This window comes from Actinoallomurus acanthiterrae, assembly GCF_054775715.1.
The window spans coordinates 3,611,957-3,668,742 of sequence record NZ_BAAHCO010000001.1; the positions used below are offsets into that span (position 1 = coordinate 3,611,957).

At 70.0% G+C, this 56,786-nt stretch carries 47 protein-coding genes and 2 pseudogenes (1 of these 49 cut by a window edge); 24 read left to right on the forward strand and 25 right to left on the reverse strand.

The genetic code is table 11. From position 1 onward, the window contains the following. The 4 genes from ACYVF7_RS17595 to ACYVF7_RS17610 all read right to left on the reverse strand — a co-directional run. A protein-coding gene (locus tag ACYVF7_RS17595) for a GNAT family N-acetyltransferase (RefSeq protein ID WP_460341232.1) crosses the window boundary here: on the reverse strand, positions 1-414 show its 5' portion. The gene continues 75 nt to the left of window position 1, outside the view; the window shows 414 of its 489 coding nt (coding positions 1-414); it begins with the start codon at positions 412-414; the stop codon falls past the left edge of the window. Next, the gene (locus tag ACYVF7_RS17600; protein ID WP_460357973.1) at positions 404-1,627 is read right to left on the reverse strand and encodes an HRDC domain-containing protein; all 1,224 of its coding nucleotides are present in this window, start codon (positions 1,625-1,627) and stop codon (positions 404-406) included. The genes ACYVF7_RS17595 and ACYVF7_RS17600 overlap by 11 nt, the downstream gene beginning before the upstream one ends. A gap of 23 nt (positions 1,628-1,650) precedes the next feature. Beyond that, on the reverse strand, positions 1,651-2,229 hold the full coding sequence (locus ACYVF7_RS17605) for a DUF3000 domain-containing protein (protein ID WP_460341234.1): 579 nt from the start codon (positions 2,227-2,229) through the stop codon (positions 1,651-1,653). 67 nt (positions 2,230-2,296) lie between these two features. Beyond that, entirely contained in the window at positions 2,297-2,473 is a 177-nt protein-coding gene (locus tag ACYVF7_RS17610) for a hypothetical protein (protein WP_460341237.1), read from the reverse strand. Positions 2,474-2,837: 364 nt separating this feature from the next. On the opposite strand from ACYVF7_RS17610, the gene hemE reads away from it, so the two are divergent. Beyond that, entirely contained in the window at positions 2,838-3,908 is a 1,071-nt protein-coding gene (hemE, locus tag ACYVF7_RS17615; RefSeq protein WP_460341240.1) for a uroporphyrinogen decarboxylase, read from the forward strand. A 163-nt stretch (positions 3,909-4,071) separates the two neighbouring features. Here the strand turns inward: hemE and ACYVF7_RS17620 are convergent, their stop codons facing one another. Continuing rightward, entirely contained in the window at positions 4,072-4,929 is an 858-nt protein-coding gene (locus tag ACYVF7_RS17620) for a DUF4349 domain-containing protein (RefSeq protein ID WP_460341243.1), read from the reverse strand. Between the two features lie 138 nt (positions 4,930-5,067). Between ACYVF7_RS17620 and hemG the strand changes: the two are divergent. The 3 genes and pseudogenes from hemG to ACYVF7_RS17635 all read left to right on the forward strand — a co-directional run bounded on the left by hemG (position 5,068) and on the right by ACYVF7_RS17635 (position 7,920). Then, positions 5,068-6,529: pseudogene (gene hemG, locus ACYVF7_RS17625) on the forward strand (protoporphyrinogen oxidase). Positions 6,530-6,630: 101 nt separating this feature from the next. Then, positions 6,631-7,272 (forward strand): hydrogen peroxide-dependent heme synthase, encoded by a 642-nt coding sequence (hemQ, locus tag ACYVF7_RS17630; RefSeq protein ID WP_460357975.1) that lies wholly within the window; start codon positions 6,631-6,633, stop codon positions 7,270-7,272. A gap of 288 nt (positions 7,273-7,560) precedes the next feature. Beyond that, a complete protein-coding gene (locus tag ACYVF7_RS17635) occupies positions 7,561-7,920 on the forward strand; it encodes a hypothetical protein (RefSeq protein WP_460341246.1) in 360 nt (119 codons plus the stop codon). Between the two features lie 98 nt (positions 7,921-8,018). Here the strand turns inward: ACYVF7_RS17635 and msrB are convergent, their stop codons facing one another. Beyond that, positions 8,019-8,420 carry a peptide-methionine (R)-S-oxide reductase MsrB gene (gene msrB / locus ACYVF7_RS17640; protein ID WP_460341249.1) on the reverse strand — a complete coding sequence of 134 codons (402 nt, stop codon included), beginning with the start codon at positions 8,418-8,420 and terminating at the stop codon, positions 8,019-8,021. Positions 8,421-8,554: 134 nt separating this feature from the next. Here msrB and ligD point away from each other — a divergent pair, with 134 nt between their 5' ends. Continuing rightward, a complete protein-coding gene (ligD, locus tag ACYVF7_RS17645; protein ID WP_460341251.1) occupies positions 8,555-9,604 on the forward strand; it encodes a non-homologous end-joining DNA ligase in 1,050 nt (349 codons plus the stop codon). Positions 9,605-9,664: 60 nt separating this feature from the next. Further along, complete coding sequence (locus ACYVF7_RS17650; RefSeq protein WP_460341253.1) at positions 9,665-10,459, forward strand: hypothetical protein; 795 nt, start codon at positions 9,665-9,667, stop codon at positions 10,457-10,459. A gap of 3 nt (positions 10,460-10,462) precedes the next feature. On the opposite strand, the gene ACYVF7_RS17655 is transcribed toward ACYVF7_RS17650, so the two are convergent. Together ACYVF7_RS17655 and ACYVF7_RS17660 are read right to left on the reverse strand one after the other, a co-directional pair. Next, positions 10,463-11,899: an aldehyde dehydrogenase family protein gene (locus ACYVF7_RS17655; protein ID WP_460341256.1), complete on the reverse strand. Its 1,437-nt coding sequence runs from the start codon at positions 11,897-11,899 to the stop codon at positions 10,463-10,465. Positions 11,900-12,029: 130 nt separating this feature from the next. After that, the gene (locus ACYVF7_RS17660) at positions 12,030-12,602 is read right to left on the reverse strand and encodes a TetR/AcrR family transcriptional regulator (RefSeq protein ID WP_460341259.1); all 573 of its coding nucleotides are present in this window, start codon (positions 12,600-12,602) and stop codon (positions 12,030-12,032) included. A gap of 72 nt (positions 12,603-12,674) precedes the next feature. Between ACYVF7_RS17660 and ACYVF7_RS17665 the strand changes: the two genes are divergently transcribed. Further along, positions 12,675-14,294, forward strand: a complete 1,620-nt coding sequence (locus ACYVF7_RS17665; protein WP_460341262.1) for an FAD-dependent oxidoreductase — start codon at positions 12,675-12,677, stop codon at positions 14,292-14,294. An 8-nt stretch (positions 14,295-14,302) separates the two neighbouring features. Here the strand turns inward: ACYVF7_RS17665 and ACYVF7_RS17670 are convergent, their stop codons facing one another. The 4 genes and pseudogenes from ACYVF7_RS17670 to ACYVF7_RS17685 all read right to left on the reverse strand — a co-directional run bounded on the left by ACYVF7_RS17670 (position 14,303) and on the right by ACYVF7_RS17685 (position 17,118). Next, positions 14,303-15,178 (reverse strand): alpha/beta fold hydrolase, encoded by an 876-nt coding sequence (locus ACYVF7_RS17670; protein ID WP_460341264.1) that lies wholly within the window; start codon positions 15,176-15,178, stop codon positions 14,303-14,305. Between the two features lie 103 nt (positions 15,179-15,281). Further along, positions 15,282-15,893, reverse strand: a complete 612-nt coding sequence (locus ACYVF7_RS17675) for an ATP-dependent DNA ligase (protein ID WP_460341267.1) — start codon at positions 15,891-15,893, stop codon at positions 15,282-15,284. Positions 15,894-15,993: 100 nt separating this feature from the next. Then, a pseudogene (locus tag ACYVF7_RS17680) lies at positions 15,994-16,344 on the reverse strand (ATP-dependent DNA ligase); the annotation flags it as partial. A gap of 48 nt (positions 16,345-16,392) precedes the next feature. After that, positions 16,393-17,118 (reverse strand): pyrimidine reductase family protein, encoded by a 726-nt coding sequence (locus tag ACYVF7_RS17685; protein ID WP_460341270.1) that lies wholly within the window; start codon positions 17,116-17,118, stop codon positions 16,393-16,395. 106 nt (positions 17,119-17,224) lie between these two features. On the opposite strand from ACYVF7_RS17685, the gene ACYVF7_RS17690 reads away from it, so the two are divergent. Continuing rightward, entirely contained in the window at positions 17,225-17,635 is a 411-nt protein-coding gene (locus ACYVF7_RS17690) for a hypothetical protein (RefSeq protein ID WP_460341272.1), read from the forward strand. Positions 17,636-17,663: 28 nt separating this feature from the next. Here ACYVF7_RS17690 and glgX read toward each other — a convergent pair whose 3' ends face one another. Together glgX and ACYVF7_RS17700 are read right to left on the reverse strand one after the other, a co-directional pair. Then, positions 17,664-19,772, reverse strand: coding sequence for a glycogen debranching protein GlgX (glgX, locus tag ACYVF7_RS17695; protein ID WP_460341275.1), 2,109 nt, complete (start codon positions 19,770-19,772; stop codon positions 17,664-17,666). 292 nt (positions 19,773-20,064) lie between these two features. Then, positions 20,065-20,691 carry a TetR/AcrR family transcriptional regulator gene (locus tag ACYVF7_RS17700; protein ID WP_460341278.1) on the reverse strand — a complete coding sequence of 209 codons (627 nt, stop codon included), beginning with the start codon at positions 20,689-20,691 and terminating at the stop codon, positions 20,065-20,067. A gap of 84 nt (positions 20,692-20,775) precedes the next feature. Here ACYVF7_RS17700 and ACYVF7_RS17705 point away from each other — a divergent pair, with 84 nt between their 5' ends. Further along, on the forward strand, positions 20,776-21,285 hold the full coding sequence (locus ACYVF7_RS17705) for an SDR family NAD(P)-dependent oxidoreductase (protein ID WP_460341281.1): 510 nt from the start codon (positions 20,776-20,778) through the stop codon (positions 21,283-21,285). Between the two features lie 2 nt (positions 21,286-21,287). After that, a complete protein-coding gene (locus ACYVF7_RS17710; RefSeq protein ID WP_460341284.1) occupies positions 21,288-21,509 on the forward strand; it encodes a hypothetical protein in 222 nt (73 codons plus the stop codon). A gap of 113 nt (positions 21,510-21,622) precedes the next feature. Here the strand turns inward: ACYVF7_RS17710 and ACYVF7_RS17715 are convergent, their stop codons facing one another. Then, positions 21,623-22,273, reverse strand: coding sequence for an NAD(P)-dependent oxidoreductase (locus ACYVF7_RS17715; protein ID WP_460341287.1), 651 nt, complete (start codon positions 22,271-22,273; stop codon positions 21,623-21,625). 100 nt (positions 22,274-22,373) lie between these two features. On the opposite strand from ACYVF7_RS17715, the gene ACYVF7_RS17720 reads away from it, so the two are divergent. Beyond that, positions 22,374-22,742, forward strand: coding sequence for a winged helix-turn-helix transcriptional regulator (locus tag ACYVF7_RS17720; RefSeq protein ID WP_460341290.1), 369 nt, complete (start codon positions 22,374-22,376; stop codon positions 22,740-22,742). Here ACYVF7_RS17720 and ACYVF7_RS17725 read toward each other — a convergent pair. Beyond that, complete coding sequence (locus ACYVF7_RS17725; protein ID WP_460341293.1) at positions 22,727-24,040, reverse strand: MFS transporter; 1,314 nt, start codon at positions 24,038-24,040, stop codon at positions 22,727-22,729. The two genes, ACYVF7_RS17720 and ACYVF7_RS17725, sit on opposite strands and share 16 nt — an antisense overlap. A 130-nt stretch (positions 24,041-24,170) precedes the next feature. On the opposite strand from ACYVF7_RS17725, the gene ACYVF7_RS17730 reads away from it, so the two are divergent. The 5 genes from ACYVF7_RS17730 to ACYVF7_RS17750 all read left to right on the forward strand — a co-directional run bounded on the left by ACYVF7_RS17730 (position 24,171) and on the right by ACYVF7_RS17750 (position 28,055). After that, a complete protein-coding gene (locus ACYVF7_RS17730) occupies positions 24,171-24,248 on the forward strand; it encodes a putative leader peptide (RefSeq protein WP_360890854.1) in 78 nt (25 codons plus the stop codon). Between the two features lie 157 nt (positions 24,249-24,405). Next, positions 24,406-25,422, forward strand: a complete 1,017-nt coding sequence (locus ACYVF7_RS17735) for a taurine ABC transporter substrate-binding protein (protein WP_460341296.1) — start codon at positions 24,406-24,408, stop codon at positions 25,420-25,422. A gap of 150 nt (positions 25,423-25,572) precedes the next feature. Beyond that, a complete protein-coding gene (locus ACYVF7_RS17740; protein WP_460341299.1) occupies positions 25,573-26,250 on the forward strand; it encodes an ABC transporter ATP-binding protein in 678 nt (225 codons plus the stop codon). Continuing rightward, positions 26,247-27,125, forward strand: coding sequence for an ABC transporter permease (locus ACYVF7_RS17745; RefSeq protein ID WP_460341301.1), 879 nt, complete (start codon positions 26,247-26,249; stop codon positions 27,123-27,125). Before ACYVF7_RS17740 ends, ACYVF7_RS17745 begins: the two co-directional genes overlap by 4 nt. Positions 27,126-27,158: 33 nt before the next feature. Next, positions 27,159-28,055 (forward strand): TauD/TfdA dioxygenase family protein, encoded by an 897-nt coding sequence (locus ACYVF7_RS17750; protein WP_460341303.1) that lies wholly within the window; start codon positions 27,159-27,161, stop codon positions 28,053-28,055. A gap of 169 nt (positions 28,056-28,224) precedes the next feature. On the opposite strand, the gene ACYVF7_RS17755 is transcribed toward ACYVF7_RS17750, so the two are convergent. The 3 genes from ACYVF7_RS17755 to ACYVF7_RS17765 all read right to left on the reverse strand — a co-directional run bounded on the left by ACYVF7_RS17755 (position 28,225) and on the right by ACYVF7_RS17765 (position 31,438). Next, positions 28,225-29,433 carry a phosphodiester glycosidase family protein gene (locus ACYVF7_RS17755; protein ID WP_460341305.1) on the reverse strand — a complete coding sequence of 403 codons (1,209 nt, stop codon included), beginning with the start codon at positions 29,431-29,433 and terminating at the stop codon, positions 28,225-28,227. Positions 29,434-29,551: 118 nt separating this feature from the next. Beyond that, positions 29,552-30,034: a DUF6194 family protein gene (locus tag ACYVF7_RS17760; RefSeq protein ID WP_460341307.1), complete on the reverse strand. Its 483-nt coding sequence runs from the start codon at positions 30,032-30,034 to the stop codon at positions 29,552-29,554. A gap of 309 nt (positions 30,035-30,343) precedes the next feature. Further along, on the reverse strand, positions 30,344-31,438 hold the full coding sequence (locus ACYVF7_RS17765) for an IS630 family transposase (protein WP_460341308.1): 1,095 nt from the start codon (positions 31,436-31,438) through the stop codon (positions 30,344-30,346). 367 nt (positions 31,439-31,805) lie between these two features. Between ACYVF7_RS17765 and ACYVF7_RS17770 the strand changes: the two genes are divergently transcribed. The 4 genes from ACYVF7_RS17770 to ACYVF7_RS17785 all read left to right on the forward strand — a co-directional run bounded on the left by ACYVF7_RS17770 (position 31,806) and on the right by ACYVF7_RS17785 (position 41,925). Further along, a complete protein-coding gene (locus tag ACYVF7_RS17770; protein ID WP_460341310.1) occupies positions 31,806-33,083 on the forward strand; it encodes an RNA-guided endonuclease InsQ/TnpB family protein in 1,278 nt (425 codons plus the stop codon). 93 nt (positions 33,084-33,176) lie between these two features. Beyond that, a complete protein-coding gene (locus tag ACYVF7_RS17775; protein WP_460341312.1) occupies positions 33,177-36,623 on the forward strand; it encodes a hypothetical protein in 3,447 nt (1,148 codons plus the stop codon). 24 nt (positions 36,624-36,647) lie between these two features. Then, positions 36,648-40,580, forward strand: a complete 3,933-nt coding sequence (locus tag ACYVF7_RS17780; protein ID WP_460341314.1) for a hypothetical protein — start codon at positions 36,648-36,650, stop codon at positions 40,578-40,580. A 19-nt stretch (positions 40,581-40,599) separates the two neighbouring features. After that, positions 40,600-41,925: a hypothetical protein gene (locus ACYVF7_RS17785; RefSeq protein ID WP_460341316.1), complete on the forward strand. Its 1,326-nt coding sequence runs from the start codon at positions 40,600-40,602 to the stop codon at positions 41,923-41,925. A 13-nt stretch (positions 41,926-41,938) separates the two neighbouring features. Here the strand turns inward: ACYVF7_RS17785 and ACYVF7_RS17790 are convergent, their stop codons facing one another. From ACYVF7_RS17790 to ACYVF7_RS17800, 3 genes are read right to left on the reverse strand one after another with little or no spacing between them, the layout of a single operon-like run. After that, positions 41,939-43,165 carry an alginate lyase family protein gene (locus ACYVF7_RS17790; protein WP_460341318.1) on the reverse strand — a complete coding sequence of 409 codons (1,227 nt, stop codon included), beginning with the start codon at positions 43,163-43,165 and terminating at the stop codon, positions 41,939-41,941. A gap of 32 nt (positions 43,166-43,197) precedes the next feature. Next, positions 43,198-46,554: an alginate lyase family protein gene (locus ACYVF7_RS17795; protein ID WP_460341321.1), complete on the reverse strand. Its 3,357-nt coding sequence runs from the start codon at positions 46,552-46,554 to the stop codon at positions 43,198-43,200. Then, positions 46,551-48,068: a glycosyl hydrolase family 28 protein gene (locus ACYVF7_RS17800; protein ID WP_460341324.1), complete on the reverse strand. Its 1,518-nt coding sequence runs from the start codon at positions 48,066-48,068 to the stop codon at positions 46,551-46,553. Before ACYVF7_RS17800 ends, ACYVF7_RS17795 begins: the two co-directional genes overlap by 4 nt. A 258-nt stretch (positions 48,069-48,326) precedes the next feature. Between ACYVF7_RS17800 and ACYVF7_RS17805 the strand changes: the two genes are divergently transcribed. The 3 genes from ACYVF7_RS17805 to ACYVF7_RS17815 all read left to right on the forward strand — a co-directional run bounded on the left by ACYVF7_RS17805 (position 48,327) and on the right by ACYVF7_RS17815 (position 52,143). Next, a complete protein-coding gene (locus ACYVF7_RS17805) occupies positions 48,327-49,334 on the forward strand; it encodes a hydroxyacid dehydrogenase (protein WP_460341327.1) in 1,008 nt (335 codons plus the stop codon). Positions 49,335-49,398: 64 nt separating this feature from the next. Continuing rightward, the gene (locus ACYVF7_RS17810) at positions 49,399-50,466 is read left to right on the forward strand and encodes a LacI family DNA-binding transcriptional regulator (protein ID WP_460341329.1); all 1,068 of its coding nucleotides are present in this window, start codon (positions 49,399-49,401) and stop codon (positions 50,464-50,466) included. Between the two features lie 33 nt (positions 50,467-50,499). Next, complete coding sequence (locus ACYVF7_RS17815; protein WP_460341332.1) at positions 50,500-52,143, forward strand: glycoside hydrolase family 43 protein; 1,644 nt, start codon at positions 50,500-50,502, stop codon at positions 52,141-52,143. Positions 52,144-52,183: 40 nt separating this feature from the next. Here the strand turns inward: ACYVF7_RS17815 and ACYVF7_RS17820 are convergent, their stop codons facing one another. From ACYVF7_RS17820 to ACYVF7_RS17830, 3 genes are read right to left on the reverse strand one after another with little or no spacing between them, the layout of a single operon-like run. Beyond that, a complete protein-coding gene (locus tag ACYVF7_RS17820) occupies positions 52,184-53,107 on the reverse strand; it encodes a carbohydrate ABC transporter permease (RefSeq protein WP_460341335.1) in 924 nt (307 codons plus the stop codon). Further along, positions 53,104-53,988, reverse strand: coding sequence for a carbohydrate ABC transporter permease (locus ACYVF7_RS17825; RefSeq protein ID WP_460341338.1), 885 nt, complete (start codon positions 53,986-53,988; stop codon positions 53,104-53,106). The genes ACYVF7_RS17820 and ACYVF7_RS17825 overlap by 4 nt, the downstream gene beginning before the upstream one ends. Before the next feature lie 6 nt (positions 53,989-53,994). After that, positions 53,995-55,278, reverse strand: coding sequence for an ABC transporter substrate-binding protein (locus ACYVF7_RS17830; protein ID WP_460341341.1), 1,284 nt, complete (start codon positions 55,276-55,278; stop codon positions 53,995-53,997). Positions 55,279-55,397: 119 nt separating this feature from the next. On the opposite strand from ACYVF7_RS17830, the gene ACYVF7_RS17835 reads away from it, so the two are divergent. Further along, positions 55,398-56,597, forward strand: a complete 1,200-nt coding sequence (locus ACYVF7_RS17835; RefSeq protein WP_460341344.1) for an RNA-guided endonuclease InsQ/TnpB family protein — start codon at positions 55,398-55,400, stop codon at positions 56,595-56,597. The last annotated feature ends 189 nt before the right edge of the window (positions 56,598-56,786 follow it).

Genomic DNA, 56,786 nt, shown 5'->3' on the forward strand with positions numbered 1-56,786 from the left:
CCGCCGGGACGGGACGTTGCCCTCATGCACCTCGGCGGTCACGTGGCGGCAGGCGGCGGATCCTTCGAGCCATCCCAGGAGGCCGCGGATCGCCTCGGTGCCGTACCCCCGCGACCGCCAGGGACCCCCGAGGCCATAGGCGATCTCGACCGCCCCGTCGGGGTCCGGCCCCTGCTTGAGACCGCACTCTCCGATCACCGCGCCCTCGTGGTGGATCAGCCAGGTGAGCGCGCAGAGGTCGGCGGCCGCCCGGTGGGCGACCATCGCGGTCGCGTCCGTCGGCCACCCGCCGGCCGCCTCGATCCCCGAGGAGTCGCCCCGGGCGAGCGCACGCGCGGGCCCGCGCTCCAGCCGCCGCAGCACGAGCCGCCGGGTGACGATCGGATCGGCACCGGGCGGGTGGTCAGGCCTCACGCTTGGCGGCCAGCCGGAGCAGCGCCTTGGCGAGGGGCGTCGCCGTCAGCTCCACCTGCCAGGAACGGGCCCCGAGCGCGGTGAGCACGACACCGATCGACTCGGCCGTCACCTCCTCCGGAGGATCCCAGGCGAGCCGCCGGACGGTGTCGGGCTGGATGAGGTTCTCCGTGGGGAGGGTGTGCTCGTCGGCCAGCGCGGCCACCACGGCCCGCAGCGCGCTCAGGCGCTCGGCGGCCGCCGGGTCGCGCTCCGCCCAGCGGTGGGCGGGCGGCGGTCCGTCTCCGGGGATGCTGTGCTCGGGCAGCGATACGTCCGGGAGGGTCCGTCCCCGCTGCACCGCCCGGAACCAGGCCGGAGCATGCCGCCGCGTGTTGCGCCCGCGGAACGACGCCAGCGCCGTCAGGTCGTCCGGGGTCCGCGGGAGCTCGAGCGCCGCCTCGACGATCGCGGAGTCGGGCAGCACCCGGCCGGGGGACAGGTCGCGGTCGCGGGCGATCCGGTCACGGGTCGTCCACAGCTCACGGACGACGGCTAGGCTGCGGCGGCTTCGCAGGCGATGGATGCCGGACGTGCGCCGCCAGGGGTCCTGCCGGGGCTCCTTCGGGGGCGTGGCCAGGATCGCGGCGAACTCCTCCTCGGCCCACCGCAGCTTGCCCGCCTCATCGAGCTGCCGGTACAGCGCGTCGCGCAGCTCCACCAGGAGCTCGACGTCGAGCGCGGCGTAGCGGAGCCAGTCGGCGGGCAGCGGGCGGCTGGACCAGTCGGCCGCCGAATGGCCCTTCTCCAGCGTGAAGCCGAGGACCGTCTCGACCATCGTGCCCAGGCCGACGCGGGGATAGCCGAGCAGCCGCCCCGCCAGCTCGGTGTCGAACAGGCGGCGGGGTACGAGCCCGAGCTCGGCCAGGCACGGCAGGTCCTGGCTGGCGGCGTGCAGCACCATCTCGGTGCCGGCGAGCGCCGCGTCCAGCGCGGACAGGTCGGCGCACGGCACCGGGTCGATCAGGAACGTTCCCGAGCCGTGGCGACGGAGCTGCACGAGGTAGGCCCGCTGGCCGTAGCGGTATCCGGACGCGCGCTCGGCGTCCACCGCGACGGGGCCCGTCCCGGCGGCCAGGCGTTCGACCGCGTCCTGGAGCGCCTCCGGTGTCTCGATGACCGGAGGGATGCCCTCCCGTGGTTCAAGTAGGGGTACGACTTCTGCTTCCGACACTTCCACGCGCCTACCGTATGTGCTCAAACTCCGGAACTCGGCAGTGAGGTCACTCCCGCGGGCGGCAAGCCCGCCGCCTGACATAGAACATCGCACCATGCACTGATATGCCCTGCAATATCCTCACTTGTCGGTGACCAAGAAGCACGGAGCTCCAACTCCGTCGTCGCCGGGTCCGCGTCCTTGTCACCGAAGCTCTCCGAAACCGCCCGGGTGATCGTGCCCGACGCGGCCTTGTACCCGGCCCGATGCGCGTCCAGCGCCTCGGTCAGCCAGCTCCACCCCACGGGTCCGATCAGCGGGTCGGCGGCGATCTCCGGCTCCAGCTCCGCCCGTACGTAGGCGACCAGCCGGAAGTCCCCGTCCCAGCCGCGCTGCCCCTCCGGGTCGTACAAGACGATCAGGCGGCCGACGGCGAGCTCCGTGTCGTCCTCCCGGTACACCGTCGCCATGATCGCCGCGGCGTAGGGCGCCAGCCGCTGCGGCGCGGGCATGTCCTCGAGCAGGAGCTCCGGCCGCGCCGGCTCGGCGTCGACCATGGCCCGCAGCGTCTCGACCACGCCTTGGAACGGTCCGGGCATCGGGTCATTCGGGGCCGTCATCGGGCGTACGGCCGATCCACCCGGCGCGCCTGGGAACGATTTGACTCACGCATGTGCACAGCGACCCTCAGGCCGCCTCGGAGTGGGCGATCACGGGGGGTTCCGGCGCGTCGCCGATCAGGATCGCCATGCCACAGTCCACACACGCCCACTCGGGGCAGTCCGCGCCGTGGCCGTCCGCGCACGGCGGCTGTTCGAAGCGGCGTTCGCCATCACAGGCGGAACAATGACGTGTGAGGGCCATCTCGGTGACCTCCCTCGATCCGGCAGGGGGAGCGTTCACACGTTCGCATGCGCCCCGGCGTGATTGCAGGACATCGCTCGGCGTGTCCTGAAGATTCTCATAACGGACGTAGGGCCATACCCCGCGGTCTGTCCGCCAGACGTCGTCGCGGCCTCATCGTACGGGACCACGAGACCCCTATGGGACCGATCCAACAGGCGGGGATGGGATCGCCGGGCGGCGCGCGAGATCAGGTGCCCGAGGGCGGCGGACGGGAGCGCGCGTCTTGCGGGGTGGTGCGCGGTGCGGTGCCCGTTCGTGGGACGATCCAGAGCGGGCCGCATGCCCCGCACCTTCCGCGAAAATCAGACAGGAGCGCACCGTCATGCCGCAAGACAGCGGGCCCCACGGGACCGGGCCGGAGCAGCGCGAGGAGAGCGCATTCCTGCTCGCCTGCCGTCGCCGGCCGGTGCCGCACACCCCCGTCTGGTTCATGCGCCAGGCGGGCCGCTCGCTGCCGGAGTACCGCGAGGCCCGGGTGGGCATCCCGATGCTCGAGGCGTGCGCCCGGCCTGACCTCGTCGTCGAGATCACGATGCAGCCCGTGCGCCGCTACGCGGTCGACGCCGCCATCTTCTTCAGCGACATCGTCGTCCCGCTCAAGGCGATCGGGATCGACCTCGACATCAAGCCCGGCGTGGGCCCCGTCATCGCCGACCCGATCCGCGACGCCGCGGCGGTCGACCGGCTGCGCCCGCTGGAGGCCGACGACGTGCCGTTCGTCACCGAGGCGATCGGCGCGCTGATCGGCGAGCTCGGCGGCACACCGCTGATCGGGTTCGCCGGCGGCCCGTTCACCCTCGCCTCGTACCTCATCGAGGGCGGCCCGTCCAAGACCCACGAGCGGACCAAGGCGATGATGTACGGCGAGCCCGAGCTGTTCGCCCGGCTGCTCGACCGGCTCGCCGACATCGCCGCGACGTACCTGAAGATCCAGGTCGAGGCGGGGGCGCGCGCCATCCAGCTGTTCGACTCGTGGGTGGGCGGCGTCGGCCCGGAGGACTACCGCACGTCCGTGCTGCCGCACAGCCGCAAGATCTTCACCGCTCTCGAGCCGTACGACGTGCCGCGCATCCACTTCGGCGTCGGGACCGGCGAACTCCTCGGCCTCATGGGGGAGGCCGGCGCCGACGTCGTCGGCGTCGACTGGCGGGTGCCGCTCGACGAGGCGGTGCTGCGCGTCGGACCCGGCAAGGCGTTGCAGGGCAACCTCGACCCGGCGATCCTGTTCGCCCCGTGGGACGTCATCGAGACGCGCGCCCGCGACGTGCTCGCCCGGGGCCGTACCGCCGAAGGACACGTCTTCAACCTCGGCCACGGCGTGCTGCCCACGACCGACCCCGACATGCTGGCCCGGCTCGTCGACTTCGTGCACGAGGAGTCGGCGGCCCGCTGACCGCGGCCGGAGACCCGGCACCTCGCGTCCGGAGGACGGCGAGGCGGACCAAGCGCCGGTGCGCCGCACCCACGTCCCGGAAGCCTCTGCGCGGCCGGAATCCTCGGCTGCAGAGCGCCAGGGTTCGGGCCTCCCCTGGCGGGTTCTTCCGGGCCGTGAGGGTTCAGGCGGCCTCCGGTCGATCGGCTTCGGACTTCGAAGGGCGTCTGCGGCGCCGGAGAACGTACAGCGGCAGGCCGATCAACGCGGCGACGGCCAGGAACGGCAGTGCCCAGCCGAGGACCAGCGCGAGTCCGCTCACGAACGCGGTGAACGCCCGCCAGCCCGTCGCGACCCCGCCGGTGAAGCCATGAGCCCGTCGCTTCACCGGCCGGCTGCCATCTATCCGCAGCGTCACGGTCGCGAACGCGGTCTGCCGCGCCAGGGACCGCTGGCGTGCCTGGAGCGACTCCAGGTCCGCCTCCCGCTGCGAGATCTCCTGTTCGACGCGGATGATCTCGCTCACGGTCGTCGCCTTGGCGAGCAGCGCGCGGAACGAGGCGAGCGTGGCCTTGGCCGAGGCGACCCGGCTGCCGACGTCCGCGACCTCCTGCGTGACGTCCTCGGCCTGCTGCTGCAGGGAGGTACGGGTGCCGATCTGCGCCGAGCCCAACCGGTCGAGGACCTCCGCGTACCTCGCCGACGGGACCTTGAACGTGATCGTCGATCCCGGCCGGGAGCCGGATGAGCTCTCGGCCTCTTCGCTGCCGACGTACCCGCCCGCGCCGGTGACGATCTGCTTCGCCCTCGCCGCCGCGGCGGCGACGTCCCGGGCCCGTACGGTGAGCGAGGCGGTGTAGATGATCGCCTGGGCGGGCTGCAGGCGGACCTGCTGGGCGGTCTTCGGCCCGCCGCCCGCGGCCGGTTTTCTCAGTGCCGCGGCGCCCTCCGCGTTCGACCCCGAGGCGCCGTTGGACGCGCTCGATCCGGCGCAGCCTCCGAGGAGCAGAACGGCGGCCAGCATGCAGAGTAAAGCCCTCATGTAAAGAGGACGTCGTGGCGCACGTCACCGTTGCCGGCCCGCGGTCGCGATCCCGTCACGATGCCGACGCGCCGCGATCACGAGACGCACCGCGACCCTGGATGCCGGTAGTACGGAACGTCTGCCATCGTTGGACCCATGACCGATGAGGCACCTCGCGCTCACGTCGCCGTCATCGGCGGGGGCGTCGCCGGGCTGACCGCAGCGTACGAGCTGGCCAAGAGCGGCGTCCGCGTCACCCTCCTGGAGGGCGGCGCCGACGTCGGAGGCAAGCTCAAGGTGAGCGAGATCGCCGGCGTTCCCGTGGACGAAGGGGCCGAGGCGATGCTGGCCCGGCGTCCGGAGGGCCTGGAACTCGTGCGCGAGCTCGGCCTGGGGGAACGGCTGACCTTCCCCGGCACCACCTCGTCGGCCATCTGGAGCCGTGGCGCCCTGCACGCCATGCCCGCCGGTCAGATCATGGGCGTGCCCGGCCGACCTGGTCGCTCTCGCCCGTTCCCAGGTGCTCTCGCCGGGTGGCCTGGCCAGGGTGCCCCTCGACCTGGTCCGCCCGGAGACGCCGCGAGGCGAGGACGTGTCGGTGGCCGAGTTCGTCGGGGCGCGTGTCGGCCGCGAGGTGGTGGACCGCCTGGTCGAGCCGCTGCTCGGCGGCGTGTACGCGGGGCGCGTCGACGAGCTGTCCTTCGAGGCCACGATGGGCGGCCTGGCCGCGGCCTCGCGGAGCCGCCGGTCCCTGATCGCCGCCGCCCGCGCGGTGGCCGGGGCGGCCCCGGCCGCTCCGGGACCGCTGTTCACCACGCTCGCCGACGGGATGGGCGCGCTGCCCGGTGCGCTGGCCGCGAAGGTCGCCGAGCTAGGCGGCGCCGTGCGCACCGAGGCGATGGTCCGCGAGCTGGCCCGTACGCCCGGCGGCTGGCGGCTCACCATCGGTCCCGCGCGCGACCCCGAGTCCCTCGAGGCCGACGCCGTGGTGCTCGCGGTGCCCGCCCGCCCCGCCGGACGCCTCCTGAAGGACGCGTCGCCGTCGGCCGCGGCCGAGCTCGGCCGCGTCGAGTACGCCAGCATGGCGGTCGTCACGCTCGCGTACGCGAGCACGGCGTTCCCCGAGCCGCCGCGCCGCAGCGGATACCTGGTGCCCGCCGTCGAGACGAAGGACGTCAAGGCCGTCACGTTCAGCAGCACCAAGTGGCCGCATTTGACCGACGGCACCCTCGTCGTGGCCCGCTGCTCCATCGGCCGGTACGGCGACGAACAGGCGCTCCAGCGTTCCGACGAGGAGCTGAAGGCGGCGGCCCTGACGGAGCTGGCCCGCACCAGCGGCGTCAACGAGCTGCCGATCGACACGCGGGTCACCCGGTGGGGCGGTGGCCTGCCGCAGTACACCGTCGGACATCTGGAGCGGGTCGCGCGGATCCGCGCGGCGGTCGCGACGCTGCCCGGCGTCGCGGTGTGCGGCGCCGTCTACGACGGCGTCGGCATTCCGGCGTGCGTCGGATCCGCCCGCCTCGCGGCGGCCCGGGTGCTCGAACACGTGAACGGTCGGGGAGAATCGGATCGAAGCGACGAGCCGGTCGGTGAGCGGGGCGGCCGGCCCGGGTGACCCCGGCATCCCCCGGAAAAGCGAAGAGGAGTGCGACCGTGAGTGCCGCAGAGACGGGCCGACCGAAGGCACGCGAGCTCAACGAGGTGATCCGGTACACCATGTGGTCGGTGTTCCGGGCCCGTGACCTGGCCGAGGCCGACCGCGCGGCGGTCGCCCGCGAGGTCGAGGAGCTGCTCGAGCAGGCGGCGGCCAAGGACATCACGACGCGCGGCCTGTACGACGTCGCCGGGCTGCGCGCCGACGCCGACTACATGTTCTGGTGGCACGCGCCGTCCTCGGACGACCTGCAGGAGATCTACCACCGCTTCCGGCGGACGGCGCTCGGCCGCGCCTCCGAGCCGGTGTGGTCGGCGATGGCCCTGCACCGCCCGGCGGAGTTCAACAAGAGCCACATCCCGGCATTCCTGGCCGAGGAGGAGGCGCGCGGCTACGTCTGCGTCTACCCGTTCGTCCGGTCCTACGAGTGGTATCTGCTGCCCGACGAGGAGCGCCGGGCGATGCTCGCCGAGCACGGGAAGATGGCGCGCGGCTTCCCCGATGTGCGGGCCAACACGGTCTCCTCGTTCGCGCTCGGCGACTACGAGTGGATGCTGGCGTTCGAGGCGGACGAGCTGCACCGCATCGTCGACCTCATGCGGCACCTGCGGGGGGCGGAGGCCCGGCGCCACACCCGCGAGGAGGTGCCGTTCTACACCGGTGCCCGCAAGCCGGTCTCGGAGCTCGTCGCCGCCCTGCCGTAACCCATTCGCCGGTCAAGGGCCGTCGATGACTTGCTCATCGGGCGGGTGGGTCGCCTTGCCGCGGCGGAGTATTCCACGCGTGATTCCACGCGTGACTCGATCGCGGCGTCGCAGAGGCAGACATGTGCGGCCGCCCGCCGACGCGCCCGGCATGATCGTCCGGCTGCTGCCGGGCGCGGCCGCCCGTCCGGTGTGCGTGGCCCTCGGTGGGGCGGCCGGTCTCGTGCTGGTCCTCGTCGTCGCCCTTACGCCGGACTCCCCGCCCCGGCGGCCGGGCCGGCGGTCGAGGTGGGCCGCCCGCGGCCGGCCACGGCCACCCCCAGTGCGACGCCGACCGCGCCTGCGTCCGGTGACGACCCCCGGGACGAGGCCGCGCTGGCGTACTACCGGGCGAAGGGCGGCGCGGTCGCCGCGCACGTCCGGCAGGTCATCTGGACCGCGCCGATCCTCCGCGTCTACACCGACCTGCCCGGCTCCGACGCGAACGCGCCGGTGGCCCTCGACCTGTGCCGGATCGCGGCGGCCTACCTCGAGAGCCGGGACAGGGCGCCGGTCGTCTTCATCCACGCCGGCCAGAGCGACGGGTATCCCGTCCTGGCCAACAAGATGGACTCCGGCGACGACTGCCGCCTGAGCAGCGTGCCGTAGACCTGGATCGACGTCCACGGCCAGGGAGCCTGGCCGGCCGATGAGCATCCCGTACGCCGGCCGTTCGGGCGCCGGGTCGCGCCTCGAACGGCGGCGGCCTACTCGGTCGGTTCGAGGTTCAGCGAGACGCTGTTTATACAGAATCGCTGATCGGTCGGGGTCGGATAGCCCTCACCCTCGAAGACGTGTCCCAGGTGCGAGTCGCACCGGGCGCAGCGGACCTCGGTCCGCACCATGCCGTGGGAGGCGTCGCGCAGCAGCGTGACCGCGTCGGACTCGGTCGGCTGGTAGAAGCTCGGCCAGCCGCAGTGCGAGTCGAACTTCGTGTCCGAGCGGAAGAGCTCCGCGCCGCAGGCGCGACAGCGGTAGACGCCCTCCGTCTTGGTGGAGACGTACTCCCCGGACCACGGCGCCTCGGTGCCCGCCTCCCGCAGGACGTGGAACTCCTCGGGCGACAGCTGGACCTTCCACTCTTCGTCGCTCTTGCGAATGACTGTCATGTCCTGCACAACCAGGGGCGCTGGGCGGCCATTCCGCTCCCGCCGCGGCCGTAAGACGCCCGTAAGAGACGCGGAGCGGCCCTCCTGCGCACGTCGCCGGATGATCTGTCGGCGCGCGGTTGTACCGTGCCGGTATGGCATCGCCTTTCGTGGAGATCCAGGTCGGAGATCGCGTCGTCAAGGTCACCAATCCGGACAAGGTGTACTTTCCGGCTCGCGGGCACACCAAGCTGGACCTGGTCAACTACTACCTGTCCGTCGGCGACGGCATCCTGCGCGCGCTGCGCGACCGGCCGACGACACTGGAGCGCTGGCCGGGCGGGGTGTTCGAGGGGGCGAAGATCGCCACTCGCGCCGACAACCGGGGCGACGCGTTCTACCAGAAGCGCGTCCCGAAGAACGCCCCGGAGTGGATCCAGACGGCGCGGATCGCCTTCCCGAGCGGGCGCCACGCCGACGAGATCTGCCCCACCGAGTTCGCGAGCGTGGCCTGGTGCGCCAACCTCGGCACCGTCACCTTCCACCCCTGGCCGGTGCGCCGCGACGACGTCGACCATCCGGACGAGCTGCGGATCGACATCGACCCGCAGCCCGGCACCGATTTCGCCGACGCGAAGAAGACCGCCCTGGAGGCCGTCCGCGACATCCTCGGCGAGCTGGGCTTCACCGGCTTCCCGAAGACCTCCGGCGGCCGTGGCGTCCACATCTACGTGCGCATCGAGCCGCGGTGGACCTTCACCGAGGTGCGTCGCTGCGCGCTCGCCTTCGGCCGTGAGGTCGAGCGCCGGATGCCCGACCTCGTCACCACGAACTGGTGGAAGGAAGAGCGCGGCGAGAAAGTCTTCATCGACTTCAACCAGAATGCCCGCGACCGCACCATCGCCTCCGCCTACAGCGTCCGCCCGAAGCCGTACGCGCCGGTCTCGGCCCCGCTCACCTGGGCGGAGCTGCCCGACGTGGAGCCCGAGGACTTCACGATCGCGACGATGCCCGAGCGCTTCGCCAAGCTCGGCGACCTCCACGCGGCAATCGACGATCAGGCGTTCTCCCTCGAGACGCTGCTGGAGTGGGCTGACCGCGACGAGCGCGATCGAGGCCTCGGCGACATGCCGTATCCGCCCAACTACCCGAAGATGGAGGGCGAGCCGAAGCGCGTCCAGCCCAGCAAGGCCCGCAAGGACTGACCGTCCGTAGCGGTAGGGTGCGTCCCGTTCGCGCACTCCGCGCGGCTACGGGAGGAATGAATGGAATCGTGGCCGCCCACCGAGCGGGGTGACCTGTCGGCCAACGGCTGGGCGAGGCCGGATTCCGGACCGCCGTCGGCGCCGTATCCCGGACCACCGTCGGTGCCGTATCCGGGGCCGCCGTCCGCGCCGTATCCGGGGCCGCCGTCCGCGCCGGTTCCGCCCTTCCCGGCGCCCCCGCCCCCGTGGCAGGGGATGCCCCCGGGGCCGCTGCGACGCTCCCGGATCTGGCCGTGGCTCGTCGCCGGCGGGGCCGTCGTCCTCACGGTGGCGGTCGGCGCCGTCATCCTGGTCGCCCGGTCGGCGGGGATCCTCGATCGGGGAGCGCGCGGTACGCACGCCGAACGAATTCCCGACCCGTGCCGGATCTACGACGACCTGCGGGGACAGGCCCTCCTTCGCGAGTTCGGCGCGAAGGGCACCAAACGCGTGCCGATGGGCGGGGACCACTGGTCGCTGTGCGCGTACGGCACGAGCATGTTCCCCCCGAAGGACACCTTCCAGGTGCAGCTCAACCTCTACCTCTATGGCGGGCGGACCGAGTCGGTCGGCGCGGCGGCGAGCGGCCTCCACCGCGCCGACATGGGCTGCCTCAGATACCAGGGCGCGGCGGCCGGGAACAGATGGCAGGAGGCATGCGAGGGGATCTCCAAGGGCTGGGTGCTGTTCGCCGCCCGCAGGGGCAACGTCATCGCGATGATCAACTGCTCGGCTCCCGAGGTCGGCGACGACGTACGGGCCGCGATGCGACGCGCGGCCGACCTCGCGCTGAACAAGATCTCCTGGGAGCCGTGACTCTCACGTCTCGATCACGCAGCTCTTCTCGCGCGTGTTGGCCAGCACGGAGTCGTGGCCGTAGCCGCTGTCCTTGAGGCCCTCGAACGGCAGGCCCGGCGGCATCTTCCGGAAGGTGTTCACCCACACCGTGCCGGCCTCGACGTCCCGGCACATGCGGTGCGCGCGGCCCAGGTCCCGCGTCCACACGCCCGCCGCCAGGCCGTACGCCGAGTCGTTCGCGATCGCGACCGCCTCCTCCTCGGTGTCGAACGGCAGCGCCACGGCGACCGGGCCGAAGATCTCTTCCTGGCAGACGCGCAGCCGGTTGTCCTCGGTCGTGAACAGTGTCGGCTCGACCCAGTAGCCGCCCGCGTACGCCTCGTCGACGATCTCGCCGCCGGAGCGCCCGCCGAACACCAGCTTCGCGCCCTCCTTCGCACCGACCTCCAGGTAGCCCGTGACGCGCTGGAACTGCTCCGCGGAGACGATCGGCCCCATCGTCGTCTCCTCCGACAGCGGGTCGCCGAGGCGGACATCCCGGGCGATGGCCGTCATCCGGTCGATCATCTCGTCGAAGATCGGCCGCTGGATGAGGATCCGTGACCCGGCCACGCACACCTGGCCCGCGTTGGCGGTGAAGACGCTCTGGGTGGTCACGCCGAGGGCCGCGCGGTCCAGGTCGGCGTCGGCGAACACGATGTTGGGGGACTTGCCGCCGAGCTCGAACGCGAGGGGTTTGAGGGCGTCCGTGCTGGCCCGGGTGATCAGCTTGGCCGTCTCGGTGGAGCCGGTGAGGCTGATCCGGTTCACGCCGGGATGGCGTACGAGGGCGTCGCCGACCTCCTCGCCCAGACCGGAGACGATATTGAGCACACCGGGCGGGAACACCTCGCGCAGCAGCTCGCCGAGGCGCAGCGTCGACGCGGTCGCCTGTTCGGCGGGCTTGATGACGACGGTGTTGCCGGCGGCCAGCGCGAACGCGGCCTTCGCCGAGAACGTGGAGATGGGGGAGTTCCACGGAATGATCCCGACGACCACGCCGTACGGGATCCGGCGGGTGAAGCCCATGCTGCCCGGCCCGAGGATGACGGTCTTGCCCTCGACGGCGGCCGCGCACTCGGCGGCGGCCAGCTGCCACAGGTACGTCATGCCGGGCACGTCGCGTTTGGACGTCTCGGTGATGATGCGGCCGTTGTCGCGCGTCTCGAGCTCGGCCAGCTCCCGCGCGTTGGCGGCGAAGACCCCGGCGACCTTGCGGAGGATGTGCGCCCGGCCCGCGGCCGGCATCGCCGACCAGGCGGGGAACGCCGCGCGGGCGGCGGCCACCGCCGCGTCCGCGTCATCGGCCGTGCCGCGCGGGATCCTCGCCCACACCGTCCCGGTCGCGGGGTCGACCGAGTCGAGCATGCGATCGGTCCCGCGCAGCTCGCCGCCGATCAGGTTCGAGAATTCCCGCATCGTGATCCCTTCTCCGCGTGCGACCTCAGCGCGATCTCAGAGCGACCGGCATTCGGCCGCGCATGGCCGCTGACCTGAATCTCGCCAAGCGTACGCTTGGTTGGGGTAATTGGAGAAGCGTCCTCTGCTGTCACTCGCCGCGCTCCTCGAGGACGCCGCGGAGGACGGCCCTGGCGATCACCGTGGTGTCCATGACGGGCACCTCCAGCGTGAGGCGGTCGAAGGCCAGGCCGGTCAGCAGGGAGGCGATGGCATCCACCTGGTCTTCGGTCGCGTGCGGGTAGGCGGCCCGGATCTGAGTGGTGCGGATGCGCAGGGTGACGGCGCGGAGTTCGCGCATGAGGGCGGCCAGTTCGGGGTTGCGGGCGGCCTCCAGAGATAGCTCGAACCGGGCCAGGTAGCGGTTGCGCGCGGGACCGGTCCCGGCATCCACGGCGGCGGCGAGCAGGCCGGCGACCTCGTCGGGGGTGGCCGCGGTGCCGGCGGGGCGCTCGTGTTCGGCGGCGAGTTGCTGGTCCAGGATCCGCCGGGCGATCGCCTCGTACAGGGCGGCTCGCGTGCGGAAGTAGTTCGACGTCGTTCCGGCGGGAACTCCGGCGGCCTGGTCGACCCCCCGATGTGTCACCTGGGTCAGGCCCAGTTCGTCCGTCAGGCGGAGTGCGGTGTCGGCCAGCAATGCGCGTCGATCGGTTCTTCTCGGCATGAACTTGACTCTACTACAACGTAGTACTACAAATAAGTACTACAATGTAGTGAAACCGGAAGGAGCGGTCCGATGGCGCAGCACACCGAGATTAGCGAGACCGAGGTCCTCGTCGTGGGCGCCGGGCCGACCGGCCTGACCCTGGCGCTCGAGCTGGCCCGCCGCGGCGTTCCGCACCTCGTGATCGACCGGAACGAAGGGCCCGCGACCGGCTCGCGGGGAAAGGGCCTGCAGCCGCGCAGCCTGGAAGTGCTGGACGACCTGGGCGTGATCGAGGAGATCCTCGCCGCCGGCGCGGTCGGCCTGCCGCTGCGCCTGCACCAGGGGCGGGAGCTCGCCGTGGAGCTGGCCACCTCAACCGGCTCCGGCCCCCGGCCGGGTGTTCCCCACCCCGACCTGGTGCTGCTGCCCGAATGGCGAGTGGAGAAGGTCCTGCGCGACCGCCTGACCGGGCTCGGCACCGAGGTCGCCTACGGGGCCGCGCTGGTGTCCTTCCGACAGGACGACGACGGCGTCACCGCCGTGCTGGAGGATGGCTCCACCGTCCACGCCCGCTACCTGGCGGGCTGCGACGGAGGGCACAGCACCGTACGGCGGGGCCTGGGCGCGACCATGAACGGGCGCACCCACGACGACCAGTACTTCCTGGTCGGCGACGTGAAGATCGACGGTCTGAGCGACGACGCCGCCTACGCCTGGTTCGGTCAGGACGGGACCTACCTGGCCGTGTCGCCACTGCCCGCCGCGGACGGTGCCTGGCAGTACCAGGCCAACGTCGTCCCCGGCCCCGACGGTTCCGTCCCCGAGCCGACCCCGGACCTCTTCCGCGAGCTGTTCGCCGCACGGTCCGGCCGCGCCGACGTGGTCCTGACCGAGGCGACCTGGCTGTCGCGCTACCGCTTCAACGCCCGCATGGTCGACCGCTACCGCCACGGCCGCGTCTTCCTGGCCGGCGACGCCGCCCACGTGCACTCCCCGGCAGGCGGCCAGGGCATGAACACCGGCATCCAGGACGCCTACAACCTCGGCTGGAAGCTCGCCGCCGTCCTCTCCGGTGCTCCAGAGGAACTGCTGGACAGCTACGACGCCGAGCGGATCCCCGTCGCGGCCCAGGTCCTGGCCGGCAGCTCCCGGGGCTTCGAGTCGGTGTTCACCCTGCGCGGTCCCCGGCGCCTCCTCCGCGACCACGTGATCTTCCCGCTGGTCAAGCGGCCCGCCGTCATGAGCCGGCTGCTCGCCAAGACCGACCAGCTCGGCATCGCCTACCCCGACTCACCCCTCACCGTCACCTCCGGGAATCGGGGCCCCCGCCCCGGCGACCGCGCCCCCGACGCCCGCGGCACCGCCGACGGTGCCGCGACCCGCCTGTTCGACCTCACCCGCGGCACCCACTGGACGATCCTGGGCTTCGGAGCCCAGACCGCCGGGGTCCTGCGGAACCTCCAGAACGCCGATGGCGCACACGTCCGTACCTGCCTCCTCGCCGACTCCGGTGCGGACCTCCCGCAGGCCGGCGTCCACCGGACGCTGGTCGGCGATGAGGCCCGGCGGCTGTACCGGGCACGCCCGGGCACGCTGATCCTCATCCGCCCCGACGGCTACATCGCCGTACGCGCCGACGACGCCGAGACCATCGACGGCTACCTCGCCCGCACCCTTGCCCCGGCTGCGAGCCACGCCCCCGCACGGTGACAGGCGCCCTATCTCCACGCGCGGTCGAGGAGGCCGGCGACGAGCGGGGCGATCTCCGGCAGATGGGTCTCGAGGGCGAAGTGCCCGGTGTCGAAGAGGTGCAGCTCGGCGCCGGGCACGTCGCGCAGATAGGCGTGGGCGCCGGGCTCGGGGAAGAACGGGTCGCCGACGCCCCAGACGATCAGCGTCGGGGGAGTGTGCTTGCGCAGCCACGCCTGCCAGCGGTCGTAGCGCTCGACGTTGGAGTGGTAGTCGAACGCCAGCGCCACCTGCGCGTCCGTGCGGCCCGGCAGGTCGAGGAAGTGCTGGTCGAGGGTCCAGCCGTCCGGGGCGAGCAGTTCGGGGTCGGTGACGCCGGTCTCGTACTGGCCGCGGGTGCCGGACAGGGTCAGCAGGCCGCGGACGGTGTCCTCGGCGCCGGGTGTGCCGGGGCGCAGGGCGATGAAGTCGCGGGCGACGTCCGACAGGCCCTCGGTGTAGGCGTTGCCGTTCTGGACGATCAGGCCGGCGATCGACTCGGGGTGCCGCTCGGCGAGGCGGAACCCGACCGGTGCGCCGAAGTCAAAGACGTACATGACGAATCGGGACAGGCCGAGCCGCTGGACGAACCCCTCGGTGACGTCGGCGAGCCGGTCGAAGGAGTAGGCGAAGTCCTCGGGGGCCTCGGTGTGCCCGAACCCGGGGTAGTCGGGGGCGATGACCCGGTACTCGGCGCCGAGCGCGTCGATCAGGCGGCGGTACTGGTGTGAGCCCGACGGGAAACCGTGCAACAGCAGCAGCACGGGCGCGTCGGCCTGGTCGGGCAGCGACTCGCGGTAGAAGACGCGGACGCCGTCGACGTCGATCCGGCGGTGGGCGATGCGGGCGATCGGGCGCAGCGGCATGACTAATGCCTTTCATCATGGACGACGCATTAGTTATAGCGATCGCCGTGCTAATGCGTCAACCACGACAAGATGCATTAGTCGATGCGAGACTCCGCCCGGGTCAGCCGCCGAGGATGTCGTCCAGGTCGTACGCCACCGGCACCTCGAGCTGGTCGTAGCCGCAGGACTCCGGCGTGCGGTCCGGCCGCCAGCGCCGGAACCGCGCCGTGTGCCGGAAACGGCGGCCCTCCATCTGGTCGTAGGCGACCTCAACGACGAGCTCCGGCCGCAGGGCCACCCACGACAGGTCCTTCTTACCGGTCCACCGGCTGATCGCGCCCGGCATGCGGTCGACCGTCGCCTCCGTCTGCTCGGCCCATCCGGCCCACGGGTGACCGGTGAGATCCGCGACGCGGTAGGGCTCCAGCTCCTCCACCAACTCCTCGCGGCGCTTCATCGGGAACGACGCGGAGACGCCGACGTGCTGGAGCCGGTCCCCGTCGTACAGGCCGAGCAGCAGCGAGCCCACGATCGGGCCGGACTTGTGCCAGCGGAAGCCCGCGACGACACAGTCGGCGGTGCGGTCGTGCTTGACCTTGAACATCGCCCGCCGGTCCGGCTCGTACGGTCCGTTCAGGGGCTTGGCGACCACGCCGTCCAGCCCCGCGCCCTCGAACTCCTCGAACCAGCGCAGGCCCTCGTCGTACGCGTCCGTGGCGGGCGTGACGTGCACCGGCGCCTTCGCCCCCGCGAGCGCCTCGGTGAGCCCGGCCGCGCCGGTCGCCGAACGGCGTCTCCATCAGCGAATCGTCGCCGAGCGCGAGCAGGTCGAAGGCGACGAAGCTCGCCGGCGTCTCCTCGGACAGCAGCTTGATCCGCGAGGCGGCCGGGTGGATCCGCTGCTGCAGCGCCTCGAAGTCGAGGACGTGCCCCTTCCGCAGGACGATCTCCCCGTCGAGGACGCACCGCTCCGGCAGCTCACGCCGGAAGCCCTCGACCAGCTCCGGGAAGTAGCGATCCAGCGGCTTGCCGTTGCGGCCGTAGATCGCGACCTCGTCGCCGTCCCGGAACACGACCGACCGGAACCCGTCCCACTTCGGCTCGTAGAGCAGATCCCCCCGTGGCAACTCCTTGACGGCCTTGGCCAGCATCGGCGCCAGCGGCGGGCTCACAGGCAGCTCCATGACCTGACCCCCTCATGTGGAAAGACGTTCCCCCGTTATAGACCACGTCTACGACAATGGCTCCACCCGCGTATAGCGGAGGAACAGGAAGTCCTCCTCCTCCAGGACGTGCCCGAGGCGCAGCGGTGTCGACGCCGGGCCGGGGCCGTTGATGATCCGGGCCGTGTCGCCCGCCGTGATCTGCGGGCTGACGGTGAGGCACAGCTCGTCGAGCCGCCCGGCCGCGACGAACTGGGCGAGCAGCCGCGGACCGCCCTCGGTCAGCTGGCGGGTGAGGCCCCGCTCGGCCAGGGCGTCCAGCGCGGCGGCGACGTCGACCGTGTCCTCGCCGGCGACGATCACCTCGGCGTGCTTCTCACAGCCGCGGCGCCGGTCGTCCGGAACCGACGCGGAGGTGATGACGATCGTGGGGCTGAGCGCCTCGGTGAAGAGCGGGGCGTCGAAGTCGAGTTCGAGCGAGTGCGACACGATGGCCAGCGGCGGCGCCTCCGCGCGGCCCGTACGGATGTCTCCCCACCAGTCGCGGGGCTGGACAGGGCCGTAGCCCTCGACGCGTACGGTCGCGGCGCCCACGACGACGACGTCGGCCAGTCCGCGCAGCAGCGACAGCAGCCGCCGGTCGGCCTCACTGCCCAGACCGCCCGCCTTGCCCTCGAACGTCGCCGCGCCGTCCGCGCTGGCCACCATGTTGCCCCGGAGCCAGGGCGTGGTGGTCTCCGGATAGGCGTACGCCTCCGTGAGCTCGGCGAGATCGGCGGGTTCTAGTCGTCGCATGACACCAAGGGTGGCACAGCGGCCGGTTCGTGACGTGATCGCGCTCTGCGCGCAGCGTCGTTTAAGCGAGACTTGTCATGGGACGCCGGTTAAGAGGGGTGAAGGCGTGGGGATCGCCGCATTGGTGATGTGGATTCTGACCGCCGTCGCAGGCGCCTACCTGCTGTTCATCTGGCTCGCCAACGGCGGCCTGCGACAGCAGGCCACCAAGATCACCCGCTTTCCCGCGGCCCTGGTCCTCGGCCATCCCGCACTCGCCGTCGTCGCACTGGGGACGTGGCTGGAGTTCCTGCTCACCGCCCGGACCGTCTACGCGTGGAGCGCCTTCGGGGCGCTCGCGGTCGTGGCGATGCTGGGCTTCACGCTGCTGACCCGGTGGCTCACGGGACGCGGCGGCAGGCACGCGCGCGGCGCGGAGCAGAGCTTCCCGCTGATCGCCGTGGTCGCCCACGGCACGGTCGCCATCACGACGTTCGTGCTGGTGCTGCTCACCGCCATCAGGGTCAGCCGGGGCTGACGGCCCTCCGCCACCGGCCGGACCGGCCTCAGCCCGGGACGATCCGGCGCAGCAGCACCAAGGCCCGGTCGGTGACCTCGAGCCGGTCGTTGGCCTTGACGGGCCCGCGCTCGGCCGGTTTCGGCAGCGCGGTGTCGAGCACGACCTCCCACCGCTCGCCGAAGCGCTCATCGGGAACGCGGAACACGATGCCGTCGGAGTGCGCGTTCAGCAGCAGGAGGAACGAATCGTCCCGGACCCGGCGTCCGCGTGGGTCCGGCTCGGTGATCGCGTCCCCGTTCAGGTACACCGCGACCGCCTTGGCGTATCCAATGTTCCAGTCCGCGTCGGTCATCTCCGCCCCCGCGGGCGTGAGCCAGCCGATGTCGCGCTGCCCGTCGAGCTCGCCGCCGTGGGTGCGCCCCTGGAAGAACCGCCGCCGCCGGAACACCGGATGCTCGCTGCGCAGCCGCGACACCGTGCGGACGAAGTCGACGAGGTCCTCGTCGCCGTCCCAGGAGACCCAGGCGAGCTCGTTGTCCTGGCAGTAGGCGTTGTTGTTGCCGCGCTGCGTGCGCTTCAGCTCGTCGCCGTGCGACAGCATGGGCACGCCCTGGGACAGGAACAGCGTGGCGATGAAGTTGCGCTGCTGCCGGGCGCGCAGCGCGTTGATCGCCGGATCGTCCGTCTCGCCCTCGGTCCCGTAGTTCCACGAGCGGTTGTCGTCGGTGCCGTCGCGGTTGTTCTCGCCGTTCGCCTCGTTGTGCTTGTGGTCGTACGAGACGAGGTCGTGCAGCGTGAACCCGTCGTGGCAGGTGACGAAGTTGATGGAGGCGAGCGGCCGCCGCCCGTCGTCGGCGTACAGGTCGCTGGAGCCGGTGATGCGCGAGGCGAACTCCTGCAGCGCCGGCTCGCCGCGCCAGAAGTCGCGGACCGAGTCGCGGTACTTGCCGTTCCACTCCGTCCACAGCGGCGGGAAGTTGCCGACCTGGTAGCCGCCCTCGCCGACGTCCCACGGCTCGGCGATCAGCTTGACCTGCGACACGATCGGGTCCTGCTGGACCAGGTCGAAGAACGCCGACAGCCGGTCCACGTCGTGGAACTCCCGCGCCAGCGCCGACGCCAGGTCGAACCGGAACCCGTCGACGTGCATCTCGGTCACCCAGTACCGCAGCGAATCCATGATCAGCTGCAGCGCGTGCGGGTGCCGGCCGTTGAGGCTGTTGCCGCAGCCGGTGTAGTCCAGGTTGTACCGCTTGTCGCTGTCGCGGAGCCGGTAGTAGGCCGCGTTGTCGATCCCGCGGAAGCTGAGCGTGGGCCCCAGGTGATCGCCTTCGGCGGTGTGGTTGTAGACCACGTCGAGGATCACCTCGATCCCCGCCTCGTGCAGGGTCCGCACCATCGCCTTGAACTCCTGCACCTGCTCACCGAGCTGCCCGGACGAGGAGTAGGCGTTGTGCGGGGCGAGGAACCCGATCGTGTTGTAGCCCCAGTAGTTCGTCAGGCCGCGCGCCACCAGCGCGTGCTCGAAGACGAACTGATGGACCGGCATCAGCTCGATCGCCGTGACGCCCAGACCGAGAAGGTGCTCGATCATGGCCGGGTGGGCCAGCCCGGCGTACGTGCCGCGCTGGCTCTCCGGGATGTCCGGATGCCGTTCCGTGAGGCCCTTGACGTGCGCCTCGTAGATCACCGTCTCGTGGTACGGCGTCCGCGGCGCGCGGTCGTCGCCCCAGTCGAAGAACGGATTGATCACCACGTTCTTCGGCATGTACGGGGCGCTGTCCTCGCCGTTGAGCTCCGCCGGGGCGGCGAACCGGTAGGAGAAGAGGGACTCGTGCCACCGCACGTCGCCGTCGACGGCCTTGCCGTACGGGTCCAGCAGCAGCTTGGCGGGGTTGCATCGGTGGCCGTCCGCCGGTTCGTACGGCCCATGGACTCGGTAGCCGTACCGCTGGCCGGGACCGACACCCGGAAGGTAGCCGTGCCAGACGAAGCCGTCCACCTCGGGCAGGGGGTAGCGCGTCTCGGTGCCGTCCTCGTCGAACAGGCACAGCTCGACCCGCTCTGCCACCTCCGAGAACAGAGCGAAGTTCGTGCCGGCGCCGTCCCAGGTGGCACCCAGCGGGTACGGGGTGCCCGGCCAGACCTCCTGCATCGTTCTCCTCGGTGTCCACGAACACGACTCATCGATTGTTGCCGTACCTCGGCTGATAAGCGAATGGCGCGGCCGGGAACGGCTGAGTGACGGTACCGTCCGGCGGTCGCGGAGCACCAACCCTTTCGGGCGCTCGTCGTTCTCTCGGCGTTCGTCAGGCATGCACTCTATGTGCAGCTGAGAACGCTGAGGGGCAGGATGCCGAAACCGCGTCCCGGCGCGTCTCCGCACCAGGACCCGTCACCGCTGGACGGTTCCAAGACCGGCGGATCCGCAGGCGGCGCCGGGTGTGTCAGCCCAGGCGGACCACGCCGGCGAGCAGGGCGATCAAGGGGCCCTCGAGGTCCGCGAGGCCGACGCCGAGCCGGCTCGCCATGGCGTCACACGCCGGGAAGCCGGTGACGGCTCCGATGGCGGCGACGGCGTGATCCCCGTCGAACGCGGGGTGGAGCCGGTCCGCCCCGGCCAGGCGGTGCACGAAGCCGGAGATCTGGTCGTAGCGCCACCGCTCCCGGTCGTCGATCAGCCGCTGCGCCTCCGGGGCGACGGCGGACAGGCTCACGAGCCGGCGCAACAGGTCCGGATCGGTGTCCCAGAACCGGCAGAACTCGCGCACCATCGCCCGGAACGCCGCAACGGGGTCGGTGAGCGCGGCGGCGTCGCCGACCGCGGTGACGACCTGGGCCCGCTGAGCGAGGTCCTCGGCGATGGCGTCCAGGAGCCCCAGTTTGGACCCGAACCGTCGGTAGATCGTGACGCGGGTGACCTCGGCGGCCGCGGCGACGTCCTCCAGGCTGAGCCGGTGATAGCCCCGCTCGACGAGGAGCCGGCGTCCGGCGGCGACGAGGTTGCGGCGGGTCCGTTCGACGCCCGCCGCGCGCAGGCCCGCGCCGGGCGGACCGAGGTGGGACTCTGGCACACCGCGATGATACAGCCCGTATATCGTGATACGTCGTGTATCTTGAGATACACGGCGTATCATTTCCGGCGAAGGGGAGACGCCATGGGCATGGCGGAGGTGGCCCTGGTCACGGGCGCGAACAAGGGGCTGGGGAAGGAGACCGCGCGACGGCTCGCGCAACTCGGCATGACCGTCTACCTCGGGAGCCGTGATCCCGATCGTGGCGCCGCCGCCGCTCGTGACCTGGCGGACGACGGCGCTACGGTGACGCCGGTCCCGCTGGACGTCACCGACCCGTCCGAGGTACGGGCCGTCGCCGACCGGCTGCGACGCGACCACGGGCGGCTCGACGTCCTGGTCAACAACGCCGGCGCGACCGTCGACACGCCCGCGGTGGATGTGACGGCCGAGCGGATGCGAGAGGTCTTCGAGGTCAACGTCTACGGGGTGGTCGGCGTCATTCACGCCACGCTGCCGCTGCTCCAGGCGTCCGACGCGCCTCGCGTCGTGAACGTCTCCAGCACGACCGCGTCACTCGCCCGGACCGGTGACGGCACGGACTTCGGCGGCGACGCCGGCGGCTCGCGTACAGCGCGTCGAAGACGGCCTTGAACATGCTGACGCTCCAGTACGCCCAGGCGTTCGCGGCCGACCCCGCGCTGGCGCACATCCGGATCAACGCGGTCACTCCCGGCTACACGGCGACGGACATGACAGGCCACCAGGGCACGCGCACCGTCGCGGAGGGCGTCCGCGTCATCGTCGAGTTCGCCACGCTCTCCGCCGCCGGCCCGACCGGCGGGTTCTTCAACGACCAGGGGCCGGTGCCCTGGTGACCGCCCGTACGCCACGCTGGTAATCGCCCGTGCGGCGCGGTGCTGATCGCCCGTGCGGCGCGGCCGGTCGCCTCGCCGGGCGACCGGCCGCGTTCGTGCGGGAGTAGGAGGGATCAGACGGCGGCGGCGGTGAAGCGCGCGCCGATGTACTGCGGGCTCTCGATCTCGTCCACCAGGGCGGCGGCGTAGTCCTCGTAGGAGATGCGGCTGTCCCCGGCCGCGTCGGTGACCAGCCGGTCGGCGTCGGTCCGGTAGCCGCCGGTGCGGGTGCCGGGGCCGATCTCCGCGGCGGGGCTGAAGTAGGTCCACTTCACGTCGGGGACGGTGCGGTAGTAGGCCAGCGCCTCGCCCTGCGCCGTGGCGTCCGGGCGGTACGCCTCGGGGAAGTCCGGAAGGTCGAGGAGCCGCGTGCCCGGCGCGATCTCCAGGCTGCCCGCGCCGCCGACCACGATGAGGCGCGGCGCCTCGTCGCCCAGGCCGCGCAGGGCCTCGACGTATGTCTCGGCGGCCCGCCGGTACACCTCCGTGTCCTTTCCGGCGCCGCCGAGCGCGCTCACGACGACGTCGTGGCCGCGGACGGCCTCGGCGATCGTCTTGGGGTCGAAGACGTCGGTGACCGCCGCCACCTCGAGCGCCTCCGGACGGTCGCCGAGCTTGGCCGGGTCGCGGACGACTGCCGTGACCTCGTGGCCGCGATTCAGGGCCTCCCGCACGATGCTGCCGCCGATGTTCCCCGTCGCGCCGACTACTGCGATCTTCGCCATGGTCTCTCCTCGATAGGTTCGGTCTCGCTGCCTCCAACAGGCCTGGTGGGCGGATGATTTCCAACGGATACCAGTGTCTTTGAAGACCTATAGTGTCCATATGGATACCAATACGGTCAGGGGAGATCTGGACGACCCGGGCTGCCCCACGCGGCAGGTGATCGACCGGATCGGCGACAAGTGGAGCGTCCTGGTCATCCTGCACCTGGCGCGGGGGGGCATGCGGTTCACCGAGCTGCGCGACAGCGTGCGCGGAGTGACCCCGAAGGTCCTCACGCGCACGCTTCGCGCCCTCGAACGCGACGGCCTCGTCAGCCGCCGGGTCTACGCGGAGGTGCCGCCGCGCGTCGAGTACGCGCTGACCGACCTCGGCCGAAGCCTGACCGGCCCGCTGGACGTCCTCCGCACGTGGGCAGAGGAGAACATCACGGCCATCACCTGCTCCCGCGAGCGTTACGACGTCGCCTGACCGGGCTCGGCCACGGGGGCCTGGACCGGACTCCCGGTGTCCGGCGGTGCGGTCGGGGCCTGGCCGAACTCCACTCCGTGCGCCTCGCGCCCGAACGCGGTCAGCAGGATCACCGCGAGGAGCGTCGGCGCCACCACGACCCCGAACGCGTACGAGTATCCGTGCGAGTCGGCCAGGCGCTCCTGGAGCGGAAGGTTGATGGCGGCGAGCAGGTTGCCGAGCTGGTAGGTCACGCCGGGGTAGAAGCCGCGGATGGCGTCGGGGGACATCTCGGTGAGATGGGCGGGGATGACACCCCAGGCGCCCTGGACGAAGAACTGCATCAGGAAGGCGCTGACCGCCAGGAGCGCGGTGCTCTTGGAGTAGGCGAACAACGGCACCACCAGCAGCGCGAGCAGGGCGGCGCCGACGATGGCCCGGCGCCGCCCGAAACGCTGAGAGAGCGTGCCGACCAGGATGCCGCCGAGGATGGCGCCGATGTTGTAGATCACCGCGATGCCGACCGCGTAGTGCGGGGAGTGGTGCAGCCCCTTCTTCAGGAAGGTCGGATAGACGTCCTGCGTGCCGTGGGACATGAAGTTGAACGCGGTCATGAGCAGCACGAGGTAGAAGAACCGGATCAGGACCTTCCGGTCGAAGAAGACCTTGCGCAGGGGCGTGCGCGTCGCCTGCAGCCGGGCGTTGGTGCGCTCCCAGACCTCCGACTCTCCCACGCGGTAGCGCACGTACAGCGCGATGAGCGCGGGCACCGCGCCGAAGACGAACAGGCCGCGCCAGCCGAACAGCGGCGTGATCGCGAAGTAGGCGAGCGCCGCGACGAGGTAGCCCGCGGAGTAGCCGACCTGGAGCAGGCCGGAGTAGAAGCCGCGCTTCTCCGCGGGGAGTTTCTCCATCGCCAGGGAGACGCCCAGACCCCACTCGCCGCCCATGCCGATGCCGTACAGGAAGCGCAGGATGAGCAGCATCGTCAGCGAGGTGGAGAACCCGGAGATCAGCTCGACGACCGAGTAGAAGAGGACGTCGGCCATGAGAGGGAGCCGCCGGCCGACCTTGTCCGCCCACAGCCCGAACAGGTACGCGCCGAGCGGCCGGGCGATCAGGGTCAGCGTCGTCGCGACGGTGACCTTCTCCGCCGAGGTGCCGAAGTCCTTGGCGATCTCGGTGATGACGAAGACGAGAAGGAAGTAGTCGAACGCGTCCATCATCCAGCCGAGGAACGCCGCGAGGAAGGCGTTCCGCTGGTCGCGGTCGAGGCCACCGGCCTGATCACGGATGTCGCCGAGCAGGGGTATGCCCATCTGTCGTCCTTAGGTCCGGTCCGTTGATCCGCCCCCGGGCCGATCTTTACCCACAGATGAAGAAATCAATTCCCGATTAAATTGGTAGGAAAGATTGACTTGACCGGTATCGGCGTGTTTGCATCTGTTCATGCGCGTCCGGCCCGCTCTCACCCGCCGGCGACACGTCGACCTGGTCCGTGTCGCCGCCGCCCGCTGTCGCGGCTGACGATCTCGCCGATCTCCCCCCGGCAGGCTCCCTCTTCCTCCGCGGCCACCCGTCCGGTGTGGCCGCGTTCCACCTCGCGATCTCCCGCGAACACCCGTCCCGCGTGAGCGGCCCGTCCGCGAGCGCGGCACCGCCCCGTACAGGAGCGCACTCCTCCATGCCCAGAAGATCCCTGTCTGCCGTCCTGACCCTGACCCTGGCCGCCACCGGCTGCGCGGCGCATGCGAGCTCGGACTCGCCGACGCTCAAGATCGGGTATTTCCAGGGGTCCGTCGCCGGTCCCGAGGCCGTCGTGGCCGCCGATCCCGGCCTCGCCTCCCACGTCAAAGCCAAGATCGAACTACACCCGATCGACAGTGGCGTCGCGGGCATGGCCCAGCTCCGCGCCGGTGCCTTCCCCGTCGTCTCGGGCGTCGGCAACCCGCCGTTCGTGGGCGCCTTCTCCTCCGGCACCGACGTCGAGGTGGTGTTCGCCGAGAGCATCGACGAGTCCGGGCTCGTGGTCGGCGACGCCATCAAGTCCAACGCCGACCTGAAGAAGATCGGCGTGCTGGTCGGCTCGACTCTCGACTTCCAGTTGCGCGGCTGGCTGAAGTCTCAAGGCCTCACCGACAAGGTCCAGATCGCGAGCTTCGCCAGCGAGGCCGCCGAGGCCGCCGCCTGGAAGGCCCACAAGATCGACGCGGTCTACATCAGCCAGTCCTTCCTGCTCGACCTGAAGAAGCACGGCGGCCGAGTCCTCACGACCGCGTCGGACATCGCCAAGCTGGGGTACGCCGCCGTCAACCTGCTCGCCGTCAGCACGCAGTACGCCAGGAGCGACCGCGCGGTGGTCCAGCAACTGGTCTGCCAGATCTCCCAGGCCCAGACGCTGGCGAAGGGGGACCAGGCCGCGAAGTACGTCCGCCCGGCGGCGCGGTTCCTCGGCGTCCGGCCCGACGACGCCGTCGAGGCCACGAAGACCTATCCCTACATCCCGGCCGGCGAGGAGACCGGATGGCTCAAGGGGGCGGACGGAAAGGCCTCCTCGGGCCGGCTCGCCGCGAACTTCCAGCGCACCGCGGAGTTCCTCGTCACCCAGGGCCGCGCCAAGACCGTGCCGCCCCTCGACAGGATCGCCGCGCACATCGACCCGAGCTTCTGGGACAAGGCGCAGTCGGGAGGATGCTCATGAACCGTCCCGACGTGAGCGACCGTCCCGGCGTCGCACCCTCCGAGGACCGAGAGACGAGGACGGTCACCGAGCGGCCGGCCGCCGTACGGCTCCGGGACGTCGGCAAGACGTTCCGCGGGCGGCGCCGGGCAGACCCGGGCGCTCGAGGGCGTGAGTCTGGACATCGAGGCCGGCGAGTTCCTGTGCCTGCTGGGCCCGTCCGGATGCGGCAAGTCGACGCTGCTCGGCATCCTGGCCGGCTTCGACTCCGCCGACTCCGGTCAGGTGCTGGTCGACGGCCGGCCGGTCGAGGGGCCCGGACCCGACCGCGGGGTGCTGTTCCAGACGCCGACGCTGTTCCCCTGGCTGACCACGCGGCAGAACGTCCTGTACGGCCCGCGGTCCAGAGGCGCGCTCACGCCGGAAGTCCGGGCGGAGGCCGACGTGTTGCTGGACACGGTCGGGCTGACGGACTTCCGCGACGCCTATCCGCACGAACTGTCCGGCGGCATGCGGCACCGGGCGGCGTTCGCCCGCGTGCTGATCAACCATCCGAGCGTCCTGCTCATGGACGAGCCGTTCGGGGCGCTGGACGCCATCACCCGCACTGGGATGCAGCGGTTCCTGCTCGAGCTCTGGCAGCGGCGGCGCATGACGATCGTGTTCGTCACCCACGACGTCGAGGAGGCGACGCTGCTGGGCGACCGGGTCGCGGTGCTGTCCGGGCGGCCGGGCCGCACGAAGGCGATCGTCGACATCCCGCTTCCGCGGCCTCGCGCCTACGAGGACACCGAGACGCTCGAATTCGTCAATGCCAAGCGGCGTATCAGGGAGGTGCTGGAGCGATGACCGGCGAACCCGCTCTCGCCGCGGACCGGACAGACGGGACCGAGACGTCTCCGCCGTCGGAGCCGCCCGGCCCGGTGGTCACGCAGGTGAAACGGACGCGGCGGTCGCCGCGGCGCGCGCTGTACGGCGCGGCGGGCCTGCTGCTGACGCTCACCGTCTGGCAGGTCGCGGCGGTCGTCATCGGCGATCCGGTGACACTGCCGACGCTCTCCCAGACCGTCCGCGAACTCGCGCACTACCTCACCCACCCGTACCCGGAGGTCCAGGGCAAGACCCTCGTCGAGGACGCCCTGATCAGCACGGGCCGGATCCTGGCCGGCTTCGGGCTGGGCACGGCCGTGGGACTCGTGCTGGGCGCGGCGATGGCGGGCGTCCGCGTGATCCGCGAGCTGGCCGACCCGATCATCGGCGTCGTACGGCCGCTGCCGCCCATCGCCTTCATCCCGCTGCTCGTCGTCTGGTTCGGCATCGGTGAGACGTCGAAGGTGGCACTGCTGTTCTTCGGCGTGCTGCCGGTCATCACGATCGCCACGCTCGGCGCGCTCGACGCCGTGCCGGTCGAACTGCTGCACGCGAGCCGGAGCCTGGGCGCGTCCTCCTTCTACACGATGGTGCACGTGCGGCTCCGCGCCGCCGTCCCGGGCGTGATCACCGGCATGCGGATCGCGATGGGCGGCGCCTGGACGAGCATCATCGCCGCGGAGATGATCGCCGCCACCGGGGGAGTCGGCTTCCTGATCCTCCAGGCCGGCAACTACCTCCAGACCCCGCTGATCTTCAGCGGGATCATCGTCATCGCCGTGCTCGGCTTCGCGTTCGACGGCCTGCTCCGTCTCCTGCTGCGAGCCGCGGACCCCACCGTCCGTCGCTCCTGAAAAACCCTGACAACCCCTGAGAGAAGGAGTCCCATGTCCACACTCGAGATCCGGAAGATCGGCGGGCGCATCGGCGCGGAGGTCGCCGGCGCCGACCTCGGTCACCTCGGCGACGGCGCGTTCGAAGAGATCAACGCGGCGCTGCTCGAGCACAAGGCGCTGGTCTTCCGAGGCGCCGGCCTCGACGACGACGGCCAGATCCGCTTCGCCGAGCGGTTCGGCGACCTGACGACGGCCCACCCCACCGTCCCGTCCGTGGATGGAAGTCCCAATGTCCTTCCGGTCGACGGAGAGGAGGGCATCCGCTCCAACCACTGGCACACGGACGTGACGTTCGTGCGCACGCCGCCGAAGGTCAGCACGCTGCGAGCCCTGGTCGTCCCGCCGTACGGCGGCAACACGCTGATCGCCAACGCGGCCGCCGCCTACCGGGACCTGCCCGCGGAGCTGCGGGAGTTCGCCGACCGCCTGTGGGCGGTGCACACCAACGACTACGACTACGCGGTTCCTCGTACGAACTCGGAGAAGGCCGCGAAGTATCGCGAGGTGTTCGTCTCAACCAGGTACCGGACGGGGCATCCGGTCGTCCGCGTGCACCCCGAGACCGGCGAGCGCGGGCTGTTCGTCGGCGGCTTCGCGCAGCGGATCGTCGGCCTGAGCGGTACGGAGTCGCGGGAGATCCTGCGGATCTTCCAGGAGTACGTCATCCGGCCGGAGAACATCCTACGCGTCCAGTGGAACCCGGGTGACCTGGTGGTCTTCGACAACCGGATCACTCAGCACTACGCGCCGGACGACTACGGGGACCAGCCCCGCAGACTGCACCGGGTCACCGTCGCGGGCGACGCGCCGGTCGGCGTCGACGGCAGGGAGAGCCACGTCATCGAGGGCGACGAGGCACGCCACTACACGCCGGCCGTCGCCGCCTGACAGAGCCCGGGACCCGGAGTAGCGGGGCTCCGGGTCCCGGCTTCATCACGCGTGAGCGGTACGGGCTCAGGACGCCGGCGTCGGAAAGGGCGGCGGCTTCGTACCGTTGGCGCCGTCGAGAAGCTCGGCGCCGCCGCGCCCGGCTCAGGCGGGCACGGCGGCGCCGGCCTCAGGGACGCGTGAAGATCCCGATGCCGTTGGCGACCGCCCGCTCCGATCCGTCGGACGGGGCGTTGCGCACGGTCACGTTCGGCTCGCCCGGCCCGCGTACGGCGAAGGTCGAGGAGCCGCCGCCGTCCATGTTCATCCCGTCGTCGGCGCCGACCTCGGCGAGGAACGCGGACAGTTCGGCGACGGTCATGCCGGCGCTGTTCGCGAGGCGGCCGTCGACGACGACGAGGTAGAGCCGCCGGCCGTTCCGGCTCACGCCGGTACCGGTGCGCGGCGCCCGGGTGACGGCGTCCAGACCCGTCAGCGGCGCCCCGTCGTGAAGGATCGGGAAGCCACCGACCGCGAACCGCAGGTGACCGGGGCCCGCGAGGTCGTGCCGGACCCGTACCCACTCGCCGGGGTGCAGACCGCGCAGGGCGTCGGCCCCGTCCTCCCGGCCGACCAGCACGGTGGTGTCCCGCGGGATCGGACCCGCGCCGATCACGTCGCTCACCTGGGTCACGACGCCGCGCCGTACGGTCACCTCGGCGGCGTCGAGGCTGCACGGATCGCTTCGCACGGCGTCGGTGCCGCAGACCGCGCGCGCCCGTGAGGTCGCGCCCCAGTCGGCGGTGTAGGCGCCGATCCCGCCGACCGGCAGGGCGTACTGGTTCAGCCCGAGCAGCGGGAGCCTGCCGTGGGGGGTGCGGATCGAGCCGGTGAGGCGCAGGCTGGTCACTCTTCCCCTGTGGTCCCGGCCGACTCCGAGCACGTCCTTGGTCGACGTGCCCGGAGGCAGTGCCGGGCCGAACCGCTGCCCATCGGGGACCGCGCCCTTGAGGTCACGACCGTCGGCGATCTCCGGCCCGTCCGACGAGCCGGTCGGGACGATCCCCGGATGGGTCTCGCTGATGTTGAAGAAGTCCCCGTTGACTCCCGCCACCGCCCGCTCGGCGTTGGCCATGGCCGACACCTGCGCGCGCTGGGAGATCGCCGGGGGATGGAGCAACCCGACCCGTACGTGCGGGTTGTGCAGGTCGACTTCGAGCAGGTCACCGACGACCAGGCCGCCCGCGCTGTTCGTCTGGAAGGTCCGGAACACCACTCCGGGTGCGATCTGCGCCGTGCTCGTGTACAGCGGTCCGTCCTCGGCGGACGCGGTGGCCGCGCCCGCTCCGGAGCACGTCACCACCGCCGCCACGAACGCCGCGACCAATGACTTTCTCATCACCGGCAACGCCTCTCTCTGGGGTACCAGGGCTCACGGTGATCATGACCTGGTGCCCATGGCGGCGATATGACGCGCGGGTGAGGAGAGCCCGTCCCCTGTACGGCGGGCGAGGGGGCTACGACCGGTGACGGTTCCGCCGGTCGAAGCGTTCGGCGTCCAGGGCGTGAGCCTCCTTCAGGAGAGAGAGCACCTGTTCGCCGGTCACGGCGTCCGGGTTGAGGACACAGACCCAGCCCTGAGTGGCGTAGACCGGGTGGGGGAGGAGCCGGTCGGCCGCCGTGTAGTCGAAGTCGCCGTGGTGGTCGGCGTGCGCCGCGGGCGGGTGGCCGAGCAGCTCTTCGAACCTCTTACGGCCGACCGCCATGTTGACCCGGAACACGCCGTCGCGGTTCAGATTGGATGCGGTGTCGAACCCGTCGTAGTCCTTGACCACGACCGTGGCGAAAGGCTGGCGGTCGGTGGGCACGTCGCCGGACGGGTCGTAGTAGAAGAAGGAATCCCCCCAGGCGGCCTCCGGCGCTCCGTTGTCCTCACTCGCGGTCATGCCGACGGTCTCCGGCAGGCCGGCCACGAACTCGATGATCTCGTCCTTCGTCACGGCGTACGTCCCTTTCGATCAAGAGGTCGAGCAGATCTATGCCTTCAAGTCTTCCATTGAAGTGCTATTTGGGACTTTTACCGACAGATCGCCTGGACATCGCGGTCGAACCTTCAAGTAGCGGTCGTAGCTTCCGGCGGCGATCGGATGGCGTGTCTACCGAGATCTTCACTCAGGCTCTGGCGTGATGGTTAGCTGTCGCCGTGGCGATGATCACTCGAATCCGTCGCGTTGGCCGGATGTGGAAACAAATTCTGCTGAGGCTCGTCCGGATCAGAGTCAAGGGTTCAACCGGCTCCTAGTGCCGCGTCATGCAACGTTGATCATGTAACCGGTCCAGGTGCGGATGGCCGATTCGGGTGCGAAGTCGCGTTTGGGCTGAGCGCGGGCGTTGCGCCAGCGGACGTATGCGGCGATCGCGTCGCCTTGTTCGGTGTGGTTGCGGTGGTCGGTGCCGGACAGGGCGAAGTAGCGCAGGGCGGCGAACTCGGCTTCGATCCAGTTCAGCCACGAGGCATACGTCGGCAGGAACACCAGCTCGATGTCGTTGCCGGCCGCCCAGGAGACCACGTCGGGGTGCTTGTGGGGCGAGAAGTTGTCCAGGATCAGATACAGCTTCTCGCCGGGCCGGCGGGCGCGCAGGATCTTCAGGAAGGACAAGAACTCACCCGAGCGTTTGCGGGTGCGGATCCGGTAGATCATCTTTCCGCTGTTCAGGTCGAGGGCGGCGAGCATGTGCCGGACCCCGCCATGGCGGTTGTAGGTAGCGCGCAGCCGGGCCGGGTGCCCGGTCAGGCGCCAGGCGTGGCCGGGTCGTGGTTGCAGGTTCAACGGACCGAACTCATCGGCGCACACCACTCGCCCGTCGTCCGGCGGGCTGTCGTAAAGCTCCAGGACACGGCGCATCTTGGTGATGAAGTCCGGGTCGTTTGAAGCCTTCCAGGTCTTGGTGGCCTGCCAGGTGATCCCACCGGCCCGCAGGATCTGCCGGATCGACTCGCGACTGATCGAGGCGACCACTTTGGTGGCCACCAGGTGTTCGGCGAGTTTGCTCAGACTCCAGGTACTGAACGGCAACCCCAGGTCGCGGGGGCAGCACCGGGCGATCAACCGGATGTGGCGGCGGACCGCCTCACCGATCGTCTTCGGCCTGCCCCCGCTCCATTTTGGGTTCAAGGCATCGAACCCCATGTCGTTGAAGTCGTGGATCACGCCGCGGACGTACTCGGGCGAGCAGTCCAGCAGGTGAGCGATGTCCGGGACGCTTTGGCCTTGAGCCGACATCAGCACCACGATCGCCCGCCGCAGCTTCACCGGGTCCTTCGAGGTCCGGCCGATCCGCTGCAACCGTTGCCCTTCGGTCATCGTGACCGGCCGGACGAACACTTCCGGGGGACGCCCCATCAACCACCTCCGAGATCGCGCTCGAAAGCAGCCTGGCCCGCACCCGACTAAAGATCAATTACACGAACAACGATCTTGGACGCGGCACTAGCGAGGAATCCCGGCCCTTTGGACCGGGAGGAATCGCTTCTGTTATGCGCGGCGCGTTAGCGCTGCCTGGGCGGTTGGTCGGTCAGTCGGGTCGTTTCCGGCTCGATGTGTTCGGCGGTGATCGCCAGGGGTGCGCCGCCGCAGGAGGCGGCGAAGTAGGGCGGGGACCATAGGTGACCGCCCCACAGGTACTTAGACCAGGTGGAGGTGGTCGGTTCGCCGTTGAATTCGTGGACTTGCGTGCCGGTGCCGGTGTGTACTTGTAGAGTTACCGTCTGTGAAGTTGGTGGTGCAGGTGAAGCTGCTGCCGACGCCTGAGCAGGCGGCGGCGCTCGCGGCGACCCTGCCCCTGTGCAACGCCGCGGCAAACGAGGCGTCGGCGGTCGCGTTCGAGAAGGGCGTGTTCGCCCGGCAGAAGCTACAGAAACTCGTCTACGCGGACCTGAAGGCGCGGGGGCTGTCAGCACAGCCCGCTTTGCATGTGATCCGTAAGGTCGCCGACGCCTACACCACGCTGCACGCCCAGATCGAGGCGGGCCTGCTAGGGGACGAGCACTCGCGGCGGCGCCACAAAGCCGAGTCCAAGCCCATCGCCTTCCGGGCTGATGCGGCCCAGCCGTTCGATGACCGGTGTTTGTCGTGGCAGATGGACGCCCGGACCATCTCGATCTGGACCGCTTCGGGCCGGCTTCAGAACATTGCCTTCACCGGCGAGCCCGGGCAGGTGAAGTTCCTGGCGGCCCACCGCAAGGGCGAGACCGACCTGGTGCACCGCGACGGGATGTGGTTCCTGATTGCGACCTGCGAGGTTGAAGAGGCCCCGCAGTTCGAGCCTGCCGATTGGATCGGGGTGGATCGGGGGATCGTGAACCTGGCCACCACCTCTGATGGGGACAACCACCGGGGCAAGGGCCTACAGCGATACCGCAGGCGCCAGGCCCGGCTGCGCGCCCAACTGCAGACCAAGAAAGCCGCCGGAAGCCGGTCGGTCGCCCGCCGTCTTTCCCGCCGCTCACAGCGGGAGACGCGACACGCCTCGAACGAGAACCACAAGATCAGCAAGGAGATCGTGGCCGATGCCCGACGCACCGAACGCGGTATCGCACTTGAGGAACTGAGTGGGATACGCGATCGGGTACGGCTCAGGCGGCACCAGCGGGCCACGCTCTCTTCCTGGCCGTTCCATCAGCTCGGTGAGTTCCTCCAGTACAAGGCTCTGCGGGCCGGGGTGCCGCTCTTAGAGGTGGATCCGGCTTATACCTCCCAGCGGTGTCCCGTGCCGTGGTGCGGGCACACTATGCGGGCCAATCGGCCTGATCGGGATACTTTTTGTTGTCGTCGGTGTGGGTTCGCTGGCCCGGCCGACGTCATCGCCGCCATGAACATCCGGAGACGGGCGTGTGTGGCGTGGGCATTCGTCAGCATGCCCGTCCCTGACCCTGACTCCAGGGGGAAGGGAGATGCGACCCCGGCACGGCAGCCAGCCGCGACGGGGAGCGCGACAAGGTGTGAACGCCCGAGCCGCGAGCTCGGCTGTTCACGGCCGAGAAGCTGACTCTGTGGCCTGACATACGGATTTGACGCACGGGGCCGGGGGAGTCGCTTTCGATGGTTTTTTGGCATGCGTCCTCAATGGGGAGGGCGGCCGATGGCTGAGTGGGCGAATTCCGGCAAATCTCCCCTGCAGCATTCCGTCTCCAGGCGCACCGTATTGCTGTCGGCCGGTGGCGCGATCATGGTCGTCGGGCTCGGTTCGGGCGACGGGCCACGACTCGCTCCGCGGGCGTTGTCGGCCGGGGCGGCGGGCGCGCCGACGGCGACCCTGCACTTGGTCCGTCCGCAGGACATGCTCGTTCTCGACTTCGACTTCTACAACCTGGCGCCGACGTTCGACACCGACCCGCCGCAGTTGCGCCGCGTGGACTCCTCGATCCTCGCCTACGTCGTGGTCCGCTTTGGATCACAGCACGTGATGGAACAGACCATCTTGGAGGACGCGAGCGATCCGCACCCACCGCCCGGCACCGTACGGAGCAAGGGGGTCGGTCCCAGCCGGATCGTGTTCGTCGTGCCGGAGACGGTCAAGCTCCTTCCGTACACCGAGGAAGGCCTGTTGCGGTGGTGGCAGTGGATCATGCAGGTCCCCACCGGATTGCCCAACGGGTCGCCTCCCGATGAGTTGCACACCGACCTGTTGCTGGTCGACTGGCTGCATCTCACTCCCGGGTGGGAGTCCCCGGAGCCGACGTCCACCTGGGCGCATTCCGCCACGCCTGTCACCCGTGGCGACCGGACGGAGCTCTGGCACACCCGGCTGTCGCCGCGCGGTCCGAAGGGGAGGCCGCAGGAGTCGATCGGCGTCCCGACGCCGGCCGACGTCGCCATTCCGAAGCTGCGCGCCGTCTACCGCGACCAGCCGGCCGGGGATGAGGCCTCGGTCTACCGCGACCTGCTTCCGCCGCATTTCGTCGATCCGCCCACCCAGATCGTCCAGCTGGCCGGCAATCCGACGCTCGGCGCGTACAAGCGGATCAACGCCAACCTGCTCGCGCTCAGCGCGGTGGGCGCCACGCTGGACTTCGACGTCCAGTGGATCCCGACGGTCGGGTTCGAGCTCAAGCGCTGGGAGCACCATTCCTGGCTGGGCCGCGACAACAAGGTCGTCGTCGAGGAGTACGGCTTCCTGTTCCCGTTCGGGCATCGCGCGGAGCTGATCTCCGAGACCAAGCGGCAGGTCGATTCGGACACCGGGGTCGCCTACCTGAAGCAACGCCTGTTCATCCGGATCACCGAGCGCGTCAAGACCTATGCGGCGCCGTTCCAGAACTGGGGTGGGCGCGCGTTCCCGTTCACCGACATCGCGATCAAGAACACCACGCTTCCGGACCTGCCGGAGAAGCTCGACCCGCTCCTGGGCGGGCCGCCCGACGCGACGTCGCCCGCGTTCTGGATCCAGGACATCAACGCTCTCAAGTCCGGCGGTGGCCACTCCGACGTGGTCTTCGCATTCGTGGCCACCGACGTGACCGGCCGGCGGATCGAGTTCACCTCGCCGATGGCGTTCATGCCGGCGGATCCCGCCCGGAACACCGGCGACCCCCTGTTCAAGAGCGTGCTCGGCAAGTTCGGCACCTACGCCGACATCGTCGGGACGGAGGTGGACGCCCGGCGGGTGATCGACCTGCGCGGCCAGACCGTGGCCTACGCGAAGGAGGAGACGCCGGGGACGGCGAGCTTCCCGACGGTCCGCTGGTATTGGGGCGTCGAAGGGCCGCGGGGCACCGTGCTCCCCCCGCTCGAACCCGGCCGGTCCTCGGACGGCAACGACCACGCGCACGTGGATTCGCCGGTGTTCTACCCGAGGCTGCTCGCCGCCGAGGCCCAGGTCCCGGCCGTCGACGCCATCATCGGCACCGGCGGTCCGGTGTTCCTCATGCCGGATCCGAAGTACCTCGAACATGACTTCGGGTTCAACACGGCGCTGGTCGCCGCCGGAAACGACCCGCAGATCTTCATGCGGGTGCAGGACTCGGTCGCCGCCCTCGACCGGTTGAGCCGGGGGGACCGGAGCAAAGACAAGCCGGTCGTGCGTTCGGTCGACAACAGCCTCAACGCCGGCGGCATCGCCACCCCACATATGGCGATCGGCGGCCTTTCCAGGGTCACCGGCGTGAACCTCGGGCTGCAGGACTCGATCGACACCACCCAGGACAGCGGAAAGATAAAGTTCGACCAGGCCTTCCCGCCCAATATCAAGGACCTCGTCTCACAGGCGGGATTGTTCGGTGAGATCGCCCTGGGCCTGCTCTTCGATGAGGGCAACATCAAGGACCACGGGCCGAGAATACGTAAGGTCTTTGATTATCCAAAGGACAAAGACGGCCATGTGCATCGCGGCTATGCACCGGTCGGCCAGACCATCACCATGACGTTCGAGGAGACCGTGACGGCCAAACCGCCACCTCCCTTCAAGTCGATAACGGGGGCCGGCGGTGTTCTGACGAGGGTCTCGCTGGTCGTCACCAATCAGATCCTTTTCGATAACAAGGACGCCGACACGGTCGACAAGGCGATCGCCAAGATCGACGCGAGCGTGACGGACTTCAAGATCGATCTGACGCCCATCGTCGTCACGTTCAACAAGTTCGTCTTCTCGTACCAGCTGGGCCCCGGCGCGAAATGCGATCCGGACATCAAATCCATCGAGCTCTCCGCGCCGCTGGATTTCCTGAGCGGATTGATGAAGCTCATCGGCCTGGCGCCCTCGGACTCGGCCACGCTTGCCGGTAAGCGACTCGCCGCCAGGAACAAGTTCGGACTCGGCTTCAAGATAACCGACTTCGACACGACCAAGATCGGGGTCGGCGTCTCACTCAACTTTCCCGATCTCGCGCTGGGGCTCTTCACGCTCGAAGGGATCCACGTTGACGTCGGCGTGATCCTCCCCTTCTCGCCGCTCGCGCTGGGCGGGCCGGTGACGGGCACCGCGGCGGCGAAGGGTGGCCCGTTGCGGGCCTCGCTCGGCTTCGGGGCCCCGGCCGACAAATTCAAGGTCAGCGTCTACGGCCTCGGCGGTGGCGGGCACTTCCTGCTGGAGGCCAGCACGAGAAGGCTGGAGAAGCTCGAAGCGTCGATCGAGGTCATCGGCAATGTGTCCCTCGACCTCGTCGTCGCCTGCGGCCGGCTCCTCATCGAGCTCGGTGTCTTCTTCAGCTCGCAGGTCAAGGAGAGGGATGCTCCCCAGGTAGGCAGCTACACCGAGGTTCACCTGGGCGGTTACATGCGGGCCACCGGCCGCCTGAGCGTCCTCGGGCTGATCAACATCACCGCGGAGCTCTACGCCGACATCGAGTACGTCAACCAGGCCGGCGTCGGTTCCGTCTGGTTCCACGCGCACCTGACCGTCTCCATCGACATCACGTTCTGGCACGTGAGCGTGGGGATCGAATTCACCAAGGTCTTCGGCGGCGGCGGCTCGCCGAGCACCGTCGCCGCGCACGCGTCGGCCCGTGCCCTCACGGATCGCAGCCATACCTTCGGCGATCTGATGAGCAGGGACGACTGGGCTCTCTACTGTGCCTCATTCGCCGGCTGACGCTGATCCGCGAGGAGTTGTGAAATGGCCGCGTCACAAATCGTGTGGACGCCTGTGCCGAACGGCTATGCCAACGGCATGCTGCGGATATCCGTTCTCGTCGCGCCCCGGCTGTCGGGCGCCACGACGCTGAGCGGTTTTACCGACTGGCTGACCTGGCCCCAGGTCAAGCCGGTGTACTCGGTGACCTTCCAGGGCGGAAGGAAGGCACCCGCCACCATCACCAGTCCGGCCCCTCGGCTGGATCTGTGGCAGCGGCTCTTCACCAAGGACACCCCGGTCGCGGCACGGCCCGTGCCGCTGGCCGCCACGGGCGTTCCGCCCATTCGTTCCTGGCCGAGCGTCGCGGCCCGGTCCATGGCCTACGCCGAGCACACCCGGACGATGGCGTTCCATCCGACGGCGCCGGCGACCGTCAACGACCACTTTCCGAGCGAGGGGCGAGAAATCGCCTGGAAGCGCCTCGCGGAGAGCGAATCGATCACCGACATTTATATGTCCCCGAAGCGGCGACTGGAAGCCATCGCGGCGATCAACACGGAACTGGCCAAGGGCTTCTTCCTGGGAGGCGCGCTGCCCGGGTTCTCCGCGGCGAAGATCAACTTTCTGCTCGCCGAGCTGTTCCACAACCGGAAGGACAACACGAATCCCGCGCCGAAGACCCATACCCTTGCCGCCCACATGAACATCATCCAGAATCCCGGCGATCTGGACTTTCACGTGGCGTTGAGCTCTTTCGCGCAGTATCCGATGTTGCAGCGCTCGCTCGGCCTGATCGTGGACCTCACCGTGGACCCGGCCGCGATCGGGATTCCCATTCCCAGCGACCCGGCCAACCTCACCCTGGAGGTCGACTGGCCGGGAGCCGCCTCGTACGACGCGGTCTACCCCGTGGTGGCCACGACGCTGACCAAGACCGCGTTCGCCGCGAAGCCCTCGGGCACGACCACGAAGGACGGCTTCCTCGCGCTCAACACCGACCAGTACGGCGTCATCGAGGTCGAGGCCGACTCGGCCGCCGCCCTGCTGACGACGTTCAGCACGACCCTCAACACCCGCAACACGGCCCCGATCTTCGGGCTCAAAAGAGCAGACAAAACCCGCCCTCATGACAGCGGCGGGGAGCCCGCGCCCGTGCCGGCCCTGCGCAGCAGTGGCTTTTCCATCGTTCAGTTCGGCCGTGCGAAGCAGCTTCACCAGACGCTGACGAAGACCACGACGAGGGCGGCGAACCTCACCGGGCTCGCCACGGACCCCTTCTCCGCCGAGGACCTCACCTACGGGGTCCGGGTCGACGTCTGGGACGACACGTCCAAGCGCTGGTACAGCCTGTGCCGCCGCAAGGGGACCTACGACGTCAACGGAATGACGATCACCGCCGAGGACGAGGGCATCGTCCACCTCGCGCACACCCAGCGGGTCGACGATCCGACGATCTACCTGCACGAGTCGGTGTTCAACTGGAGTGGCTACAGCCTGGTGACCAACCGTCCCGGAAGCACGCAGGAGACGATCAACGGGAAACAGGTGACGGTCGGCCCCGACAGTGACGCCACCGGTCCGGTGAAGCTCAAGACCTCCTTTCACGCGACCGGGCTCCCCAAGCTGCGCTACGGCCGGATCTACCGGTTCCGGGCGCGGACCGTGGACATCGCCGGAAACGGCCGAGGACCGGAGGACCCGGCCACGGATTCCAGTTCCCCCGTGGTCGAGTACCTGAGGTTCGAGGCGGTCACCGCGCCCGTGCTCCTGCCGACCGCTCCGCGGACCACGGGAGAGTCGGCACTGCTCATGGTGATCAGGGGGAACTACAACGCTCCGGCCACGGGGGACTGCCAGCGCCACGTCGCCCAGCCGAGGATGAGCCAGCTGATGGCGGAGCACCACGGGCTGTACGACGTGCGGGCCTCACCCCTCAACCCAGGCGGGATGGACGTCTCCGCCTACTCCGAGATCGCCGAACGCGACAGGAGATCGCTGAACTCCGGCGGCACCGCCGATCCGGACGGCTGGGGCGACACCCACTACCACTCTGACCCGGTGCTCGCGGTCCCGTACATCACTGATGTGCTCGCTCGCGGCGTCGCCTTCCGCGGGCTCCCGGGAACGGACGCCGATGAGGTCTTCTCCGTCGACTTCGCGAATCTTCTCCCGCTGGGAGGGCCCAGCGCCTTCCGGATCCGCCTGATCAACGGTACGGGACGACCGAACTACGATCGCGTGTCCCGCGTCCTGACGGTTCGGCTCCCTCCCGGCGAGACCGTCGACGTGGCCTACTCCAGCCGGATGAACGACGCCGACGTGGACCTGCTGGGGGTCTGGAACTGGTTCGTGCGGAGCGGGCACACCCCCAGCGGCGGACGGACCGTCGCGGACCTCCGTAAGCTCGCCGCCCAGGGGCAGCTCTGGCAACTGACCCCGCCGAAGACGCTGCGGCTCTCCCACGCCGTCATCCAGCCCATCGCACCACCCACGTACGTCAAGCCGGTGGCGGTGCGCCGGCCGGGAGACACCACGGCACGCATCATCGACGTGCTGAAGTTCGACCGGGCGAGCACGCACCACGTGGACATCGAGGCGACGTGGACCGAGCCGATCGACGACCCCGGTAACCCGGAGCCGACCCAGCGCACGGGCAGCGCGCACGTCGTGAAGCTCGTCGCGGCGGCGGACGACCCCGCGGGCGACCGGCTGTCCCTCAGCGAGCCTCACGAGTTCCACGACACGATCCACCGCCAGGTCACCTTCGGCGCGACCGGCGCGTCGCGTTACGTGGAGTTCTTCGTGACGAAGACCGAGGTCGCACTGTCGGGGACCACACCGGTCACGCTGGCCAAGGGCGGCATCGCGCCGGGCACCCTCACCGTCACCGATCTCCTTACCAACAAGGTCTTCAAGCAGGACTTCAGCTCGTCGAGCGAGGTGGTGGGGGACTACGTCGTGAGCCACACGGTTGGGACGCTGGCCCGGTCCGGCCAGGGATCGGCCATCGCCGACGGCGCCACCGTGGCGGTCGAATTCGTCGAGGGCTCGGTGACCAGGACGAACACCGAGGCACAGCAGCCGGTCGTGGTGAACGTGCGATCCTCGGCGCGGCCGTCGGTCCCCGACATCGCCTACATCGTTCCCACCTTCGGCTGGGAGAAGACGGCCGACAGCACGAAGATCTCCAGTATCCGGCGCGGAAACGGACTGCGCGTATATCTCCGCCGACCGTGGTATTCGTCGGGCGACGGCGAGATCCTGGGCGTCGTCCTGTTCGAGGGAAAGGGCGAGCTGCCGACGAAGCTCCGGCAGTACGTCACCTTGCGCGGGCAGGACCCGATATTCGCCTCCGCGCCGACGACCGCCGCCCCCGGCATGAGCGAGTTTCCGCTGGCCCACGGCCCGAAGCCGGGGTATCGCCTGGCCGAGTCGGACCATCTGAAGGAGCTCACCGAGACGGTCGCCGTGGCTCCGCACACGGTCGCCTACGACAGAGATCGGCAGATGTGGTATTGCGACATCACGATGACGCAGGACAATTCCTACAACCCCTTTGTCCGGCTCGCACTGGCGCGTTTCCAGCCGAACTCCTTGAGCGGCCTCGAGATATCACCGGTCGTGCTGGCCCAGTTCGCCCAGCTCAATCCGGACCGCACCCTGTCGATGGTCTTCAACGCCTCCGACGCGACTCTCGTTCACGTCGGCGTCGCGGGCACGACCTACACGGCGGCCACGGACAAGAAGGCGCAGCTGAAGGTCCTGGTCCAGGTGGCCGACCCGAAACCGGTCGGGGCCGTGGGCTGGAGAACGGACTCAGAGGTCGAGCTCGCGCCCTCCGGCGGCCAGTGGGGCAGCGACATCAGGCTGCCCGCGAGCCGCGGCAACCGGCCGATGCGGCTGGTGGTCGAGGAGCGTGAACGGCTGTTCGACCAGGGCACCCGGCTCGTCTACGTAGACGCCATCGAGATCTGACAGCGAAGGAACGACAACGATGAGACGAAGCCCCTGGTTTCCGCGCCTGGCCGTCGTGGCCGTCCTCGGCTGTTCCAGCGTGGTCGCCGTCCACCCCACGGCCGATGCCGGTACCCGCACAGGCAGGCCACGGCCGGCGCAGGTGAAGTCACGCGTTCTGCGTGCGTCGAAGGCTCTGGCGCGGCGGGCCGGGTCCGCCCTCCCGGCCGGAGGGTTCGGGAACGGCGTGTTCCAGGTCTATGAGACCCCGGCGCGCAGCAGCGCCGGGGTCGGCCAGTTCACGGTCATGACCGGCGCGAACAACCCTGCGGGCGCGGGCCGCGACGTGCTGTTCGGCCAGGGAGCGCCCGGGACGAGCTACATGATCGTCCGTGACGTGACCGCGGGCGTGGACTATGTGCAGGGCCGGATGCTCACCCACGCGAACGAGGTTTCGCTCGACGACCGGGCGAGCTTCCAGCAGACCACGGGGACCACCAGGACGACCAACTGGCAGGCCGGAGCCTTCATCCTGACTCAGGACGTCTCGGTCACCGGCGACACCGCGGCGAACTCACGTGTCACCGTCACGACGACGATCAACGATTTCAACACGCCTCGGCACAAGTACCAGATCCAGTATCTGTGGGACACCGCGATCGGCGCCGATGACGGACCCGTCATCCAGCCCCGTACGGCGGGCGTGCCCTACGGACCGTTCGACCCGACCGTCGGCGTGGAGCAGACCAGCACCGTGGCGGGCGACACCGTCGTCGTCAACAACGGGCCGCCCAGCCTGGCCGTGGCGCTGTCGGGTTCCGACGATCCTCAAGCGGTGCCCGATTCCGTGAAGTACCTGTGCTGGCCGGATGCGATCTTCGCCCCGCTCGGCGGATACGTCACCGACAACACCCGGGACATCAGCGACTCCCGGTCCGACTGCCTCGACCAGCAGGGAAACGCCGACTCGGCGGTCGAGTACCTCTGGTCGGCGGACGCGAACACGAGCCCCTCCGGGCAGGTCAAGGTCGCGGCCTCCCTCAGGATGAGCCCGCCGACGCCGTACGCCACGACGATGCGGGCCGGGGGCATCTCGCTCGGTTCGGCGACGGCGACCCTCACCGACACCGCGACCGGGAAGCCGATCGCGGGTCGCGCCGTGAAGTTCACCGCCGGCGGACGTACGGCCTGCGACCTGGTCACCGACGCCGCGGGGAAGGCCACCTGCGGCGGCCTGCTCAGCGGCCTCCTCGGCTACGACGTGAGCTTCGTCGGAGACGCCATCTGGGCCTCGTCCACCGCCCACGGCGGCCTCCTGCTGAGAGGCCGCCGGTCTTCGGGCGGGGACGAACCCAGGCCGCACTAGAGCCGGGGACCACTCACTTGGCGTACATCAAGGTGCCGAAGCCGAGCTGGTCGTAGCCGCCGCTGTCGGAGCCGTAGTCGCCGCCTCCGCCTTCGGGGCGTCCCTTCCCGGCGATGGCGGCGATGTACGGGACGTTCAGGTTGAGGCGACGGGCGTAGTGGTAGTAGATCATGTCCCACACCGGCCGCACCTGCCCGCGCGAGGCGGAGGAGATCACGGTCTGCGACTGCTTCGCGCAGGTGGTGCCGCTACCCCAGTTGTAGGTGGTGAACGGCACGCTGTTGCCGGTGTTGTACTTGGCGACGTACTGCGCGGCCTTCATGAACCGCCGGCCGTCGTAGCTGTAGAGGTCGGTGCCCTGGTTCCAGGCCATCTCGCAGATGGCGCCCATCTGGCCCATGCCCATCATGGTGTGGCCCTGGTCCCGGCCCGACTCCTGCCACTGGCCGAGGTCGTACCCGCCCACGTTGGAGTAGAGGAAGGGCACGGCGTGGGCGATGGAGCCGTTCCCCGCGCCGCTCTTGAAGTAGTTGACGGCCTGGTCGAACTTTGCCGCGTTGTCGGTGAGGATGCCGATGGCGAGCACCGAGGCGACGTTGCACAGATCCCAGTTCGCCCAGTAGTTGGTGATGCAGGCGCCGTTGTGGTTGGTGAGGAACTGGTTGTTGAGCGGGTAGAAGACGTTGACCATCATCTTCTGGAACCGGGCGAGGTCGAAGCCGCTGTAGCCGCGCATCAACTCGGCCGCGTTGGCGAACTCCCAGCCGTAGATCCCGGCGGCGAGGAACCGGTCGGCGTCGCCGGTGACGGTCGTGAGCTTGGCGGACCAGGCGTTGAGGATGTCGCGCGCGCAGTCGCCGTTGGCGGTGGTTCCGGCGACGTTCCAGCGCAGGGCGTTCTGGTACGCGGCGGCGATGTCGTTGTAGAGGATGCCGTAGTTCTGGCCGGTGCCGCCGCGGATGATGGTGGCCTGCGGGTTGGCCTTCCAGGTGCTCGCCGAGTGCGGGTTGGCGACCAGCCGGTTCCAGCCCGACAGCCACGGGTCGTTCCCGGCCTTCACCCGCACCTTGGCGCGGTTGATGTCGCCTGCGTTGTGCAGCATGCCGGGGTGGGTGAAGGTGGCGGGCGCGGCGCTCGCCCTGCCGCCGATGAGCGCCGCCGCGGTGCCGGCCGCGGCGACGCCGCCCGCTGTGCGTAGCAGGTCGCGTCGGCTCATCCGGTGCGTGTTCCTGCCGTCCATTGGTGGGACTCCTTCCCTGCGGGGACTTTCGGTCAGGAGGTGGTCTGCGTGACGCTCACGTGGTCGAAGAGCGCCGTCGTCAGGGCGGCCGGATCGCGGGAGCACACCACGAGGCCGGCGTAATAGGGGGCGTCGCCGAAGGCGGGGATGGTGCCCTGGCCGATGGGGGTCCAGGTCAGGCCGTCGGAGGAGACGCTCGCGGTGAAGGTGGTACCGGCCCGTGCCAGGCGCAGCCAGAGGGGAAGCCGGACCGCGGAGCCGCCCGACAGCGTCGTGCCTCCGCCGGCGACGGTCTTGCGCAGCAGGAGCTGTGGCGTCCCGGCCTCGGCACCGCCCGTGCTGGTCACGATGGCTCCGGCCGCCTGGTCGAACGGCGAGAGCGACTTGGCCATGAGCAGACCCACGCGATCGGCCGTCACCGCCCCCGCGCGGGAGACGACGCGGGCGGTGACCACGTGGTCGCCGGTGACGGGAACGCGGGCGAACTGCCCGGTCCAGCCTTGGCCGTTGACGTTGAGGTCGGGACCGGCGCCGCGCACGGTGAAGACGCCGTCGTCATGACTCGTGATCCCTGGGGCGTGAACGGCGGCGACACCGAAGGTGCCCGACCGCCGTTCGTCGAGGATGACATCCCCGACGTCGCCGTACGACCAGGGTTCGGGCGGCGGCGTGCCGACCGTGAGGGCGAGGGGAGCGGAGACGGACGCCGTGGCGTTGGCCGCCGTCATCACGACCGTGAACCGGCCCGTCTCGGCGGGCTTCCCAGAGATCAGACCGGTGCGGTGGTCCAGGCGAAGGCCCTCGGGCAGACCACGGGCGGAGAAACGCACCGGGTCGGACGAGGCTCCGATCAGGTACCGGAACGGTTCACCCCGGTCGGCGAACGCCTCGGCCGGGCCGGTGATCACGGGTGCCGGCGGGGTCGGCATGACCGCGCTCACCGGCGCCGAACGCGGCCCTCGGCCACCGGCGTTGGTCTTGGCGACGACGTAGCGATACGTCTTTCCCGGCGTTCCAGTGGTGTCGGAGAACCGCATGCGCGTGCCGAAGCCGACCGGTGCCACGCCGGTGGCGATCGGCTTGTACGGCCCGCTTCCGGCGGTCGCGCGCAGCACCGTGTAGGTCGCGGACAGATCCGGGTCGCTCCAGGTCAGTTCGATCGCGCCGCGCCCGGCGTCGGCCCGCAGGCCGGTGGCGGTGCGCGCGGGGCGAGGCGTCGTCCAGCCGCCGTCGGCGGTCACGGTGACGTTGTCGAACGCGGCCGTTCCGGTCTCGGCGTACGGTTCGTCGACGCCGAGGCAGGAGCACAGCACCAGGCCGGCCTGGACCTCGGGGCCCAGGTCGATGTCGGTGGAGCCCACCTCGGTCCACTCCGCGCCGTCCGGGGAGATCGACCCGACGAAGCGGTTCCGCCTGCGTTCCAGCCGTACCCAGTACGGCATGCGCATCCGGTAGCCGTCGCCCGCCGCCTCCACGTACGGCGCCGTCAGCGGTGTCGCGGAGTCCGGGAGCGTGCCGAGGTCCGAGAGCGGGAAGGCGGCCGCCGTCGTGATGGCCTGCTGCTGTGACGGCGGCACCGGTGTGCTGCCGGTGGCCGAGGTCGGGCCGCCGGACGAGGCCCGCGTGGTCCACACACCGCTCCAGGTGCTGAGCGGAAGCCCTTGGACCAGCATTGAGGCGTGCGGCGCGCCGGCCGTCAGCGCGCCGCGCATGGTCACGCCCACCTTGGAGTACTGCGAGCTCAGCGGCCACACGACCCGTGCCGTGACGACGCCGTCGCCGCGCAGCGGAAGATGGACGAGGTGAAAGGCGTCGGCCGTACCGCCGATGTCCGCGCCGCCCGCCTCCAGGGTGAACCGCTCGCCGTCGAAGGCCGCGCCGCCCGGTGTCCGGACGTCACCGACGTCGCGGGCGGTCCACGGTTCCGGCAGCCCGGCGCAGGCGGCGATCACGGCCGAGCCGGCGCTGCGACCGGCGGCGTTCGCCGCGGACACGGTGTAGTGGTACGTCCGGCCGCGGTGCGGCGGCCGGTCCGTGTACGACGTCGTCCCGACCCCGTCGGCGATCCGCTCGTACGGTCCGTCCGGGGCGGTGGCGCGCAGCACCGTGTAGGTGTCCGCCCACGCGGCGGCGAGCCAGGAGATCGTGACGGTGCTCTCCGCGGGCACGGCGTGCAGTCCGGCGGGCGCGGCCGGCGGGGCGGCGGGCGGTGCCGGCGTGGCCGTGCCCGCGAACGTCAGGGTGCCCCAGCTTGGCAGGTCGTCGTTGCCTCCCTCCACGACGCGGGCGCCGCCAGGGCCGCGGAAGACCGCCTGTTCGGTGTACGGCGCGGGCAGCCCGCGGACACCGTGGTAGTGCGCGTAGGCCATCTCATAGATCGGAGGCAGGTTGCCCCGCGATATCGCTGAAACGGACAGCTTGACGTACTTGCCGGTCCGGTCCAGGTCCGCGACGAAGGGCACGTCGTGGCCGAGGTTGTAGCGCGCGGCGTACTCGACGTTCGCCAGGATCCGGTCGCTCAGGTACCCGTACAGGTCGACGCCCTGGTTCCAGGCGACCTGTGCGACGTCGGTCAGCAGACCGACGGCCAGTTGCTCATGCCCTTGGTCGCGGCCGCTCTCCTGGCCCTGGCCGTCCGCGGTGACGACGCGGTGGGGCACGCTGCCGTTGCCCGCTCCGGCGACGGCGAAGCGCAGGGCGTCCTCGAACAGGGTGCGGTCCTCGCAGAAGACGCCGATGGCGATGATCGTCTGCATGGCCGTCAGGTCCCAGTTGCCGTTGGCGTAGAGCATGTAGCCCGAGACGGCCCGGTACCAGACGTCGAGGAACGACTGCTCGCATCGGGCGATGTCCGCCCGCGCCCAGCCGTCGTAGCCGCCGTGCCGCAGCAACTCCGCCGCGTTGACGAACTTGAAGCCCTGCAGGCCGGCGCCGAGCTGACCGTCCGCTCCGGTGATGGCCCGCAGCGACGCCGACCAGGCGTTGAGGATGTCGCGTGCCTTGTCCGCATGAGCCCGCTCGCCGGTGACGCACCACATCAGCGCGTTCTGGTAGGCCGCGGCGGAGTCGGCGACCGCCTCGCTCATGTGGTTCGCCGGGCCTCGGCCCCAGGAGGTGATCTGTCCCGTGTTCTGCACGGTGTAGCCGGCGGACGAGCGGGGGTGCGCGGCCAGCGCCAGATAGCCGGAGTAGACGGGGTCCCGGCGGGCCGCGACGGCCGCCTTCATGCGGTCCAGGTCGTCCTGCCGGTGCAGGATCCCCGGGTGGGCGAAGGCGAACGGCGTCCCCGTGACGCGCTCGTCCGCCCGGGGAAACAGCGGGGTCGCGGTGGCGAGCGCCAGGGAGGACGCCGCGCCGAGGAATCCGCGGCGGCTCAGCGCGTGGGTCATCGGCCGGCCGCCTGGGCTTCGGCGGTGGTGATGAATTTCAGGCCCGTCACGTGCTCGTTGGCGTACATCGGCACGAAGTCCGCCGTCAGGTACCAGCTGGGCTTCTTCATGCTGTCGGCGATCACGGTGCCGTTGACGACGAGATTCTCGAAGGTGACGTCCTTGATGAGGCGCTGGTCGTCGTAGCCGACGAGCACTGACGGGTTGGCGTGCGTGCCGGTGTAGCGGAGGTTCTTGACGTACACCGACTCGATGCCCCGCCCGGGCGAGGTGTTGTACTTCGTGTTGTACATGATCCGCATGTTGATCAGCTGGCCCTGGCGGAAGTCCTCGACCCGGATGTCCTCGCACCGCACGTTCTTGATGAGGTTGCCATCCCCGGGGTTGAGCGCGATGCAGCCCTGGTAGAGCATCTGCGGCTCGCGGTGGTCGAGGATGTCGAGGTTGCTGAAGGTCAGGTCGGAGAGCGTCTCGGGGCTGTCGGAGTCGCCGTGCGTGCCGACGTTGATCGGGTGGGCGACGTCGGCCCAGAGCGTGGAGTTCTTGACGGTGATGTCGCTGCTGTCGCCGTAGTAGTTCCAGCGGTGGTTGTAGATGGCGACGCAGTCGTCGGCGTTGCGCATGAAGACACCGTCGATCACCGCGTTCCGGCAGCTGAACAGGTCGATGCCGTCCCCGTTGCCCTTGGCGCTGAACGCCCGCAGGTTCCGGATCGTCAGCCCGGTGACCTGACCGGCGGTGACGGCGTAGCCGTTCGGGTCCAGCATGGTGACGCCGTCGATGGTGATATCGGAGGAGTATTCGGCGGTCACGCCGCCCCCGGGCGCCGCCCAGATGACGCCGCGTCCGATCAACCTGGCGTTCTGGACGTTCGAGAACACCACCCGCGACTTCAGCACGGCGCCCCCGGCGAGGTAGACCGTCGAGCCGCTCGGGACGGTCACGGTGCCATCGGCCGTGGTGTGCACGCCGGGACCGAAGTAGATGACGTTCGGGTCGCCGGGGTGGGGAACGTCGGTCTCGACCGTGTTCGTCAGCAGGTGGACGCAGTCGAAGATGTCGTCGTTGACCTGGATGACGACGTTGCGGGGCTCGGTCAGGGTGAACGTCAGCGTGTCGCCGTGCACCCTGGGCTCGATGCCGTAGGAGTCCGGCCGGATCCTGGCGCTGTGGATCCGGCCCTTGGTGTAGGTGACCGAGACCTCCACGGAGCCGGTGAAGTCGAAGTACGCCATGGAGGAGTTCTGTATCTGGCCGGCGCTGGTGGTGGTGTTGATCAGGTTGAGCGTGGCCAGGTACACGCCCAGCGTCCGCCAGCGGCGCCGCGGTGTGCGGACCTTCACCACGAAGCTGTCGTTGACCGGCGCCTCGTTCGGAACGGGGTAGGTGACCAGCGAGGCGTCCGCCGCGTCACTCGCCGCTCGTGCGGTGCCCATCCTGCCGATGAGAGGGCCCGCCAAGGCCGCGGCACCCGCGGTCCGCAGGGCCGTACGACGGGACATGAAGGCGCTCATCAGATACCTCCGAGGGGGGCCCTGCCGTGAGGCGGGGAAGGATGCTGACGATAGAAAACGCTTACTGCGGAATGTACGACTGCTCAAGCGATGCCACAAGGGGTCGATGGCCGGGATGTTGCGCCGACGTTTCGTGAAGGTTGCGCAATGCCCGGTGTGAGCTGCATATACGCGCGGTGATCGGAACAGTGGTTGACCCTCTGAGGGGGCTACCTTACGATAGAAATCGTTTTCTATTTGATCATGGGGAGTTGGTCTATGGCCGACCGGCCGAAAGCGCTGTTCGCCATGCGCGCGCGGTATTTGTCCCAGCTCTTCCCGGTGCCTCTCCTGAGCCGCCTCGAGAAGCTGGTGGAGATCGACACCTCACTCGTGGCTCAGCGGTTCGATCAGCCGGACATCGTCCAGGCCCTCGCCGATACCGAGATCCTGATCACCGGATGGGGTGCTCCCCGGCTCGACGACGCCGTCCTCGCGGCCGCCCCGCGGCTGCGTGCCGTGGTGCATGCCGCCGGCAGCGTGCGCCACCTGGTCGGCGACGCCTGCTGGGAACGCGGCCTCCTGGTCTCCAGCGCGGCGCAGGCCAATGCCCTGCCGGTGGCCGAGTACACCGTGGCCGCGGTCCTGATGGCCGGCAAGGGCGCGTTCGAGGTCCGGGAACGCTACCGCGCCGACCCCGCCTACCGCCGTCCCGAAGACGATCCCGCCGTCGGGAACTACGGGCGCCGGGTCGGCCTGATCGGGGCGTCCAGGGTCGGCCGCCGCGTCCTCGAACTGCTCCGGCCGTACGATCTGACCCTGACGCTCGCGGATCCCTACCTGGACGCCGCCGAGGCCGGCCGCCTCGGCGCGGAGCTCCTGCCGCTGGACGAACTGCTGCGCACCAGCACGGTCATCAGCGTGCACGCGCCGGACATCCCGCAGACCCGCGGCCTGCTCGACCGGCGTCGCCTGGCGCTGATCCCGGACGGCGGCGTGCTGATCAACACCGCGCGGGGCGCCCTCGTCGACCACGACGCGCTGATCGCGGAGCTGGCCGACGGCCGGATCAGCGCGGTCCTCGACGTGACCGACCCCGAGCCGCCGCCCGCCGACTCGCCCCTGTTCCAGCTGCCCAACGTCTTCCTGACCCCGCACATCGCGGGTTCGATGGGCAACGAGCTGGAACGGCTGGGCCGGAGCGCGGTCGAAGAGCTGGAACGGCTGACGGCCGGGCGGCCGCTCGGCCACCAGGTGAACAAGACCGATCTGGACCGTGTGGCATGACCGTCCGGGCGAAGGGGTGGAGCCAATAGCATGACCTTGGACAGGCCGACAGGCGGGAGGATCGATGGCGAGACGCTCGGCCGCCGACGGCGCATCGCTCCAACGCCGCACGATCAAAGAGGTGGCCGCTCGCGCCGGGGTGTCCCCGGCGACCGTGTCCCGTGTCCTCGGCGGCACCTACCCGGTCGCCGCGGCGACCCGCGCCCGCGTACGGCGGGCGATGCGTGAGCTCGACTATGTCGTCAACGCCAACGCCCGCGCGCTGGTCGCCGCCACGTCGAACACCGTCGCCTTCGTCGTCAACGACGTCACCGGGCCGTTCTTCGCGCACATCGCCCGCGGCGTGGAGGAGCAGGCCACCGCCGAGGGCAGGCTGTGCCTCGTCTGCACCACCCACGGCGACCCCGACCGCGAGCTCGCGCTGATCAACCTGATGCGAGAGCAGCGCGCGGAGGCGGTGATCCTGGTCGGCGGTGTTCCCGAGACGCCGGAGTACCAGGACCGCATGGCCAAGCTCGCCAACGCCCTGGACGGGAGCGGTTCTCGCCTGGTCCTGTGCGGACGGCCGGCGCTGAACCAGGACGTCCCGCAGACCGTGGTCGAGTACGACAACGAGGGCGGCGCGTTCGCGATGACCAGCTACCTGCTGTCGGCCGGTCACGAACGCATCGCGCTGCTCGGAACGGTCGACGACCTGCCGACCTCGACCGGGCGGGTACACGGCTACGAACGCGCACTGCGCGGCCGCGGCCTTTCCACGGACCCGGACCTGATGGTCAAGGGCCCCTTCGCCCGCGAATTCGGATACCGCGCGACACGTGACCTCCTCGCCCGGAAGGCCGAGTTCAGCGCCGTCTTCGCCATGACCGACATGATCGCCGCCGGCGTGCTGTTCGCGCTGCGCGAGGCGGGAGTCCGCGTTCCGGACGACGTCTCCGTGGTCGGCTACGACGACATTCCCCTCGCCGAAGACCTCTTCCCGGCGCTGACGACCGTGCACGTACCGCACGAAGAGCTCGGTCGCGCCGCGGTCCGGATGGCCCTCAACCGGAGCGAGCACGGCGGCGGCCAGCACCTGAAGATGGGGACCCACATCGTCATCCGTGACTCCGTCGGGCCGGCGCGGAGCTGACGGCAGGTCCTCGGCACGTACGGAAGGATCACGATGACCGCGGGCCTGATACAGAACCCCGTACTGCCCGGCTTCCATCCGGACCCGAGCATCGTGCGCGTCGGCGCGGAGTACTTCCTCGCGACGTCCACCTTCGAGTGGTATCCGGGCGTCATGGTCCACCGCTCGGCCGACCTCGTCCACTGGGAGCCCGCCGGCCACATCCTCGACCGGCCCGACCTGCTCGACCTGCGCGGCGTGGCGGACTCCGCCGGGGTCTGGGCGCCTTCTCTCTCGTACCACGACGATCGGTTCTGGCTGGTCTACAGCATCGTGCGGACCGTGGGCTCCCCGTTCAAGGACGTCGACAACCTACTGATCACCGCACCCGCGATCGACGGCCCCTGGTCGGAACCGATCTTCCTCAACTCCTCCGGCTTCGACCCGTCCCTGTTCCACGACGACGACGGCCGCACGTGGCTGGCGAACCAACAGTGGGATCACCGCGAGGGCCACCCGTCCTTCGCGGGGATCGTCCTCCAGGAGTACGACCACGGCGAACGTGCCCTGGTCGGGGAGCCGGTCAACGTACTGCGCCACGACGAGCTCATCGAGGGGCCCAACCTGTACCGCCGCGACGGGTGGTACCACCTGATGCTCGCCGAAGGCGGCACCGGCTGGAACCACGGCATCCTGATGGCCCGCTCCCGCTCCCTGACCGGTCCGTACGAGCTCGACCCCGGTGGGTCCCTGCTGACCACCCGCGATTCTCCCGGCTTCCCGCTGCAGAAGGCCGGGCACGGCGAGCTCGTGGAGACCGCCGACGGCGAGTGGTATCTCGCGCACCTGGCCTCCCGGCCCGTGGACACTCCCGATGGGCCCCGCAGCATCCTCGGGCGCGAGACCTGCCTGCAACGCGTGGAGTGGACGGACGACGGCCGGCTGCGGCTCGCCGGCGGCGGCAGCAGACCGCGGCTGGAGGTCCTGGCACCGCGCTCGGCGCGCGTCGTGCCACCGCCGGCACGGCGTTCGGCGTCCACCGCGCAACCGCGCTCGGCGCCCGCCGCGCAACCGCCGGAGCGGCCGAGCCGCGACGACTTCGACGCTCCCGAGCTGGACCCGACCTGGAGCACGCTTCGGGTGCCCCCCGACGCGTCCTGGCTGAGCCTCACCGAACGCCCTGGCTGGCTGCGCCTGCGCGGCAGGCAGAGCCTCCATTCGCTGTTCGACCAGAGCCTCGTCGCCACGCCCCTCACCGCCGTGCGCTGCGAGGCCCGTACCGTGCTGGACTTCCGTCCCTCGCACTTCTCCCAGCTGGCGGGCTTGATCTGCTGGTACGACACCACCACGCACTACTACCTTCGCGTGACCCATGCCGAGGGGCGCGGACGCGTCCTCGGGATCGTCCTCACCGACGACGGCGTCTACCGCGAACTCCCCGACGACGACCTCGAGATCGCCGACTGGCCGCTGGTCCACCTGCGCGCCCGCTTCGACGGCGCCGAGCTGCGCTTCTCCGCCTCGCCGGACGGAACCGACTGGCGGCCGGTGGGCCCGGTCCTCGACGCGAGCAGGCTCTCGGACGACTACGGCGACCGGCTCCGCTTCACCGGCGCCCACGTGGGCGTGTGCGCCCAGGACCTCGGCGGCACCCGGCCCCCCGCCGACTTCGACCTCTTCGAGCTGCGTTCCCTCTAGGAGGCGGCCCTCCGGTCTCTCGAGCCGGCGGGCCGCGCGGTCACTTCAGGCTGCCCAACGTCACGCCGGAGCGCCAGTAGCGGCGCATCGCCACCATCATCACGGCCATCGGGACGATGGACAGCAGGCATCCGGTGAGGACCAGGCTGGTGAGGTCGACGCCCGTCTCGGCGCGCTTGCCGCTCCAGTTGTACAGGCCCAGGGCGAGCGTCCAGTTGTTCTCGCTGCGTAGCACGGTCAGCGGCAGGAAGAAGCTGTTCCAGGTGTTCACGAAGGCGAGCAGGAACACGGTGGCGCCGCCGGTGGTCATCAGCCGCAGCACGATGCCGGCGAAGATCCGTAGCTCTCCCGCGCCGTCCAGGCGGGCGGCCTCGAGCAGCTCGTACGGGACCGCCGCCTCGGTGTAGACCTTGGCGAGATAGACGCTGAACGGGTTGATCAGGCACGGGATCAGCATCCCCCAGGGGGTGTCCACCAGCCCCAGGGAGGAGAAGAACAGGTACAGCGGGAGCGTGAGCAGCGCGGTGGGGACCAGGAACGAGCCCACGACGCAGGCGAAGACGACCTTGCGACCGGGAAAGTCGAACCGGGCCAGTCCGTAGCCGGCGGCGAGCGCGACCAGCGTGCCGCCGAGGGATCCGACCCCGGCGTACAGGAACGAGTTGGCGATCCAGCGCCAGAAGATGCCGTGGTCGTAGCCGAACACCTGACGGACGTTCTGCCACAGGTGCATGCCCGAGAACCACAGCCCGTTCGTCTGGTAGAGGCCCGCCTGATCCTTGGTGGCGGCCACCAGCAGCCAGTAGACGGGGAACAGGCTGTACAGGGCGAACAGGACCAGCCCGATCAGGACGAAACGGTGACCGGCGCGGCGGGCCGCCGGGCTCACGTTGTCGGGACGGGTACGCCGCCGGACCGTGGGGCGCGGCTCGGCCTTCGGGGTGTCGGCGGACACCGCTGTCATGAGCCCTCCCGGGTCGTGAGCCGGTAGAAGACGTACGACGCGGCGCCCAGCAGGACGGCCAGCAGCACCGACAGGGCGGCGGCGTAGTTGTAGTTTCCGGCGTTGAACGCCTGGTTGTAGATGACCATGATCGGGGTGAAGCTGTCGGTGACGGTCTGCGGGGTGACGTGCCGGAACAGCATCGGCTCGTTGAAGATCTGCAGCATGCCGATGATGGAGATCATGCCGGTGAGCACCAGGGCCCCGCGGACGTACGGCACCTTGATGCGCAGCGCGATCCGCAGTTCGGACGCTCCGTCGACGCGGGCGGCGTCGAACAGTTCGCGCGGCACGCTCTGCAGCGCCGCGTAGATGATCAGCATGTTGTAGCCGATGCCGTGCCAGGTGAGCAGGTTGCCGATGGCGGGCCAGACCATGCTCGGGGCGAAGAAGTTCCACGACCAGCCGAAGGCCTTGCCGAGCGCGGTGAGCGGGCCGACGTCCGGGCTGTAGAGGTTGACCCAGACGATCGCCGCGACCACGCCCGGGATCATGTACGGCACCAGCAGCGCGATCCGGAACCGGTTGGCGACACGGCCGGCCAGGTGGTCGAGGAGCAGAGCGAGCAGCAGGCTGATGGCGAGCATCAGGGGAATCTGCACGCAGGCGAAGAGGAAGACTCGCCCCACCGCGCCGAGGAACGTCGCGTCGGACAGCCCGCGCCGGTAGTTGTGCAGGCCCGCGAACCGCGTCGTGCCGCCGCTCAGCCCCAGCCCGGACTGGCGGACGGTGAACAGGCTGCGTTCGATCGCGTAGCCGATCGGGACCACGTACAGGAAGACGAAGCCGAGCAGGAAGGGCGCCGTGAACCCGGCGCCCTTCCAACGCTGCGCGCGTACCATGCCGCCTCAGCCTTCGACGCTGATGCCACGGGACTTCAGGTCGGTCACCGTCCACTGCTGCATGTGGGCCAGCAGATCGGTGACCTTCTGCTGCTTGGTCATCACCTTCGCCCAGCCGGTGGCCATCTCGGTGTACATCGCGGTCCAGTCCGGCCCGAACGTCCAGTCCGTGGCGACGAGCGGGAAGCTGCCGGTGACCACCTTCTTCGAGGCGTCGTAGCTCCCGCCCAGCAACGTCTTGGGGAGCGCGTTGTCGATGAAGGGCGAAGCGTCGGCCACCGCGGGCATGAGACCGTCACCCGTCTTCGGGTCGGCCATGATCTTCACCGCGCCGGGGTCGGTCGACAGCCACAGTGCCGCCTGCGCGGCCTGCGCGCGGTACTTGCAGTGCGAGGTGACGACGTTCAGCCCGCCGCTCTTGTTCGTCCCGGCCGGGGTACGGGGAGCTTCGCCCGTGAAGGTGGGCCAGGGCGCGATCGCCCACCGCCCCAGGGACTTGGTGAAGTTCTTCACCATGCCGGCCATCTGCCAGGTGGAGATCTGGCGGGTGACCGTTCCGCCGTTGTCGTAGTTGCGCTGGACGGCGGCGTAGTCGGAGAAGGACAGGCTGGAGTTGAGGCCGTCGTCGATGATCTGCTGGATCACCGCGGCGGCCTTGAGGGTGGCGGGATCCTGGAAGTTCACCTTCCACTTGTCGCCGTCGATGCCGTACCAGTGGGCACCCGCCTGCATCGCGAGCGTCTCCAGGGTGCTGGGGTCCTCGCCGGCGTAGTTGGTGATCTTGATGCCGTGGGCCTTCAGCGTCTTGCCGGCGGCGATCACATCGTCCCAGGTGGCCGGCGGCTTGAGCCCGTACTTCTGGAAGACGTCGGTGCGGTAGATGGTGAAGGCGGGCGAGGAACTCGTGGCGACGCCGTACACCTTGTCCTGGACGAGCGTCCCGGCGTAGGCGCCCGCGTTGAACTCTGCCTTGTGCGGGGCGATCCACGTGCTGATGTCGGCCAGCATGCCCTGCGAGACGAAGGTCGTGACGTACTCGGCGGTGCTCTGCATCAGGCAGGGGGCGTTGCCGGCCTTGAACGCGTTGGTCAGCTGCTGCGGCGCCGTGGCGTCCGTGATCTTCGTGTACTTGATCTGCACGTCCTTGTGGCCGGCGTTGAACGCCTTCACGGCGGCCGCCTGGCCTTGGTCCCAGCCCCAGTAGGCCAGGGTGGCCGGGCCGGACGCCTTCGAACCGGACGTGCCGCAGGCCGTGAGCAGGCTGCCGGCGGCGAAGGCCGCCACGGCCACGGGAAGACGCCTCCTGATCGAGTTCATCTGCTTCGCGGCGTGGAGACCCCGGCCTTCAGGCCGGGGACGAAACGCCGCTCCCTCCTCAGATTGTCGGTGGTGGTGGTTAGCGTTCGGGCATGCGGTTTCGGCTTGCGCCCACGCCCGCTCAAGAGCAGGCGCTGCTGGAGCACTGCTCCCACGCCCGATATGTGTGGAACCTCGCGGTCGAGCAGCATCAACACTGGCGGCCGGGCCGGGCGAGCGCGCCGGGCTATGGCGAGCAGTCCCGCCAGTTGACCGACGCCAGGAAGGAGTTCGACTGGCTGGCGGCGGGTTCCCAGACGGTGCAGCAGCAGGCGTTGCGTGACTTCGCCCAGGCCATGGCGGGCTTCTTCGTCGGCACGCACCGGCGGCCGACCTGGCGTAAGGCGGGGGTGCACGAGGGGTTCCGGATCGTCGGGCAGCGCGGTCGGCACTGGGACGTGCGGCGCCTGTCCCGCAAGGTCGGTGAGGTCTGGGTCCCCAAGGTGGGCTGGGTCCGGTTCCGCTGGTCCCGCCAACTCCCTGTGGACGCCAAGTCCTTCAGGGTGAACCGGGACCAGGCGGGCCGCTGGCATGTCGCGTTCGCCATGATCCCGCCACCGATCAACGGGCCCGGCGCCGGACAGGTCGTCGGCGTGGACCGCGGTGTGGCGGTCTCCGCAGCGCTGTCCACCGGCGAGCGACTGTCCGTGCCCGGCCTGTGTGAGACCGAGGCTGAACGGCTGCTGCGTTTGCAGCGCCGGTTGGCGCGCGCAAAGCCCGGCTCGAACCGCCGCGCGGGGATCAAGACCGCGATCGCCCGGATCAAAGCCCGCCAGACCGACCGGCGCAAGGACTGGGCCGAAAAGACCTCCACCCGCCTCGCCGCCGATTTCGACCTGATCCGGGTCGAGGACCTGAAGATCAAGAACATGGTGCGGTCCGCGCGCGGCGCCATCGCCGCGCCGGGCAGCAACGTGCGGGCCAAGGCCGGGCTCAACCGCTCCATCCACGCGGCCGGGTGGGGTCTTTTGGTGAGGCGCTTGGAGCAGAAGGCGCCGGGTCGGGTGGAAAAGGTCGACCCCGCGTACACGTCCCAGATCTGTCATGCCTGTGGGCACTGCGCTGCGGAGAACCGTGAGAGCCAAACGGTCTTTCGCTGTCGCGCCTGCGGGCATACCGATCACGCGGATGTGAACGCGGCCAAGAACATCAGAGACATCGCCGTCGGACGGACGGTGACAGCGCGGGGAGCCCTCCAGCCACTGGGCGGGGCCGTGAACCGCGAACCTCAACCTGCTCTCACCTCCGGGTAGGGACCGGGTTGGAATCCCCCGCCATCAGGCGGGGGAGGACGTCAACGGGCTGCTCCTTGTTTTCGCGCGAAGGGATCCTTGCGGGTTCGGGACGGCCGACATGGCTGGGGCATGGTCGGTTTCCTCGGCTCTGAGCGCGTGGACGCCGGCCGGTGAAGGTGGTCGCGGCTCGCCTGATAGCGGGGGTCT

What these genes read in the sequence shown, in the direction of transcription:
- ACYVF7_RS17605 (WP_460341234.1), bottom strand. Translation starts at nt 2,229, where the DNA reads ATGACGGCCCCGAATGACCCGATGCCCGGACCGTTCCAAGGCGTGGTC.
- ACYVF7_RS17660 (WP_460341259.1), bottom strand. Translation starts at nt 12,602, where the DNA reads ATGCCGAGAAGAACCGATCGACGCGCATTGCTGGCCGACACCGCACTC.
- ACYVF7_RS17715 (WP_460341287.1), bottom strand. Translation starts at nt 22,273, where the DNA reads ATGGCGAAGATCGCAGTAGTCGGCGCGACGGGGAACATCGGCGGCAGC.
- hemQ (WP_460357975.1), top strand. Translation starts at nt 6,631, where the DNA reads ATGTGGTCGGTGTTCCGGGCCCGTGACCTGGCCGAGGCCGACCGCGCG.
- ACYVF7_RS17820 (WP_460341335.1), bottom strand. Translation starts at nt 53,107, where the DNA reads ATGACAGCGGTGTCCGCCGACACCCCGAAGGCCGAGCCGCGCCCCACG.
- ACYVF7_RS17780 (WP_460341314.1), top strand. Translation starts at nt 36,648, where the DNA reads ATGGCCGCGTCACAAATCGTGTGGACGCCTGTGCCGAACGGCTATGCC.
- hemE (WP_460341240.1), top strand. Translation starts at nt 2,838, where the DNA reads ATGCCGCAAGACAGCGGGCCCCACGGGACCGGGCCGGAGCAGCGCGAG.
- ACYVF7_RS17745 (WP_460341301.1), top strand. Translation starts at nt 26,247, where the DNA reads ATGACCGGCGAACCCGCTCTCGCCGCGGACCGGACAGACGGGACCGAG.
- ACYVF7_RS17665 (WP_460341262.1), top strand. Translation starts at nt 12,675, where the DNA reads ATGGCGCAGCACACCGAGATTAGCGAGACCGAGGTCCTCGTCGTGGGC.
- ACYVF7_RS17725 (WP_460341293.1), bottom strand. Translation starts at nt 24,040, where the DNA reads ATGGGCATACCCCTGCTCGGCGACATCCGTGATCAGGCCGGTGGCCTC.
- ACYVF7_RS17835 (WP_460341344.1), top strand. Translation starts at nt 55,398, where the DNA reads ATGCGGTTTCGGCTTGCGCCCACGCCCGCTCAAGAGCAGGCGCTGCTG.
- ACYVF7_RS17795 (WP_460341321.1), bottom strand. Translation starts at nt 46,554, where the DNA reads ATGACCCACGCGCTGAGCCGCCGCGGATTCCTCGGCGCGGCGTCCTCC.
- ACYVF7_RS17790 (WP_460341318.1), bottom strand. Translation starts at nt 43,165, where the DNA reads ATGGACGGCAGGAACACGCACCGGATGAGCCGACGCGACCTGCTACGC.
- ACYVF7_RS17710 (WP_460341284.1), top strand. Translation starts at nt 21,288, where the DNA reads ATGCTGACGCTCCAGTACGCCCAGGCGTTCGCGGCCGACCCCGCGCTG.
- ACYVF7_RS17730 (WP_360890854.1), top strand. Translation starts at nt 24,171, where the DNA reads ATGCGCGTCCGGCCCGCTCTCACCCGCCGGCGACACGTCGACCTGGTC.
- ACYVF7_RS17670 (WP_460341264.1), bottom strand. Translation starts at nt 15,178, where the DNA reads ATGCCGCTGCGCCCGATCGCCCGCATCGCCCACCGCCGGATCGACGTC.
- ACYVF7_RS17750 (WP_460341303.1), top strand. Translation starts at nt 27,159, where the DNA reads ATGTCCACACTCGAGATCCGGAAGATCGGCGGGCGCATCGGCGCGGAG.
- ACYVF7_RS17610 (WP_460341237.1), bottom strand. Translation starts at nt 2,473, where the DNA reads ATGGCCCTCACACGTCATTGTTCCGCCTGTGATGGCGAACGCCGCTTC.
- ACYVF7_RS17815 (WP_460341332.1), top strand. Translation starts at nt 50,500, where the DNA reads ATGACCGCGGGCCTGATACAGAACCCCGTACTGCCCGGCTTCCATCCG.
- ACYVF7_RS17785 (WP_460341316.1), top strand. Translation starts at nt 40,600, where the DNA reads ATGAGACGAAGCCCCTGGTTTCCGCGCCTGGCCGTCGTGGCCGTCCTC.
- ACYVF7_RS17825 (WP_460341338.1), bottom strand. Translation starts at nt 53,988, where the DNA reads ATGGTACGCGCGCAGCGTTGGAAGGGCGCCGGGTTCACGGCGCCCTTC.
- ACYVF7_RS17800 (WP_460341324.1), bottom strand. Translation starts at nt 48,068, where the DNA reads ATGAGCGCCTTCATGTCCCGTCGTACGGCCCTGCGGACCGCGGGTGCC.
- ACYVF7_RS17650 (WP_460341253.1), top strand. Translation starts at nt 9,665, where the DNA reads ATGGAATCGTGGCCGCCCACCGAGCGGGGTGACCTGTCGGCCAACGGC.
- ACYVF7_RS17685 (WP_460341270.1), bottom strand. Translation starts at nt 17,118, where the DNA reads ATGCGACGACTAGAACCCGCCGATCTCGCCGAGCTCACGGAGGCGTAC.
- ACYVF7_RS17805 (WP_460341327.1), top strand. Translation starts at nt 48,327, where the DNA reads ATGGCCGACCGGCCGAAAGCGCTGTTCGCCATGCGCGCGCGGTATTTG.
- ACYVF7_RS17735 (WP_460341296.1), top strand. Translation starts at nt 24,406, where the DNA reads ATGCCCAGAAGATCCCTGTCTGCCGTCCTGACCCTGACCCTGGCCGCC.
- glgX (WP_460341275.1), bottom strand. Translation starts at nt 19,772, where the DNA reads ATGCAGGAGGTCTGGCCGGGCACCCCGTACCCGCTGGGTGCCACCTGG.
- ACYVF7_RS17705 (WP_460341281.1), top strand. Translation starts at nt 20,776, where the DNA reads ATGGGCATGGCGGAGGTGGCCCTGGTCACGGGCGCGAACAAGGGGCTG.
- ACYVF7_RS17755 (WP_460341305.1), bottom strand. Translation starts at nt 29,433, where the DNA reads ATGAGAAAGTCATTGGTCGCGGCGTTCGTGGCGGCGGTGGTGACGTGC.
- ACYVF7_RS17720 (WP_460341290.1), top strand. Translation starts at nt 22,374, where the DNA reads ATGGATACCAATACGGTCAGGGGAGATCTGGACGACCCGGGCTGCCCC.
- ACYVF7_RS17620 (WP_460341243.1), bottom strand. Translation starts at nt 4,929, where the DNA reads ATGAGGGCTTTACTCTGCATGCTGGCCGCCGTTCTGCTCCTCGGAGGC.
- ligD (WP_460341251.1), top strand. Translation starts at nt 8,555, where the DNA reads ATGGCATCGCCTTTCGTGGAGATCCAGGTCGGAGATCGCGTCGTCAAG.
- ACYVF7_RS17810 (WP_460341329.1), top strand. Translation starts at nt 49,399, where the DNA reads ATGGCGAGACGCTCGGCCGCCGACGGCGCATCGCTCCAACGCCGCACG.
- ACYVF7_RS17765 (WP_460341308.1), bottom strand. Translation starts at nt 31,438, where the DNA reads ATGGGGCGTCCCCCGGAAGTGTTCGTCCGGCCGGTCACGATGACCGAA.
- ACYVF7_RS17655 (WP_460341256.1), bottom strand. Translation starts at nt 11,899, where the DNA reads ATGCGGGAATTCTCGAACCTGATCGGCGGCGAGCTGCGCGGGACCGAT.
- msrB (WP_460341249.1), bottom strand. Translation starts at nt 8,420, where the DNA reads ATGACAGTCATTCGCAAGAGCGACGAAGAGTGGAAGGTCCAGCTGTCG.
- ACYVF7_RS17775 (WP_460341312.1), top strand. Translation starts at nt 33,177, where the DNA reads ATGGCTGAGTGGGCGAATTCCGGCAAATCTCCCCTGCAGCATTCCGTC.